The sequence below is a fragment of the Pseudomarimonas arenosa genome (genome assembly GCF_014841215.1).
GTDB lineage: Bacteria > Pseudomonadota > Gammaproteobacteria > Xanthomonadales > Xanthomonadaceae > Pseudomarimonas > Pseudomarimonas arenosa.
Genome location: NZ_JACYTR010000002.1, coordinates 57,672 through 115,342, shown reverse-complemented (window position 1 = coordinate 115,342; position 57,671 = coordinate 57,672). Strand labels below are relative to the sequence as shown.

The window sequence follows — 57,671 nt, the reverse complement described above, 5'->3', positions numbered from 1 at the left end:
AGGAGCCAAGCATGAGCAAGATCCCACCGCAGCAACCGAGCGGCACGCTCGGCTGTCGACTTTGCGATGACCTGCCGGAGCAGGACCGCTCAGCCATCGAGCAGGCGGCCGCGGCGTGGCGCAGCGGCGATCCGCTGTTCGCGCGCTGGGCAGCCGGCTACGGCGTGATCCGGCACGATCCGCTGACCCAGCAGCGCATCGGCAGCTTACTCGAGACGCGGGTCGCGCCCGAACAACGGTCGTACTGGCTGGAGCGGCTGATTGCGGCGGATCGGCTTGCCAGCGCCGGGCTGTGGCTGGTGGCGCACATGACCTATGCACGTCGCGTCCGACGCGATGGCACGCCGTTGCCGGCCGAGGCGTTCAAGCCGACACCGGAAGGACACACCGGCGGCTCGCTGAACATGGTCCCCGCCTACGTGGGCTACCTGCTGGCCAATGCGCTGAGCGGCGACACGCGAGGATGGATCATGGGGCAAGGCCACTGCGTGGCGGCGATCGATGCGGTGAACCTGTGGGTGGGCAACACCCATACCGCGCATGCCGAGCGCTACGACCTCGGCGACGATGGCCTGTCCCGTTTCGTGAGCGACTTCTACAGCTATGCCATCGATCCCGATGGCCGGCCGGCATCGCCTCTGGGATCGCACGTCAATGCGCATACGGCAGGCGGGGTCTCCGAAGGCGGCTATCTGGGCTTCGCCGAACTGTTATGGCCGCACATGCCGCTCAAGGGCGAACGTCTGGTCGCGTTTCTCAGCGACGGGGCCTTCGAGGAGCAACGCGGCAGCGACTGGGCGCCGCGCTGGTGGCGTGCCGAGGACTCCGGTCTCGTCGCGCCGATCATGATCCTCAATGGCCGTCGCATCGAGCAACGCAGTAGCATCGCGCAGCAGGGCGGCGAGCGCTGGTTGCACCGGCACTTGCGCTTGAATGGCTTCGAACCCATTGGGCTCGATGGGCGAGATCCGGCGAGCATGGCCTGGGGAATTCTGGAGATGGAATCGCGTCTCCAAGCAGCCGAAGCGGCGCCCGCTCGCTTGGGCTACGCGATCGCTGAGGCGCCCAAGGGCTTCGGGTTTCCCGGTGCGGGATCGAACCGCGCCCACAACCTCCCGCTGGAGGGCAATCCGTCGCGCGATCCTGATGCGCGGGACAGCTTCAACGCCGCGGCGCGCGCGCTCTGGGTGGCGGAGGATGAACTGCACACTGCCTTATCGACGTTGCGCACGCACGCCGTCCAACAGCGTCCGCTGGAGCGGGATCATGTCTTGGCCTGTCGTGACGTGGATTCACCGAAGCTGGGCGAGCCGGCGTGGCGCCCGGTCGGCAGCGAGGAGTCGCCGATGGCCGCGCTGGATGAGTACGTCGTGCGTGTGATTGACGAGAACCCGCAGCTTCGGCCTCGGGTGGGCAATCCCGACGAACTGCGCAGCAATCGCCTCGACCGCACCCTCGATACGCTCAAACACCGCGTTGCGCTGCCCGAACCCGGGGTGGCCGAGTCCTTGAACGGCGCCGTGATCACGGCCCTGAACGAAGAGGCGGTGATCTGCGCCGCCCTCGGTAACAAGGGCGGCATCAACCTGGCGGTCACCTACGAAGCCTTCGGCATGAAAATGCTCGGCGCGCTGCGGCAGGAGATCATTTTCGCCCGCCACCTGACCGAGGCTGGCCGCCCACCGGGCTGGATTTCCGTGCCCCTATTCCTGACCTCGCATACCTGGGAGAACGCCAAGAACGAGCAATCGCATCAGGACCCCAGCCTGGTCGAAGCCCTGCTCGGCGAGATGGCGGATACCAGCGTCGTGCGCTTCGCGGCTGACGCCAACAGCGCGCTGGCGATGCTGCGCACCACCTGGCGCAGTCATGGACGGATCATCGCCCTGGTGGTGCCCAAGCGCGCGGTGCGCAGCCGACTGACGCCCGAGCAGGCCGAGAACCTGGCCCGCGATGGCGCGGTCGTGTTGCACGGTGACCCCAAGGCCAGCGACCTGCTTCTGATCGCGGTCGGGGCCTATCAGCTTGAGCAGGCTGAGTCGGCCCGCTTGCGTCTGCAGGCGCGGGGTCAGCGCGTCGCCCTGATCTACCTCGGCGAACCCGCACGACTGCGCGCGCCACGCGATGCGCGCGAGGCCGCCGCGGTGTGGACCGATGAGGCGATCGAGGCGGTCTTCCCGCCGGGCGTGCCGCGCGTATTGATGACGCATACCCGGCCCGAGCCGCTGCTTGGCGTGCTGCGCCGCATCGACACCGGCTCGGCCCACACCTGTGCACTCGGCTATATCAATCGCGGCGGAACGCTCAGCGTCGAGGGCCTGCTGTTCGCAAACCGCTGCACTTGGGCGCACGCCGTGCAGGCAGCCGCCGACATGCTCGGCTACGATCCCGGGACATGGCTCAGCGCGACGGAACTCAATGCGGTAGCAGGACGCGGCGACCCGCGTGTGTTGTTCGAGGCGCCTGCCGCCTGAGGAGGGCAACGTGAATCGACAGATCCACTTCAATTTCTGGTACGTCGTCTTCGCGTTCCTGGTGATCGTCAGCCTGCAGGACCTGCTGCAGGGCGAGCACATCGAGACCATTCCCTACAGTCAGTTCCAGCAGGCGCTCGAGGCCGGCGACATCGAGCAAGCCACCATCGCCGAGTCGAGCATCACCGGCACCTACGCGCAGCGCGACAGCAGTGGTCGCGAACGCCACTTCGTCACCCATCGTGTGCCGCCGGAGCTGGCCGAGTCCTTGGCGGCAGCCAAGATCCAGTTCGAGGGCACCCCGGGCCCGGGTCTGCTCCAACGCCTGCTCGGCTGGCTGCTGCCGACCCTGCTGTTCGTCGGGCTCTGGTTCTTCCTGAGCCAGCGCATGGCCGGCGGGCACGGCGGTGCGATGGCGATCGGCAAAAGTCGCGCCAAGGTGTTCATGGAAAAGGACATCGCCACCACGTTCACCGACGTGGCCGGGGTCGACGAAGCCAAAGAGGAGCTGCAGGAGGTGATCGCCTTCCTGCGCGATCCGACCAAGTACGGAAGGCTGGGCGCACACGTGCCGAAGGGAGTCTTGCTGGTCGGGCCGCCGGGCACCGGCAAGACCTTGCTGGCCCGCGCCGTGGCAGGCGAAGCCGGCGTGCCCTTCTTCTCGATCAGCGGCTCGGAGTTCGTCGAACTGTTCGTCGGCGTCGGCGCGGCACGCGTTCGAGACCTGTTCGAGCAGGCCCGCAAGCATGCGCCCTGCATCATCTTCATCGATGAGCTCGATGCCCTGGGCCGCGCACGCGGCGTCTTCGCACCCGGAGGAGGCCACGACGAGAAGGAACAGACCCTCAACCAGCTGTTGACCGAACTCGACGGCTTTGATGTGCGCAGCGGCGTGGTGCTGCTGGCAGCGACCAACCGACCTGAAATCCTCGACCCCGCCCTGTTGCGTGCCGGCCGCTTCGACCGCCAGATTCTGGTCGATCGACCGGACAAACCCGGCCGCGTCGCGATCCTCGGCGTGCACCTGCGCAAAGTGACGCTCTCACCCGATGTCTCGGTCGAGGAGTTGGCTGCGCTGACGACAGGGTTCACCGGCGCCGACCTTGCGAACCTGGTCAACGAGGCAGCCCTGCTCGCCACACGCCGCGGTGCCGAGGGGGTGGAGATGAGCGATCTGCATGCGGCGCTGGAGCGCATCGTGGCGGGGCTCGAGAAGAAGAGTCGCGTGCTCAGCCCGAAGGAACGCGAAGTCGTCGCCTTTCACGAGATCGGCCATGCACTGGTCGCCCAGGCGCTCCCGGGCTGTGATCCGGTGCAGAAGGTATCCATCATTCCGCGCGGTATCGGTGCACTCGGTTACACGATTCAGCGCCCCACCGAGGATCGGTTCCTGTTGTCGCGTACCGATCTGGTTCATCGCATGACCGTGCTTCTGGGCGGACGGGCCGCCGAACGACTGGTGTTCGATGAGGTGTCGACGGGCGCAGCGGACGATCTCGGCAAGGCGACCGAAATCGCGCGCGGGATGGTTGCGCAATACGGCATGGTCGAAGAGCTGGGCCAGGCCAGCTACGACGCGGGGCCGAGCCCGCTGCTCGGGCCCACGGCCGAGACCTGGCGTCCGCGCACCTTTTCGGAAGCGACCGCGGCTGCCATAGACCAGGCGCTACGCAAGCTGATCGACGAGGCCTTCCTCGCCGCCACGGCGATCCTCAGGCAACAACGCACCACCCTGGAGGCGGCCGCGCGCACTCTGCTGGTAAAGGAAGTGCTCAGCGGTGATGAACTGGCGGCGCTCACCCGAGGCGAGGCCACCGAACCGACTTCGGCCGTGGCGGCTGACGTACCGACGTCCTGACATGACGCCGCGCATGCTGCTGGCCCTGAACCTGGGTTCGACCTCGCTGAAGTTCGCCTGGTATCGGTTCGACCACGAGGCTGCAAACGCCGGGTCGCTCCGACGCTTGAATAATGGGCAGACGAGTGTGTCGAGCAGCGATCCCGACGCCCTCACCTCATTGCTGACGGCCGTTCTGGCGTCGGATTGCGGCGAGCCGCCCGCCTGTGTAGTGCATCGCGTGGTGCACGGTGGATCGATGATCGGTCCGTGCTCACTCGACGCGTCGACTCGCACACGGCTTCGTGCTCTGGCTTCCTGGGCGCCGTTGCATCAGACACCGGCCCTGGACCTGGTCGAGGCCGCAATGCAGCATTGGCCCGCCGCCGAACACCGGGCCGTTTTCGACACCGACTGGCACCACACACTGTTGCCGCGCCATTACACGCTGGCGCTCCCAGCCGCGCTGCGGCAGCGCGACATGCGCCGGTACGGCTTCCATGGCTTAGCCTATCAATCCGCCTGGCGCCAATTGCAGGCGCTGGCGCCTGACAGTATCGATCGTCGCATCGTCTTCGCGCACCTCGGCGGCGGTTCGAGCCTGTGCGCCGTCCATGGGGGGCGCAGCATCGATACCACAATGGACCTGACCCCCAATAGCGGGCTGCCGATGGCCACACGCTGTGGGCAGATCGATCCGGGCTTGATGCTCGCGCTGTTACGCGACGGTGCCTCGGTCGACGAGTTGGAAACCTGGCTCGAGCGCGAATCAGGCATGTTGGGCATGTCCGGCGTGAGCGGCGACTTGCGCACCCTGATCGAACGCGACGACGAGGCTTCACGTCTCGCCTTGGAGGTCTACGCCCTTCGCGTCGCGCAAGGCATCGCGCAGATGACGATCAGCCTTGGCGGCATCGACGATCTGGTGTTCACTGGCGGCATCGGTTCGCACGCGCATGCGATGCGTTCGGCCATGGGCGAGCTGCTGCGGCCGCTCGGCGCGGCGCTGGACCTTCGCTCCAACGAGGCTGGCGGCACCCGTATCGATGCGCCGGCCTCGGCCGTTCGGGTATGGGTGCTCAAGGTAGACGAGGAGTACGAGATGGCAAGAAGCGTAGTCTCGGCTGAGCAGGGATCGATCGGTGCGTTGGCCCCGTAGCCTGCAGATCATCTTCGCGGCCCTGGGTTTCATCACCGCCTGGTGGTGGTGGCACCGACGCGCGCCGGAAAAGCTGCCGCCACGATTGCGCCAATCCATCGAGCACCTGGGCACCACCTTCATCAAGCTTGCGCAGGGGCTGAGCCTGCGCATGGACATGCTGCCGGCGCCCTATCGCGAGGCCTTGGCGGAGCTGCAAAGTCGCGTCGCGCCGTTTCCCGGAGAACGCGCTAAGGCGGCCGTCGCAGCAGCGTTCGGGCAGCCCGTCGAGCAACTGTTCCAGGACTTCGAGATCAAGCCGATGGCGGCGGCGTCGATCGCGCAGATCCACCGGGCCACGCTGCTCGACGGCCGGCGGGTGGTGGTCAAGGTGCGCCGTCCCGGTATCGCGCGACAGGCAGTCAACGATCTGCGACTGCTGCGGCTTGTGGTTCGCCTCGCTTCGCTGTTCTGGTCTGCCTTGCGCCGACAGCGACCGCTGGAGCTGATCGCTGAATTGGCGGCGCAACTTCAAGGCGAAATGGACCTGCGCCAGGAGGCGCGCAACGTGCGTCGGGTCGCGGCCGCCTTGCGCGAGCAGCCGACCCTGTACGTGCCGGCGGTGATTGAACCAATGGTGAGCGCCGAGGTACTGGTGCAGGAGTTTGCCCCCGGTCGCCCGATCGCGTCGTATTTCGGTACGTCCGAGGGAGATGCGCTGGCCAAGGCGTTGTTCGATGCCTACCTGCACCAGCTGTTCGTGGTCGGTGCCTTTCACGCTGATCCGCATCCGGGCAATCTGTTCGCGCGCGAGGATGGTCGTCTCTGCCTGCATGACTTCGGTTTGATCGGAACGCTGGACGCGCAGTCGCGTCAGGCACTCGCCCGGATGCTCGAGGCGGTCGTGTTCCGCGACCCGGAAGCGGCGCTCGGTGCCGCGGTCGAGATGGGCTTCGTAGCAGGCGTATTCGATCGCCGCGTGCTGCGTCGCGGCATCGACGAGGTGCTGGCCGAACTGCAGGGACTGCCGCTGCACGAATGGTCGATCGCCGAGGCGATGTGGCGCATCGCCCGCCTGGGCGGCGGCGACCACCTGCGCATACCGCGTCACCTGCTGGTGCTGCTGCGGACGCTTTTCCTACTGGAGAGCACGCTGCGGGCGCTGAATCCGCAATTCGATCTCGTGCAGGAACTGCTTCAGCGTCGGGACACCCTGCGGACTGCGCTGTCCGCGCCTTCTACGGTCGGTCTCGCCGAACGGCCGATGGGCGAGCAAGTCGTTCGCTCGGTACGCAGCGTGCCGGGCCTGCTCGCCCAGTGGCTGGCGCAAGCCAGCGCGGACGATGGACGACCGCAGGTTTCCGTGCATCTTCGCGGGCTGGAACGGCTTGAGTCGCACCTCGAGCGAATCGGCAATCGACTGGTGCTGGCGGTGTTAGCAATGGGCCTCTACGTTGGCGGCGCCGTGCTGATGTTGCACAGTGTCGGCCCGCGTCTGATGGGGCTGCCGGTGGCCGCGATTGCTGCTTTTATTGCCGCGGTGCTGCTGACATTGAAGCTGGTGGTCGCGGTCGGTCGATCTGACGGGCTGTAACAAGATTCTGGTCTGCGCAGGCAGGCCGCACAGCAGCTGGGCTTTCTGAACATGGCGATTCGACACAGCCGGTGTTGGCCATCTGCCCAGGCTCAGTGATTGTGCACGGACACGAAGCTTACGCACAGCTTGATTCAACCATGCGATGCGTTCGGAATCGACACCGTCAGGAAGCCGGGCAACAAGGTTTCGTGTCGGACGACACTGACTCAGGTGACGATGCTCGGTCCACCAGCGTCAGCACCGGCGCAAAGCCGCCGCCCGGCGTGCGGAAGTTGGTCGTCTGCCCCTCGTACAGTCGAGCGGCGAACCAAAGCGGTTCTCCGCGATAGGCATAGCAACGCACATCGACTTTCAAGGGGCCAGCGCCCGACAAGGCGTGACGCTTGCTTGGCGGCACCAGTGCCTGCGCCACGTAGTCTTGTGCTGCCATCTGTTGCCACGTCTTGTGCGTCAGTTTGTCGCCGCGATAGCTGGCCCGGCTGCCAAAGCCGGCAACGGGCTTGAAGAACCAACGCCGACGGTCGCACCACAGTTCCTCGCGATTCTTCGCATCCACCAGGACTGTGGCGGGCACCGCATCGACGATCAGGTCCACCGTCTCCTTTGGCAAACCACTGCCCTCCACCGATACACGTTGGCTCAGCCAGCACAAGTTGCGCTTGTCTGCCCAGAGAGCGTGCGCGCGAGGGTGCGGGCTAACCGCCACCCTTCGGTTGAGATACGCGCGCCGAAGCGCTCCGCTGGCGGCCTCCGTCAATGCGAAATCGGTGAGGCGGTTGTAGACGAGACCCACTCGTTCGGCGCCGAGCCGAAGTTCACCTGACGCTTCGTCAAGATCGCGTGGATCGCAAATCGCTGCGCTAAATCCGCGTTGCTGAAGCAGACGCTTGTAGAGAAGGAACTCGGCGTACAGAAACTGCTCCGCTGGCGCCTCATCGACGATGGCGACCAGGGAATTGGCATCGACATTGCCTTGCGCGCGCCACTCTGTCAGCAAGATTTCTACTGCCTGTGCTTCGGCTGTCGCCGCGTCGAAGGGCAGACCGAGTTCGGGTGCACAGGATTCAACTGCCTGCGCGGCAAGCAAATTCAGCAGAAGGCCACCGGGATTGGTGTTGATCTCGATGAGCTGGGGGCCGCGTTCGGCAAGATGAAAATCGAAACCGAGCAGACCCCCTGGCGAGCCTGGATCGTGTTGCGCGGTGACGGGTGCGTGCGCGAAGGCTGCGCGTCGGTAAGCATCGGTGTGCGCCGCCGCCGTCAGAGCGCGTACGATCGCGCTCATCTTCCCCAGCAGCGACGTCGGCAGGTACAACGGAACAGAGGCAAACAGGTTGTGGTGTCCCTCGGCCAGCGAGGCTTCACCACCCAGGTCCGACATGAGCCGGCTCAAGCGCTCGCGAACAATCGCTGCGTCGACCACGACGCAGAGGCAATGCTGATTGAGGAATTCCAGCGCGTCCGGGCGCCCGCTTGGCACTCCGCAACGATCCAGCACGCCATCTAAAGGCGAATCGATGTGTGATGTCATGTCAGCTCCGCCAGCGTGATCCACCTCGCGCATGGTATCCCACCACCAAATCTTGCGACCTTTCGGCAAGCAGGATTTCGGTTGCGGAACTTGCGTCCGGGCACGCGGTCCGAAAGCTTGATCCAAATCAAGGCCGACGCTCCCACGCCAGGGCAGACTTGTTTCCATGCTATGCGCATTCCGCCGCCGCCGAGTCCGATCCCGCCTGTCGCTGCTGGCGGTGTTGGCCCTGTTATGGGCGCAGATGGCCCTAGCCCTGCATGCCGACTGCGTTTCCATACCCGGAAATCGCGGGACGAGCCCTGCCGCCCAACACGCTGAGTGCACTGCGAACAGTGAGCATGGCAAACAGGCGGTGTGCACCAAGCACTGCCAGGACGGGGGCAGCGGTGTCGATACGGCCCGCGCAGCGTTCACCGTGCCGGCCTTGTTGCCCGCTGTGCAGCTGGCAGTCGCCGCCGTTGCCGACTTGGCAGCGCGTTCTCCCGAAGGCCCGCCCGCTCGACGACATAAAGCCTGGCACGGCCCTACGCCACACCCAGCCAGCATTCTGCTGATCTGATCCTGTCCCCAAGCGAGTCGACGCCGACGCGTCGAACGACCGCGATTCGCAGCGCTTCCCAGAGCGACGAATCGGCGACCCCTGCGAACCAATTCGGTTCGCCACCTTGGGCAAGGATCTCCAATGACAATGAGTATGTCGCGCGGCCGCCGAACGCGCGTAGCAATGTTGATTGCGGCGATGTGGCTTTCTCCGACAGCGTTTGGAAACGACTCGTCGCCACCACCCGGCGCGGACATCGCCTCTGTACGTTCCTGGTTGATCGCACACAACCCGGAATTGCGTGCGCTGCAAGCGGAAGCTGAGGCGGCTGAGGCCCGCGTGTTCCCCGCCGGCGCTTTGCCCGACCCGATGGTCGGCCTGCGCCTGGAAGGCATTGATACCGATCGCCCCAATCTGCTTCCAGGCAATGTTGGCAAAACGCTCTACAGCGTAAAGCAGACGGTTCCGCTGTGGGGCAAGCGCGGACTGGCGCGCGATATCGCCGGCGAAGAAGCGCGGGCTCAGCGCGAAATGCGCAGCGCCACGCTGCTCGATCGGCTGGCCGAGACCGAGCAGGCCTATGTGGGCTACTGGCACGCCGATGCCAGCCTGCAGGTCGTCGATCGGCTGATCGAACTCATCGGCACGATCGAGTCGGTGGCGCGCCAGCGCTATGCGTTGGGTCTGGCGGCGCAGCAGGACGCCATCCGCGCTCAGGTGGCCCGCACGCGACTGCAGGCCGAACGTATTGAGCGCGAGGCCAAGCGCGCTGACGCCATCGCGCAACTCAATGCCGGCCTCGGTCGCCCGGTCGATGCGCCGCTGGCCTCACCCGAGGGAGCGCCGAACATCGATCTGCCGATAGAACGACGTGATCAGGGACTGGCAATGCTGCGCCGCCAATCGCACCCCATGTTGCGTGCGCGTGCCGCCATGGCTAGCGCGGCCGATGAAGCTTTTGACTTGCAGCGACGGCAACGCTTTCCCGATCTTAACGTCGGGGTTGGACTCATGCAGCAGGGCAACAGGCTGGAAGGCTACGAGCTGATGCTGGAGGTTGAGATCCCCTTCCAGCGTCGTGCATTGCGCGAGCGCGAACGCGAAGCCGCGTTGCGGCGCGACGCAGCCAACGCGCGCGTGGATCAGACGCGCGACGCGCTGGAAGCGGCATTCGGCAAGGCGTGGGCTCGCTGGGCCAGCGCACGCGAACGCGAGTCCCTCTATCACAACACCTTGCTTCCTCAGTCCGAGGCAAATTTCGCCTCAGCCCTGGCCAGCTACCGGGTGGGCGAAGTCGACTTTGCCACCTTGCTGGAAGCGCTGGAGGCTTGGCAAGGCGCAGACCTGTCGCGCATCGATGCGCAGCGCGATGAACTCAATGGCGCCGCCGATCTGCGCGCCCTGATCGGGAGCACCCCATGAAGACGATGAACTGGGTGGCTATTGCCACCATCGCGCTGTCGGCCCTAGGCGCTGGAGTCTGGATCGGTCGAGCCAGCGCGCCTACTTCCATGTCACTCGAATCCGCTTCTGCCGCGGAGCGGGAATCCGAGCCGAAAATTCTCTACTACCGCAACCCCATGGGACTGCCCGACACCTCGCCAGTGCCGAAGAAGGACAGCATGGGCATGGACTACATTCCCGTGTTTGATGGCGAAGCGCCCACCGAGCCGGGGACCGTCGTCCTGCCACCCGAGAAGGTTCAGAGGCTGGGCGTCCGCACCTCGCTAGCCAGCCGCGAGCGCCTCACCGCCGTGGTCCGTGCAAGCGCCAGCGTCGAAGTCGACGAAACGCGCCAGTTTGTGGTGGCGCCGCGTTTCGATGGCTGGATCGAGCGTCTGCACGCAAACCAGACCGGCATGGCGGTGCGTCGTGGGCAGCCGCTCATGACGCTGTACAGCCCGGAACTGCTTGCGGCGCAGGAGGAATTCCGAATTGCCGACGAGGCGGCAAAGCGATTGGCCGACAGTGACCCCGCGAGCGCGGCCGCCATGAATCAGCTGCGCGACGCCGCGAACGTGCGACTGCGCAACTGGCAGGTGGCTGGCGCTCGGCTCGGTGGAACGGGCGATCCGGCCCGCCTTGCCCTCAATGCACCGATGGACGCCATTGTCATCGACAAACCCGTGGTCGAGGGCGATCGCTTCGTGGCCGGGCAGACCGTGTTGCGTCTGGCTGACCTATCGACGGTCTGGGTGATAGCGCAGGTGCCAGTGACGCAGGTGGGCGAACTGTCGGTCGGCCAGGCGGCGGTGTTTGAAACGCCAACATTGCCGGGCGCCTCGCGGCAAGGGCAAATCGACTTCATCTACCCGGTGGTGGCGATGGAGAGCCGCACGGTGGGCGTGCGGCTGGTGCTGCCGAACCCGGATGGCCAACTCCGACCGGGCGTGTACGGTGAAGTGACCCTGCAAAGCAGACCGGACGATGACGCGGTGGTCGTGCCGCGGTCCGCCATCATCGACAGCGGCACACGTCAGGTCGTGCTGGTGCAAATCGCCGAAGGCCGATACGAACCGAGGACGGTGCGCATTGGCCGCCGCACTTCGGACGGGGTCGCGGTACTCGAAGGCCTCGCCGACGGCGAGGCGGTGGTCGTCTCGGCCAATTTCCTGATCGATGCCGAAAGCAACCTCACCTCGGCGTTGCAAGGTCTGACAACGGGGGGCGAGGACGACGCGCACGACGCAGCGCACGACAGCGAAGATGCCGCGGCCGACCATGGGTCGCACGCCACGGAAACCACGGCCGACCCGCATGCGGGCCACGCCGGACACGGCGAGGAGCACTGACATGCTCGCCCGTCTGATCGAGTGGTCGATCCGCAATGTGTTCCTGGTCGTGGTGCTGTCTCTGGCAGTCACGGCTGCAGGCATCTACGCCGTTTTGCGGACTCCTCTGGATGCTTTGCCCGACTTGTCCGACGTACAGGTCATCGTCTTCACTGAAGTCCCGGGTCAAGGGCCGCAGGTGGTGGAGGACCAGGTCACTTATCCACTGACCACCGCCATGCTGGCGGTGCCGAAGTCGAAAGTAGTGCGCGGGTTTTCGTTCTTCGGCGCCTCGTTCGTCTACATTATTTTCGAGGACGGCACCGATCTGTACTGGGCGCGATCGCGCGTGCTTGAGTACTTGAACTTCGCCTCTCAGAAGCTGCCCGAAGGCGTGACGCCGACCTTAGGGCCCGACGCGACGGGCGTGGGCTGGGTCTACCAATACGCCCTGGAGGGCGAGCAGCGCTCGCTCGACGAACTTCGCGCCACTCAGGACTGGTACGTGCGCTACCAGCTGACCAAAGCCCCCGGTGTGGCTGAGGTGGCCAGCGTGGGCGGCTTCGTACGCCAGTACTCGGTGACCGTCGACCCGGTGCGGCTGCGTCAGTACGGCATCGGTCTCGATCGCGTCATGCAGGTGATCGCCGAGAGCAACCGCGACGTTGGTGGGCGCATCGTTGAGATGAGCGAAACGGAGTACATGGTGCGTGGTCGCGGCTACTTGCGTGGCATCGACGACATCGAACAGCTGGCACTGAAGGCCGAGGGCGGCACACCGGTGCTGATCGGCGATGTGGCCAGAGTTGAGCTGGCACCCGACGAGCGTCGGGGCATCGCCGAACTCAATGGCGAGGGCGAGGTTGTCGGCGGCATAGCGGTGGCACGTTACGGTGAAAATGCGCTTTCGGTGATCGATGGCCTGAAACAGAAAATCGCCGAAATCGGCGCCGGACTGCCCGAAGGGGTTTCGCTGCGAGCGGTGTACGACCGCTCCGAATTGATATACCGCGCGATTGCCACGCTGCGTTGGACCCTGATCGAAGAAAGCCTGATCGTCGCCCTGGTCTGCGTGGTGTTTCTGTTCCATGCACGCAGCGCGCTAGTGGCCATCATCATGCTGCCGGTCGGCGTGTTGATCGCGTTCCTCGCCATGCGCCTGCTTGGCATGAATTCCAACATCATGAGTCTGGGCGGCATCGCGATCGCCATCGGCGCGATGGTCGATGCGGCCATCGTGATGATTGAAAACGCGCACAAACACATTGAGCGCGACGACGGCAGCACGCCGAGACATCAGCTCATCATCGACGCTTGCCGCGAGGTCGGTCCGGCGCTGTTCTTCAGCCTTCTGATCATTACGGTGTCGTTCCTACCGGTGTTCGCGCTCGAAGCCCAGGAAGGCCGGCTGTTCCACCCGCTGGCGTTCACCAAGACGTTCGCGATGGCCGGCGGTGCGTTGTTGTCAGTCACGTTAGTTCCGGTGCTGATGTTGCTGTTCGTTCGCGGCAAGATTCTGCCGGAGGCGAAAAACCCCGTGAACCGCCTGCTGATTGCACTGTACCGCCCGGTGATTGCCGTCGTGCTCCGCTTCAAGGGCGCCACCTTGGTGGGCGCATTGATCGTATTGCTCGCAACGGCTTGGCCGGCGTCCAAGCTCGGCAGCGAATTTATGCCCTCGCTCAACGAAGGCACCTTGCTCTACATGCCTGCCTCGTTGCCCGGGATGTCGCCGACCAAGGCGGCCGAACTGCTGCAACAGCAAGATCGGATCATCAAGTCGTTTCCCGAAGTTGACTCCGTATTCGGCAAGGCCGGTCGTGCACTGACCGCCACCGATCCTGCGCCCCTGGAGATGTTCGAGACCGTCATCAACCTCACGCCTGAAGAACAATGGCGGCCTGGCATGACGATCGACGCACTGATCGCCGAAATGGACCGTGCGCTGCAGTTCCCGGGCGTGGCCAATTCCTGGACCATGCCAATCAAGGCGCGCACCGACATGCTTGCCACCGGCATCCGCACGCCGATCGGCATCAAGGTCTTTGGCACCGACCTTGGCGAGATGGAACGCCTAGCTAAGGAAATCGAAGCCGCTGTCCGCGAGGTACCTGGCACAACCAGCGCCTATGCGGAACGCCTCACTGGTGGCTTCTATTTGGACATTGAGCCCGATCTGCGCCGATTGGCTCGATACGGCTTGACAGTGGGAGATGTGCAGGACGTGATTGCGGCGGCTCTGGGCGGGGAGATGGTCACCACGACCGTGGAAGGACGCGAGCGTTTCGGGGTGATCGTGCGCTATCCGCGCGAACTGCGTGACAGCCCGGAGTCCATCGCCACCCAGGTGCTGGTGCCCACCATGATGGGGGCACAGATTCCACTCGGCGAACTGGCCGACATCAAGCTCAGAAAGGGCGCGCCGTCGATTCGCACTGAGAACGCTCTGCTTTCGGCTTACATCTATGTGGATACGCGGGACTCGGATCTCGGCGCCTACGTGCAGGCCGCGCAGGAAGCGGTGGCGCGCAAGGTTAAGTTCCCCCCCGGCTACTACGCCACCTGGAGCGGCCAGTACGAATACATGCAGCGCGCCATCGCCAAGATGAAGATCGTCGTGCCGCTGACCCTGGCAATCATCTTCCTGCTGCTTTACCTCAATTTCCGCCGGGTGACCGAGTCGCTGATCGTGATGCTCTCGGTGCCGTTCGCCCTGGTCGGCGGCGTGTGGCTGATGTGGATACTTAACTACAACCTCAGCGTAGCGGTCGCCGTGGGGTTCATTGCGCTGGCCGGCGTTGCTGCCGAAACCGGCGTAGTGATGCTGATCTATTTGGACCAAGCGTTAAAGACAAGGGCAGAAATGCGACGCTTGCAGAGCCAATCGCTAACGTTTAGCGATCTTACCGAGGCCATCGTTGAAGGCGCAGTGGAGCGCGTTCGGCCGAAGATGATGACCGTGGTTGCCATCATGGCCGGATTGCTTCCGATCATGTGGAGCACTGGCACCGGTTCCGAAGTGATGCGGCGCATTGCGGCGCCGATGGTCGGAGGCATGGTCTCGTCGACGGTGCTCACCCTGGCCGTCATTCCGGCGATCTATGCCCTGGTTAAGCGACGCAGCTTGGCACCAAAGTGAATGTGAGCGTGCGAATCGTCCTACCAAGAATCACGTCCACCCAGGAAAATGCGGCGACCGCAAGCGTACCAACGGGGTTCCAAACCGTGTTTCGACGCCACCGCCACGCAAGTGGCACGATGTGACAATCGGCCCACCTGCGTTCCTTCAATGCGGGCTATCAGATTGGTTGCGCGGGCAGCTCGCAGCCACGGGGGGGCGAAGCGTCGAGACTCAGGCCCAAGTCCTTGGCCGGGTGTGGCCGCCAGAACTACGCTGAGGTGAGCGATGGATCACGACACGAAGAATGAGAGCTACACACAAAACTCCATCACATTGAAAGGCGCTGTTGCGATGGGTACCGGTGTCATGATTGGTGCTGGAATCTTCGCACTCACTGGCCAGATCGCCGAACTGGCTGGCCCCTTGTTTCCCCTTGCCTTTGTTGCTGGGGCGCTCGTTACCGGCATCAGTGCCTACGGATACGTCAAAATGGTCAACGCTTGGCCCTCTTCGGGCGGCATTGCCATGATCCTGCATAAGTGCTACGGCGCCGGCGGCATCGCAGCCGGTGCCGCTTTGCTGATGGCGCTTAGCATGATCATTGCAGAGAGTCTGGTCGCCAGGACTTTTGCCGCCTATTTTCTGCGTCCTTTCGACATCACCGGCGGACCGCTGGTGCCGGCGCTGGCGGTGTCTGTCATCTTGTTCGCCTTTCTGGTGAACATCGCCGGCAATCGCTCGATAGGCCTGTTCTCGATCGTGATGGCAATCGCCAAGATCGGCGGTATCGCCGCGTTCGGTATCGCGGCGCTATGGTCCAGCGGTTTCGAGTTCGCCAGTGTCAGCGATGAGCGCGATCCGTTCGGAGCGGTTGGATTCATTGCATCCATTGCGCTGGCGATCCTTGCGTTCAAAGGCTTCACTACCATCACCAACAGCGGAGCCGAGATCACTCATCCACACCGAAACGTGGGAAGGGCGATTTCAATTTCGATCGCTGCCTGTGTCGTTCTTTACCTGCTCGTGGCCTTCGGCGTCGGCGCAAGTCTGAGCATCGACGAGATCATCGCCGCGCGCGATTACTCGCTCGCTGAGGCGGCCCAGCCAGCATTGGGACAGCTGGGATTCGAGCTGACCGTCGTGCTGGCAGTTGTCGCCACGGCCTCTGCAGTGTTGGCCAGCGTGTTTGCCGTTTCACGCATGCTGGCGATGCTCACCGAGATGAAAATGATTCCGCATCGCCACTTCGGTATGTCGGGCCCGATCCAGCGTCACACCTTGGTTTATACCGTGGTGATGGCTTCGATGTTGGCGATTTTCTTCGACCTGAGCCGGATTGCGTCCCTCGGCGTTTTCTTTTACTTGGTAATGGACATGATCGTGCAGTTCGGCATATGGCGGTTTCGTCGAGGAGACACGGGGGCCTCGGCCGTCCCGCTGCTGGGAACGCTGCTGCTGGATGGATCGATTCTCAGCGCCTTCGCGCTGATGAAGCTTAAGTCCGACCCATCCATCGTCGCCTACGCAGTCCTATCCATCGCAGCGGTGTTTGTTTTCGAGCGACTTTACTTGCGGAAATGGATTGAAGTAGAGCGGCAAGCAGCGGCGTGAGGGCTGACGCATTTTTTCACGACCGAGTGTAGGAGAAACGAACCGGACTCACGCTGGCCTTAGCCTCTTCAAACTTGAAACTTTTTCCCCGCTGGCGCAGTCTGTTCGGATCATGCTCCGCCGCGCCCTCCATCTGCTGTTGGCCCTGACGCTTGCCCTGAACGGGGTTCTGGCGCCTTTGGCGATGGCGCACATGGGGCATGGCAATCATGCGAGCGCGATGGGGCACGGCCAGCACCACGCCATGCCCGACCACCGGAGCGGCGTGACCCAGGACGCAACAACAGCCCATCACGGCCATCATGAGTCGGGGACCGCGTTGGCCGCGGCCGACACCGCGCCCGGCGACGCAGATTCCGGACCCTGTTGCGACGGCTCCCTTTGTCAGTGTGGCTGCGTGTTGCCGCCGGTAGTGTCCCACGCTGGAACCGCTTCCCCCGTTGGCAGCGTTGACACGCAACGCTACGCCGTACCGATCGCGCTACTGTTAGCGCGCCGCGACGCTCCGCCGCTCCGCCCACCGGCGGCTTAATCTCCTGCAATCTGCCCGCGGCGACGCCCTGGAGGGTCGCCGCGCCCGCTGTCGCCGGCTGCGTGCTCCTACGCCCCCCGGCTGCTCAGGAGAACAACCCATGTCACCGCTTTCTCGCTCCGTCGCGGCCCTTGCGACGGTGCTCGTGCTGTCAGGCTGTGTCAGCCTGCCGCGTGAGCGCGGCTACACCGAAACGCGCGACCTCATCGCGCAGCAACGCCCGCTGCCGACGGACTGGTCGCCGTTGGCAACCGATCAATCGCCGTTGATCCCGACCACTCCGCTGTCCATCGACGACGCGGTCCGGATCGCCTTCTTCAACAACCCGCGCCTGCGCGAGGAATTCACCCGCCTTGGATTCGGTCGCGCCGAGCTTGAGGATGCCCGCCGAATTGCCAATCCCAGCCTCGGCTACCTGCGGCTCTCGCCTAGGGCCGGTAATGGGACGCAAATCACAGGCAGCCTTTCGCTCGGACTGACGGATCTGCTGCTGTTGTCTGCTCGCAAGCGCCTTGCCGAAGGCGAGCTTGAGCGCATCCAGCTGGCCGTTGCCGGCGCCGCGCTCGAACTGGCGACCGAAGTGGAAGCGGTCTGGTACGAAGCGGTCGGTGCCGAACAGATTGCGGCGATGCGCGATCTGGTGGCGCGTGCCAGTGAACAGTCGGCCGAACTCGCGCAGCGCTTCTTCGACGCCGGCAACATCAACCGCCTGCAGCTTGAACAGGAACGCGCCGCCGCCTCGCAGGCACGGATCGACGCGACCCGCGCCGGCGCCGATGCCCTGCGCTCCCGTCATGCACTGGCTGCCCTGATGGGCTTGCCGACCAGCGCCTCCTGGACGATTCAGACCCAGCTTCCCGCCCCGCGCGATGTCGGCTTCTCAGCTGATGCACTGGTGCAACTGGCGTTGGAGTCACGCCTGGATCTCGCCGCGGCAAAAAGGGCGGTGGCGCTGCGCGAAGACGCGCTGGGCGTCACGCGTCGCTGGCGTTGGGTAGGCGACGTCGAAGTCGGCTACGAGCGTGAGCGCGAGCTGGACGGCGAAGTGCTGCGCGGCCCTTCGCTGGCCCTGGCACTGCCGCTGTTCAACCAAGGCCAAGGCGCCCTGGCGCGGGCCCAAGCGGAGTTGCAGCAAGCTCGGGCGGAGTTGGACGGCCGGCTGCTTGCGGTGCAAAACGATACGCGTCTGGGCCTCGATGCATTGCAGGTCGCACGGACGATTGCGGAGCGCTACCGCGTGGACATCGTGCCGCGGCGCGAAGCGATCGTGGCGCGAACGCAAGAGCAGGTGAACTTCATGCTGGTAGGCGTATTCGAGTTGCTGCTGGCCAAGCAGCAGGAATACGACGCTTACCAAGCCTACCTCGAGGCCGTGCGCGACTACTGGATCGCGCGTGCCGCCCTGCGCGGCGCGGTCGGCGGGCGTCTGCCGGACGATGGTGAAGCGACCGAGCCGACGCTGGGTGTGGAGGCGATCATGCCCGCGCCGGCGGCGGCCGAAATGGATCACTCGCAGCACGGTGAGAAATCAAACGATCCGCATGCCGGCCATCACATGCCCAAGTCCGCCGATGCGGCCGATCCGCACGCCGGCCACGCCATGCCGCAGGACCGTAGCGAACCTGACCCACACGCGCAGCATCGCCAGCAGGCCGAGCCGACGAAAGCGGAAAAGGCTCCGGAACCGGACGAAGAGACTGAGCACACACACGATCACGGAGAGCAACCATGAACCCTTCCCGACGTCATTGGTTCCGCGTCGCGGGCCTGGCCAGCCTGGCACCGCTAGGCCTGTTCGCGCGGCGCAGCTTCGCCCAGGACCACACCGGCCATGTCATGCCGCCACCGGAGCCCGCCCCGTCCTTGGCGCCGGCAGGCAATGGTCGCTATACCCCGGTGCGCACGCTCAATGGCTGGGCCTTGCCGCATCGCATGGTCGACGGCGTGAAGGAATTTCACCTCGTCGCCGAGGAGATCGAGCACGAGTTCGCGCCCGGCTGTCGCGCCAAGTGCTGGGGCTACAACGGCACGACGCCGGGGCCGACGATCGAGGCGGTCGAGGGCGATCGTGTCCGCATCTATGTCACCAACCGCTTGCCCGAGCACACCAGCGTGCACTGGCACGGCATCCTGCTGCCAAGTGGCATGGATGGTGTCGGCGGGTTGTCGCAACCGCATATCCGCCCGGGCGAAACCTACGTCTACGAGTTTACCCTGCGCCAGCACGGCACCCACATGTATCACCCACACGCCGATGAGATGGTGCAGATGGCGGTGGGCATGATGGGCATGTTCGTCATCCACCCCAAGAACGGCGAGCCTAATCCGGTCGATCGTGATTACGTCGTGCTCTTGCACAACTGGGCGCTGCATCCCGGCACCTACCGGCCCGACCCGTCGGTGATGCAGGACTTCGATCTGTGGACCATGAACAGCAAGGTCTTTCCGGCGATCGAGCCCTTGGTCGCGCGCAGCGGTGAGCGCGTTCGCGTCCGCATCGGCAATCTGTCGATGTGGAACCACCCGATGCATATGCACGGGGTGCAGTTCTTTGTCACCGGCTCGGACGGTGGCCGCTGGCCGCAAGGCCTGTGGCGACCGGAAACCACGGAAATCGTCGGCGTCGGCCAGACCCGGGATCTGGAGTTCGTCGCGGTACCCGGCGATTGGGCCTTCCACTGCCATATGTCGCATCACACGATGAATGCCATGGGGCACGAGATCCCCAACACCCTCGGCGTCGATCAATCCGGCGTCGAAGCGGAAATCCGCAAACTGCTGCCGGGCTATATGGCGATGGGCCAAGGCGGCATGGCCGAACACCAGGAACACACCGACTCGGGCCATATGCGCGGCCCAGAAAACACCCTGGCGATGATGATGGGCAAGGGCCCGTTCGGGAACCTCGAAATGGGCGGCATGTTCACCGTGGTCAAGGTGCGCGACGACCTCGCCACCGGCGACTACCGCGACCCCGGTTGGTATCCGAATCCCCGCGGCACGGTCGCCCATCGCGTCTCCGGCGATCCCGATTTCGGCCGTCCCGCACGGCGCGGACCACCGCCAGGCCCCCCGGCCGAGCTCAAGGCCAAGCCTGTCGACCATTCATCGATGAAGCACGGATAAGGAGCGCGTCATGAAGCTGCTGAAGACATTGGCCATTCTGCTTTTGCTGGGGCTGATCGGTGCCGCCACGGTGATCTGGAGCGGTGTGTACAACATCGGGGCCGACGATCCGCACTGGTCGGCCACCTACCGGGTGCTGGAGATCGCCCGGCAACGCTCGATTGCCACGCGCGCAGCCGGCATCGAAACGCCCGATCTATCGGACCCTGCTTTGATCCGCAGTGGTGCCGGCAATTACAGCGCGATGTGCGTCACCTGCCATCTCAGCCCCGGTGCGGAAGAGACCGAGCTGAGCGTCGGCCTGTATCCGAAGCCGCCGCGCTGGGATGCGCTGGCAGAGGTGGAGCCGCGCCAAGCGTACTGGGCGCTCAAGCACGGCATCAAGGCGTCCGGCATGCCGGCCTGGGGCAAGAGCATGGACGACCGCTACCTCTGGGGCATGGTCGCCTTCATGCAGCAGTTTCCCGGCATGACACCCGCCGAGTACCGCAAACACGTTGACGCAAGCCCCGGGCACGACCATGGCGGCGGCGAAACCGATGTCGGCGGCGGTGACCCGCATGCCCATCACCAAGCATCAAGCGCGGAACGCTCCTCGTTCGAGCCCATTGAGGACCCGATGGCAGCGCCCGAAGGCGATGACCATCGCGACGACCATCAGCACTGAATTCTACCCCGAGGCCTTGCCTCACTCACTCTGGAGATAGCCATGAACCTTCGCATTACATCGCTTGCCCTCGCGCTTGCCCTCACCGCATCGACCGCCTGGGGGCATGGCGACGAGAAACACAAACCTTCACAAGTGGAGCCGGGACGAGAAACAGCGGGTGCCGTCCTCAGCGTCGCGGCCGAAGCCGAAGATGCCGTCGCTGCCCTGGAGCGGTTTTCCGCGGCATTGAGTGCAGACGATCTCAGCGCCGCTGGCGCCGAACTCGACCCATCCGTGCTGATCCTGGAAAGCGGCGGTGCCGAGCGCACCCGCGATGAATACCTGGGTGGACACGCCAAGCACGATGCCGAGTTCCTCAAGGCGGCGCACACCACCTTGCAGCGCCGCGTCGCACAGGCTTCGGGCGACCTGGTCTGGGTCGGTAGCGAGAGCGAGATCCACGCCAGCCGCGGCGACAAGATGCTGATGATTTCGTCGACCGAAACGGCGGTCCTGCGCAAGACCGCGCAAGGCTGGAAGATCGTGCACATCCATTGGTCGTCACGGGCGCAGAAGTGAATCGCATCGTCATTCCGCTATCGCAGTCGTGGCACGCCCTCACCCTGGGCGTGCTGCTGTTGACGACCGCGTGTACGAGCGAGCCGGATAGTCCCAGCACCCGCACGAGCGCAGCATCGGATGCGCCCGCGGCAGCAAGCACGTCGACCTTGCCAACGATCATCGTGCACAAGACGGCGACCTGCGGCTGCTGCAGCCTGTGGGTCGAGCACCTGCAAAAGGCCGGCTTCACCGTCGATGTGCGCGACAGCGAGTATCTGAACCCCGTGAAGCTTCGTCTGGGCGTCCCGCCCGGCAAGGGTTCGTGCCACACCGCAGAGGTCGATGGCTACGTGGTGGAAGGCCATGTTCCGGTCGGCGACATCCTCCGTCTTTTGAACGAACGCCCCAAGGCGCGCGGTCTGGTGCTGCCGGGCATGCCGCTCGGCTCGCCCGGCATGGAGATGCCGGACGGACGGATTCAGCCCTACACGGTGGAGTTACTGGCTGAGGACGGCAGTACGTCGCCCTTCCAACGACACGGAACGCATTGACGCGCGGCGTCCAATCATCGATACCCAATCACTCAAAGGACAACACCATGACCCGATTGCTCATATTGATTGCGAGCCTGTTTCTGCTATCCGGAGCGAACGCCGCGTCGGCGCTGCCCGATGCCGACGAAGCCGCAGTGAAAGCCGTGCTGGCGGCCTACAAATCGGCCTTGGAGCGCCGCGATCTGGCCGGCACCGAGGCACTGTTTGCCGACCACAACGTGGTCGCTGAATCGGGCAAGCTGGAAGGCAGCTACCGCGACTACATTGAGCACCATATCGGTCCGGAACTGGGGCACTTTTCGCGCTTTGCCTTCTCCGACTACGTCGTACGCGTCGAGGGCGTGGGCGATGTGGCCTGGGCCACGGAAACCTACCGCTATGTGATCGAACTGAAGGACCGTGCCGAGCCGATCGAGCGCCAGGGCCTCAGCACCACGGTCCTGCAACGTCTGGATGGCGAGTGGCGGATCCGCTCGATGCACAGCTCGTCGCGAGCGCCGAAGCCGGCTGCACCCTGAAGCCGGGCATTCCCACCCCATGTGAACGAACTGGAGAGAAGCCAGCGATAGCGCTTGACTCTGGACTTGGGTCCAGACTGCAGACTGGCCTCCCACAGGAGATCGGGCATGTCACACCTCAGCATCGGCCAACTTGCGCAACGCGCCGGGGTCGCCATCGACACGGTGCGCTACTACGAGCGCAACTCGCTTCTCGCGCCGGCAGGACGGTTGGCCTCCGGCTATCGTCGCTACGGAGCGATCGAGCTGAAGCGTCTGCGATTCATTCGCCGGGCGAAGGCATTGGGCTTTTCGCTGGAGGACATCCGCGGATTGCTGACGCTCAGTGACAGCCGAGACGTGGCTCGGGTCAAGCAGGCAGCGCAAACCAAGCTGCTCGATATCAACGCACGCATCGTCGAACTGGAGCGCATCCGACACGGCCTGCAGACGTTGATCACTGCATGCCCGGGTCATGGTCAGGCCGAGGCCTGCCCGATCCTCAACGCACTCACGCAGCAGGAGCCCGAATGAGCACCCAGAATGACCCGCACGCCGCGAAGGCGTGCTGCAGCACGAAGCCCGCGCACTCGGCAGGTGCGGCGGCAGGCAGCCCCACACATCTCGATGGCAGCGCGGCCGGTGGCGAGGCAGCCGGCGCGGCGGGCGACGGTCCGGAGCTTCGAGATCCTGTGTGCGGAATGACCGTCAGCCCCGCATCGCCGCATCGTGCCGACCACGAAGGCCAGAGCCACTACTTCTGCTCGGCGGGCTGTCGCAGCAAGTTCGTCAACGACCCAGCGCGCTATCTGTCGACCGAGCCCGCGGACGCGATTCCCGCACCCGCAGGCACCCAGTTCACCTGCCCGATGCATCCGGAAATCGTGCAGGACCATCCGGGAACCTGCCCCAAGTGCGGGATGGCGCTGGAGCCGATGATGCCCAGCCTGGACGAGGCGGAGAATCCCGAACTGACCGATTTCCGGCGGCGATTCTGGTGGACATTGCCGCTGTCGCTTGCCGTGCTGGTCATCGCCATGGTCGGTCATCGCGTGCCCGCGCTGTCGGCCAGCGTGCGCACCTGGATGGAGTTCGCGCTCTCGGTGCCGGTCGTGCTGTGGGCAGGCTGGCCATTCTTCCAGCGCTGGGCGCAGTCGATCGTAAATCGCAGTCCGAACATGTGGACGCTGATCGGCACCGGCGTCGGCGCGGCGTTCGGCTACAGCGTGGTCGCGACGCTTGCCCCGGAGTGGTTTCCGGCGTCGTTTCAGGAGCACGGCCGCGTCGGCGTCTACTACGAGGCCGCCGCCATCATTGTGTCGCTCACACTGCTCGGACAACTGCTGGAGCTCAAAGCGCGATCGAGCACCTCGGCAGCGATCAAGGCCCTGCTCGGACTGGCGCCCAAGACGGCGCGACGACTTGGCGACGACGGTAGCGAGGAGGACATCCCACTGACTCACGTGCACATTGGCGATCGCCTGCGCGTGCGGCCGGGCGAGAAGGTGCCGGTCGACGGCGAAGTGATCGAAGGGCGCTCGCGGCTGGACGAGTCGATGCTGACCGGTGAGCCCATGCCGGTAGAGAAAACACCGGGCGACAGCGTCATCGGCGCCACGATCAACGGCAACGGCAGCCTGGTGATCCGTGCCGACAAGGTCGGATCGAACACGGTGCTGGCGCAGATCGTGCAACTGGTGGCGCAGGCACAGCGCTCGCGCGCGCCAATGCAGCGCATGGCCGATCGCGTGAGCTTTTGGTTCGTGCTGGCGGTGTTGGCGATCGCCGTTGCCACGTTTCTGGTCTGGGGATTTTTTGGGCCTGAGCCGGCGTGGACCTTCGCCATCGTCAATGCCGTGGCGGTGCTGATCATCGCCTGTCCCTGTGCGCTCGGGCTGGCCACGCCGATGTCGATCATGGTGGCGACCGGCCGCGCCGCCCAGGCCGGGGTGCTGTTTCGCGATGCCGAGGCGATCGAGCGGTTGCGCCTGATCGACACGCTGATCGTCGACAAGACCGGCACCCTCACTCAAGGCAAGCCCGCGTTCCGATCGGTCATCGCAACAGCGGACTTTGGCGAGGACGAGGTCTTGCGACTCGCGGCCAGCCTCGATCAGGGCAGTGAGCACCCGCTGGCGGAAGCGATTGTGGCCGAGTCCAGACGCCGGGAAACAGTGCTGAACCCGGTGGAGGACTTCGAGTCGGTGACCGGCATCGGCGTTCGCGGACGCGTCGACGATCACAATCTGGCGCTGGGCAATACCGCGCTGATGGACGAGTTGGGTGTCGACGTAACATCGCTCTCGGAGACCGCCGAGAAGCTGCGTGGCGAAGGCGCCAGCGTGATGTATCTGGCGGTCGACCGCCGTCTCGCCGGGCTGCTGGCGGTTGCCGATCCGATCAAGGACACCACGGCCGAAGCGATCGAGGCGCTGCACGCGGCCGGGTTTCGCATCGTCATGGCGACCGGCGATGGCGTCAGCACCGCGAAGGCGGTTGCGGCGCAACTCGGAATCGATGAGGTGCATGGCGAAGTGCGACCGCAGGACAAGTCCGAACTCGTCGCGCGCCTCAAGCGCGAAGGCCGGCGCGTGGCTATGGCCGGTGATGGCATCAACGATGCGCCGGCACTGGCGGCGGCCGATGTCGGCATTGCCATGGGTACCGGCACCGACGTGGCGATGTCCAGCGCCCAGGTCACGCTGGTGAAGGGCGACCTGCGCGGCATCCTGCGCGCGCGCCAGATCTCGCAAGCGACCGTGGCGAACATGAAGCAGAACCTCGGCTTCGCCTTTGCCTACAACGCCCTCGGTGTGCCGATCGCTGCCGGGGTGCTGTATCCGGTGTTCGGTTGGTTGCTCAGCCCGATGATTGCCGCCTTGGCCATGAGCCTGTCCTCGGTGTCAGTGGTCGCCAACGCGTTGCGACTGCGCACTGGGCAATGACGGGTCAAGACCAAGGGTCCGCTTGGGTCGGGCGCGTTGCGCTCGGCCCGGGGTGGGCGGTGTTTACCGGTTGCGCTGGCGACAACCGGCCGCACCGGCATCCCGCCCTGCAGCTCGCGCTGAGTGTGGAGGGGCCGGTTCGTGCCGACGTCGACGGTCGACTCGTCGAAGGCGCCGGCCTGCTGATCGGCCCCGATGTCACTCACCGCCTGCATCCTGGACCTGTGCGCTTGTTGTATGTGGAGCGGCAATCGGCGGCAGGACTGCGCCTCGGCGCCCTCTGCCGACATGGCCTGGTCGTGTTCGACGCAGCAACCGCATCGCGCTTGTGCGCGCTGTGGCAGACGCATAACGACGCAGCGTCGATCGATCCATTGATCGCTGCGTTGGCTGGGGGATCAATCGATACTCAAGTCGAACAAAGTTCCGCTCAGCCCACGAGTTCCCGACGAAGGATTCGTGCCGTCATCGCCGACTTGCCGCAGCGTCCTGCGGCCGAGTGGACGCTCGCCAGACTATCGGCAGCCACAGCACTATCTCCTAGCCGATTCGCCCACGCATTTCGCGAACAGACCGGCATGGCGCTCCGTCCTTACCTGCGCTGGCTGCGCTTGGCCCTGGCTTTGGGAGCGGTCAGTCGCGGCGCCTCCCTGACCGACGCCGCGCACGCAGCGGGCTTTGCCGACGCCGCACACTTCACGCGGACTATGCGTCGCCATTTCGGCGTTACCCCAGGCAGCCTGCTGGTACCGCTGCGGAGCCGCCATCCCGATCCATCCCTTGAAGCAGGAACGACCCGTCCATGATCAAGCGCGTTCGCTATCTCGCCGTGACTTTCGCTTCGCTACTGTCCCTGTTGTCCTTCGGTCAAATCGTGGCAGCGCATTCGCCGCCCGAGCCTGCCAAGGCCTATTTCGGCGGGTACACGCGCACCACTCGGACGTTCAATCTCGAGCTGGTCTCGGAGGGTCGAGTTATCCGGCTGTACGTGCGTGATCGCCGCAATTGGCCAGTGGATATTCGGCACCTTCAAGCCAGAATCCAGTTCACGCACCTTGAGGAAACTCAGGAAATCGAACTGTCACCCGGAGCCAAGGGCGCCCTGGTCGGCGAGGCTGAAATCGATCTGGCAGGATTGCGACGGGTCCGGCTTGATCTTCACCCGCGTGATCAAGATCCGCAGGTCGTATGGATGCAACTCACGGAGAGCGATTGAAGACTCCGCGCGTCCACCCAAGCGCGGCCGCCACGGTGACAACGGCGACCATGCGAGCCCAAGACGGCGGCTCTTAGGGCTGGAAACGCGTGTTTCCAGCCAGTACGTTCAAGCGCGTCTGCGGACGCTCGGGCAACACTGCATGCCTCGACTCGGAGACACCACGCATGCGGTTTGCCACCTTTCTGCGCTACGGCGCTTATCCCATCGTATTTGGCAGCGTCAGCGCCTTCGTGCTGATCTGGTCGACGCTGGGTTGGTCGCCCTGGCCCGCCTTTTTTCTCGTCGCGATCGCCGGCCTGCTTGCCATCGCCTGGCTGGAACGGGTGCAACCGTTCGAAAGGGATTGGAACGAAGACCACAACGACACCCTGACCGACGCCATCCATGTCCTGGTGAATCTCCTGCTGATGTCGGGCACGGCGTATCTGCTGCATTTGCTGATGGGTCGTGTGCCGACCACCATGATCTGGCCGCAGGCGTGGCCGATCGCGCTGCAGGTACTGCTCGCCGGGCTGATCGTGGATTTCGGCTTGTATGCGATGCACCGCGCAAGCCATCACGTTCCCTGGTTGTGGCGACTGCACGCGATCCATCACAGTTCTGAGCGCCTCTACTGGATGAACGGCGATCGTCGCCATCCCCTGAGCGCCCTCATCCTGGCCGGCCCCGGCCTCGTGGCGACGGTACTGCTCGGCGCGCCGGCTGCCGTCATCACGGCATGGTTGACCCTGTTGACGGTTCACCTCGGATTTCAGCACGCCAATCTCGACTACTCCTTGGGTCCGCTGCGCCGGTGGATCGGCGGTGCCGAACTGCATCGCTGGCACCATCGCCGCGACTACACCGACGCGCAGGTCAATTTCGGCGAGTTCTGGTTGCTGTGGGATTGGTTGTTGGGAACGCGTTTCGATGATCTTAAGGCAGTAGGCGCGGATGACGTTGGGCTGGACGACGCCGAGTTTCCGACCTCGTACCTTGGTCAACTGCGCTGGCCGTTTTCGAGGGTCGGTTATTGGGACGCGACGGGGTCGATGCGCGCGACGATCAGTTCGGCAGAGTCCGCGGCCACTGAGCCGGAAACCTGAACTCGAAGCCCTTGCAGTGGGACCGACGGTTCGCCCAATGCGCCGAGTTCCAGCGCGAATTGGCCGGCAGCGGTCGTCAACATCGGGCTTGGCGAGAGCTGAAGCCGCCCCTGCAGTGTGATCTGCGCGTCATTGGGCGTGAATCCGCCCTTGCGAACGACCTCGCGGATATCCGTTAACGATGTGGTGGAATTGGGCGCCAAGTGCACTTCAGCATAGCCTTCATTGAGACTGACCGTCACCGATTGCACCCCGGGTAAGGCCTTGAGTCCTTTCTCCATGCCGTAGGCACACGGCGCGCAATCCATACCGAAGATGACTTGCTTGGCGTGCACCAAGCCGTCGGAATGAACGCTGGTTGAGCCACTCATGGCCGCAATCAACAAGACAGCGTAGAGAGTCGTTTTCATGGGGATGCTCCGTCAGAACCAATAGGTGAAGACCAGCTTGGCGCGATAGTCGGTACCAGGCTGGCTGCCGTTGAGCCGCTCCTCGACCGGAAACAACACGCCGGCCGAAACGCCCCAGGCGCCAAACAAGCCCAGCACCGAGGGGCCGGCCAACAATCGGTACCCACCGGAATCGGCATCCGCCAGGCCGTCGCGCCGATCCCGTTCTGCATGCTCGGCGACGGCCTCGATGAACAGCCGCCAGTCCGGTTTCGGATAATCGCCGCGAAAGATCGGTGGGCGCCAACCAAACACCGCGGTGGCGTAAGTCAGGTCGCCACGGCGATTGCCACCCTCAGCCCGATGCCATTGGCCGCCGCCGCCCAGCCACCAGTAGGTCGTGCGCGAGGCGTAGCCGGTGACCGCCGCCAAGTGCAGGGCGGGGCCGGCATTCCGCGCGTCCGGGCCAAAGGTGTCACCGTCGGCCACCCCGACCAGCAGGCTGCTTTCCCGACGCACGCCTATGCGCGGGGCCTCGCGGTGGAAGCGCCAAAGTAGCGAGGCTTCCACGGCACCGGGTTTCCCCATCATGGCGCCACCGCGCGCGTTGGCAACCATGCGGCTATCGCGCTGGTCCAGCGGCAGGGTCAGGGTCGCCTGCAAATCCTCATGAATCCCGTAGCCGATCATTTGCCGGGTTCGCCAGTCGCCACCCTGCTCAGATGCCATGCGCATAAACCCGGTGTCGCTGCTCCACTGGCCTGCACCCAGGGTCGGCGTGGCCAGACCAAACAGCGGACCATGGCCTTCGCTCTGCGCCGCCGACGCGACAAGAGCCAGCGCGAAGGCCAGGGGATAAAGTCGCGTCCGGTTCATGTGATTCTCCTCAAGCCAACAGGCGCTGCAGCGGAATCCAGGCGAAGGCGACGACGGCGGCGATACACCACACCAAGACTGCGCACCACCAAATGCGACGCGACCAGCGCTGGGCGCGTTGGCAGGCGTCAGCCAGCAGCGGTTCGGTCGGGCAGCTTCGGCCCCGCCGGTACAGCATGTAGCCGGCCAGCCCGAGCACTCCTGCCGCCACCCCGAACGTCCAGACCTTGTACTGGCTCAAAGTCACCAGCCACGGTGCGCTGGAGGTCAATGCGGCCACCGCGCTTCCGAATCCCAGCGCCACCAAGAGCAGCGGCAAGGCACAACACAGCAGTGTGCTCAGCGACAACAGCAGCGCGACCACGCTCACGCTCCGCTCGCGAATGGGTGCTGAGGTGTCGCCCTGACCGGTCATCGCTGCCGCTCCGTTGGAACCCGCGGCACGCAGTCGGCACAGGACGCCCCGTTTCGTGCCCGCGGCAAGGCATTCCACAACGCAGCGGCCATCAACACGATGGCGCCGATGACGGTGGTCTGCGCACTCGTGATAACAAACTGTCCGACACTCAGCGTGATCGCGCCCACGATACCGAGCGCGAGTGGCGAATAACCCCAGCGCGCACGCGCACGCCAGGCAAGTGAGCCCAGCGCCAAGGTCAGCGCCAGCACGGTGATCGGCAGCAGGAAGCGGGTCTCCAGAAGAAACCCGATGCCCAGGGCGCTCAGCGCACCCACGGTTCCAGCGATGCAGACCGGACAGGTGCCGACCGGCACCGCAGCCACGGCGAGACTCGGCGCCACGGCCAACAGGCGACGCCATCCGAGCTGGGGCGGAGCCGTTGCGGCGCTTGCTGCCGGCGATGGTAGCCCACCCAGCGCCGCGATCAGCAAGGGGACGGATGGCACGCCGGTGAGTCCGTCGCCTCCGTCATAGACCCGGCAGCCGCCACCGGTGGCCGATGTCACGCCGGCAACGTCGCGCCCGTTGATCAGCACCGTGGGCGAGCCGTGCTGCCGAAACTCGTCGGGGGTCGCCGGATCGCTGGCATCCCATTCCAGCCAGCGCGGCTCGGCGCCAACAGCATCGAAGGCTTGCCGCAGATGGGCCCGCGTCTGCTCGATGTGAGGGCACCCGCTGAAGTAGATGAAGTCGACGCTGCGCATGATCAGCCTCCTTCCCGAGACAGGAAGTCCAAGATCGGGCAATCGCTAATCGGGCCGTCAGCCTGACAATGCTCGGCCAATGCGCGCAGCGCCTTGCGCATGCGCTGCAAGTCGCGAATGCGCTCCTCGATGTCGGCCAACTTAGCGCTGGCCAGCTGCTGCACCTCCGCACAACTCACATCGGCAGTGACGCGTAGTTCGAGCAGTTCGCGGACCTCTTTGAGGGCGAACCCGAGACGTTTGGCACGTTGAATGAAGTGCAGTCGCTCGACTGATTCGGCCGGGTAGTGGCGGAACCCGAACCCGCGCCGCGGCGGGACCGGCAACAGCCCTTCGCGCTCGTAGAAGCGCACGGTCTCGACACCGACACCAGCCTGCTGTGCAAGTTTTCCGATGGTGAGAGCGGACATACGTCGTATCCATCCATGACGGTACGACCATGATGCACCCCGTACCCAACTACGGAGTCAAGTGCTGCCGTCAGTGGGCGAACGCGTTGTTAGACGCGCGCCGACTGCCGCAGGATTCGGAGCCCGTTGAACACCACGATCAAACTCGCACCCATATCAGCGAACACCGCCATCCACATGGTTGCGTGACCAAGCATGGCGAGAATGAGGAACACGACTTTCACGCCGAGTGCAAAGCTGATGTTCTGCCACAGCAGACGGTGTGTGCGCTGCGATAGCTCAATGGTCTCGGGGACGCGCCGCAAGTCGTCGTTCATCACCACCACGTCGGCGGCTTCCATCGCGGTGTCGGTGCCGGCCCGGCCCATGGCGAAGCCGATGTCGGCCTTGGCCAAGGCCGGCGCATCATTGATACCGTCGCCGGTCATCGCGGTCGGCCCGTACTCGGCCTGCTGTTCGCCGATGATGCGAAGCTTGTCGTCGGGCAACAGGTCGCCGCGTGCGTCGTCGATGCCGGCCTGCGCGGCAATGGTGCGGGCGGTGACGGCGTTGTCGCCGGTCAGCATCACCGATCGAACGCCGAGACGGTGTAAGTGTGCGATCGCCGCACGCGAGCTGTCCTTGATGGTGTCGGCTACCGCAAAGATCGCCAGCACTTTGGTCGTGGTTGCCAGCAAGGTGACGGACCGGCCCTGACGCTCATGCTCGTTGAGCACGGCTTCAATGCTTGGAGAACACACTCCCAACTCTTCGATCAACCGATGGTTCCCCAAGTGCAGCAGTTCGCCATCGATCCGGCCACGCACGCCGCGGCCCGCCAAGGCCGCAAAGCCTTCCACGTCGCCATCGACACGCGGCAGGCCTTGGGCGATGGCCTGCGCAACCGGGTGATCGGAGTGGCCGGCCAAGCGGGATGCCCAGGCCAAAACGCGATCTGGATCATCAGCCACAACACGCTGATCCACCAGCTTCGGCTTGCCCTCGGTAATGGTGCCGGTCTTGTCCAGGGCCACGACGCGTAGACGTCGGGCTGACTCCAGGTAGACGCCGCCCTTGATGATGATGCCGCGCCGCGCCGCCGCCGCCAGGCCGCTGACGACGGTCACGGGCGTGGCAATCACCAAGGCGCAGGGACAGGCGATCACCAAGAGCACCAAGGCGCGGTAGGCCGACTCGGCCCAAGCCCATCCCAACAGCCAGGGACTGGCCAACGCCACCAACAGGGCCACGACAAAGACGGCCGGCGTGTACACCGCGGCAAAGCGATCAACGAACTGCTGGGTAGGCGCCCGCGCCGCCTGCGCGCTTTCAACAGCGCGGATGATGCGTGCCAAAGTGCTGTCGGAGGCCAGTGCAGTCGTAGTGAGTTCGATGGTTCCGGTGACATTGATCGTGGCGGCAAACACCGAATCCTGCGGCCCCTTGTCGACCGGCAGGCTCTCGCCGGTGACCGGGGCCTGATTGATCGATGTTTGGCCCGACACAATCACACCATCGAGCGGAATTCGCGCGCCCGGCTTGACCCGTACGCGCGTTCCCAAGGCGACCTGCGATACCGGTGCGTCGGCCCAGCGGCCATCGGGCTGCTGGACCTCGGCGGTGTCCGGTGCCATCGCCATCAAGCTCTTGATGGCATTGCGGGCGCGATCGAGAGCACGCGCCTCGATTGCTTCAGCCAATGCATAAAGCACCATCACCATGGCCGCTTCCGGCCATTCGCCAATCAGGAAGGCGCCGGTCACTGCCACCGACATCAGCGCGTTCATGTTGAGCCGCCCACGAATCAAGGCCGCCAGCCCTTTGCGATAGGTCGACGCGCCGGCTAGTGCGATGGCCGTCAGCGCCAGCGCCATGCCCAATACCGAGCCTGCCATCGAACCCTCAACGAAGAAGTGCACGGCCTCGGCCGCCAGGGCGATAAGCAGACCCGCCCCGAGTCGCGGCAGTCCTTCCACTAGACGATCCGTCGACGCGGCGGAATCCGCGTCGGGCAGTGGCAGCGGATCGAAACCCGCGCGCCGGATCGCGCCAAGCGCACGCTGTGTCGCGGAATCAGATGCATCGATCCGCACGACCCGGGCCGAGAGATCGAAGTGCAATCCGCGCACCTCACCAAGGCCCGCAACCGCCTGGCGAATCTCGCTCTCTTCACTGGGGCAATCCATATTCGAGATGCGAAACGCGCGCCCCGGCTTCACGGCCGAAGGCTTCGACGACTGGTTGGCCGCACGTGAATCACTTTGATCGACTGACATGTCGGAATTCCTACGTACTGGGGACGCTCGGGACAAGGCGAATTAAGGGGCCGGTGCACGGGAAACGCGGGCATTGACGTAAAACCCCAGGACGGCGGCCAAGGCGACAGAAATCTGGGCCAGCAAGGACTGCCAAGAGGGGTAAACGCCCAACCATTCGATCCTCGGCATGTTGATAAAGCGTAGCCCCACCCAACCGGCTTCTTGCAGCGCCGCTACCCCTTTGCCAACCAGTACGACGGCAAGCACGGCAATGAACCAGGAGCTCACCGAGAAGAAGCGGCCGATGGGCAGGCGCTTGCTGACACGCAACATGCAATAGGCAACAACGACCAATACGACGATGCCCGCTAGCAGGCCCGCTGTCATGGCACCGGCACTTTGTTCGCTCCACAGAGCGATAAAAAATAGAATGGTCTCGAACACCTCTCGGTATACCGCCACAAACGCCAAGGTGAACAGAAAGATCGCGGAACGACGCGTTAAGGCCGCAGATAGTTTGGCGTGCAGATACTGTTGCCAGCGCCCGGCCACGCTCTTCTGATGCATCCAGATGCCCACGCTCAGCAGAACTGCAGCGGCGAATAGGCCTGACACCCCTTCGGTCACCTCACGATTGGCCCCACTGATATCGACGACGTAGGTCGCAATAGCCCACGTGAGGCCACCGGCCAGAAGGGCGCCCAGCCAGCCAGCATGGACGTACGGCAGCACGTCTTCGCGCTCGGTTTTGCGCAAGAACGCAATAATGCCGATCACAATCAGCAACGCCTCAAGCCCCTCACGGACCAAAATGGTAAAACTGCCAAGAAAGGCAGCGGTCGGGTCTGCCTGGCCGTCCTGAACGACGGCGTCAGCACGATCGAACAGCAAGTTCATGAGTGAGGCCTGTGCATTGAGGGCTTCTGGGCTGGAATGGCCCCCGACCAAGGCTCGAAACCGTCCCATGGCGGCCTCAATCTCTCGCAGCAAGTCAGGGTTGCGCGCCGCGAGGGTAGGCTCGATCGGTTCGACGCCGTCCAAGTAGGCCGACAATGCCAGGGTAGTGGCCCCCTGATAGTCGCCTTTGCCGAACGCGCGTTCGCTGGCAGCCAATTGCTGGCGTGCCAAGGCCAACGGGTTGCTCTTGCCCGACGGTTCCAGCACTGCCTGGGGATTGGCTCGCAAGTAGGCAACGATCGCGTTGGCCTGGTCGGCTGGCAGAGTGGTCGCCAAGTCCGCTTCCCGCAGTCGCGTTAGTGCCTCCAACGTTGGGACCCGCGTGTGGGCTCGAACCGCTTTGGGCCAAAATTTCGCGCCTTCCCGGCGAGAACTTGCCGAATACGCAAGACCGCCGACATGAAACGCCAGCGCCCATCGATCGTTGTCAGCCAAGCCCGCAAAGCTGCCCATACCTGTCCCCGGCACGCCCTGGGAAATCACTTCATAGAGCGCGAGCGGAGTGCGCTCAGCGGCCCGGACTTGGTCAGTGAACGCGATCGGGCGAGGATCGAGACTGGCCGAGGTGGGGCCATCGCCACGCCCTTCCACGCCATGACAGCCAGCACATTGCTGTACATAAAGTTGAGCTGCCCGGTCCAGATCAAGTGGAAGCGAAGGCACCGTTGCGAGGGAATAACTGGCTAGCAGTTCGTCGGCCAGTGCACGTGCCAGTGAAGCTACCTGCGCCGGCTCGGCCTTCGCGGCAACCGATGCGATCAATCGATCGCCCGCTGCCAAGAGGCGGGCTTGATTCGGTGTTTCCGGGAGTTGCATCAATTGCGCCTTCACCACACCGGCGAACTCGCGCATCTCGGCATATTCGGCAGCGTCCCGAACCTGACCCTCTTGCACTGCCCCGGCATAGTCCACCGCGATGTATTCCAGCATCTGCCAGGTCTGACGGGGGTTCACCGACACCTGATCGGCCGCGGCCGATGGGGGGAGCATGCATCCCAGCAAAAGGGTCAGAAGACTGAGTCGAGCGAGCGTATTTGAAACTGTCATGGCAATCACGCAACTGATGAGTTGACTGGGCGGTGGAAGGCGCGCACAGAGTAAACTCCGTAGTAGGTACAGGGTCAAGGCAAATGCGAATGAAAATCAGTGAGGCAGCCGCTCTGAGCGGCTGCCACCTCGAAACCATCCGTTACTACGAGCGCATTGGCCTCATTCCGGCGCCATTGCGGACCGGCGCCGGCTATCGCACGTACGGGGCAGCGGATGTCGACCGGCTTCGGTTCATCAGCCGCGGTCGGGAACTGGGCTTTAGCCTCGACGAGATACGCAGCCTGGTGCGTTTGAACGACGACCCCAACCTGTCTTGCAACGAAGTCGATGCGGTGGCTCGCAGCCACTTGGCGGAAGTACTGCGGCGAGTGGAAGAACTCACGCGAATGGCCGATGAACTGCAGCGTGTGATCAGCCAATGTGCCGGCACCGTACGCGGTGGCTGCACGATCCTTGGCGCCTTGCGGCGCCGCGACGACAGAGTGGCGCCCGGCCAGGAGGAGGGGCGCGCGCCGAGCGCGCCCCCTTGATCGGACCGCAGTGCGGGCCGGCACATGACGCCCCATGCAATCCTCTTCCGTCATCCACCACCCCCATCAATGACCAGTCCGTCGAGCACATCCGCCACGAAGATCCAGCCGGCCACGTGCTGACCCGTGCGACCGTGACGCTTGAGCAGGGCGACCACCGACGCCGCTTCGGCGTCCTCGCAGAACACATCGAGTTGGATCTCTTGCGTGACCAACTCACCCAGTTCCACCGAAAACTGTCTTTCCCGGCTGTCACTGGCCGACAGCAGGCCATGCGCGTGGGTGATGCTCAGCCGCCGCTGACCGACGGCCTCCAGCGCATGCACGATGTCGCTCATGCGATGCGCGTGCAATAAAGCAGTGATGCGTTTCATGCGCGATCCTCCGGGCGGGTGGTTCGGGTTTCCAGCCACTCGTAGAGCACGGGCAGCAGGATCAGGGTGAGCAAGGTGGAACTCAGCAGTCCACCGACGACGACGGTGGCAAGCGGACGCTGGGTTTCAGCGCCCACCCCGCTGGATATCAGCATCGGCACCAAGCCGAGGATCGCCACGCTAGCGGTCATCAGCACCGGGCGCAGTCGCAGGGCCGTGCCCTGCAGTACCGCATCACGCACACTGAGCCCCTTCTGCTGCTGTTCGTTGAGGAAGCTGACCAACACGATGCCGTTGAGCATCGCCACGCCGAACACGGCGATAAAGCCAATCGCCGAGGGCACGGATAGGTACTGCCCGGTGATGAACAACGCGAGCAGCCCACCGATGGTGGCAAAGGGCACATTGGCGATGATCAAAGTGGCGTATTTGATCGAGTTGAACGCGGTGTAGAGCAACACGAAGATGAAGAAGATCGTGATAGGCACGATCAGGCTCAGCTTGGCCAACGCGCGTTGCTGGTTTTCGAAGGCGCCGCCCCATTCGATCCAGTAGCCGGCTGGCATTCTTACCTGCTGTTCCACCGCTGCACTTGCCTCGCGCACAAAGCCATCGACATCGCGACCGCGCACGTCCATCTGAATCACCGCATAGCGTTGCAACTGCTCGCGCCGCACGAAGGAATACCCTTCAGCCACACTCACCTCGGCCACTTCACCCAGGGGCACCAAGGCGCCACTGGCTGTCAGCAAGGGAATGCGCCGCAATGATTCGACCGAGTCACGCGTGCCCTGATCCAGTCGCACGGCAATATCGAAGCGCTTGACGCCATCGAGCAACACGCTGACCGGCTCGCCGCCGAGTCCGTTGCGCACGACGGTGAGCACCTCTTCGGCATTCATGCCGTGGCGGGCCAGTTCGTCGCGGTCGACCTCGATGCGGATCTGCGGCTTGCCGACGTTCGCTTCCAGGGAGAGATCAGCGACGCCGGGCACGCTTGCCAGCACCGTCTTGATCTGTGCGCTGAGGCGATCGAGCTCGCCCAGATTCTCGCCATAGAGTTTGAGCGCAAGCGTGGCCCGCACACCGGAGATCAACTCTTCCACGCGCATCTGGATCGGCTGCGTGTAGCCGGGTACGACGTTGGGAACGACCTCTTCCAGCGTTTCCTGCATGGCCTCTTCAAGTTCTTTGATCGAGCGCCCGGTGTCCCACTCGTCCTCCGGATGCAAGGCGGTGTAGATCTCCATGTAGTTCACATCGGCTGTTTCGCCCTTTTCTGCGCGGCCGATCATCGCCAGCGTCGTCTCCACCTCCGGAAACTTCTTGAAGGCCTCGGCGATCGTATTGCTAGTGCGGATCGATTCATCCAGCGAAGTGGACGGAATCCCGGTGACCCGCCACATGATCGAGCCCTCCTGCAGCTGCGGCATGAATTCCTTGCCGAGCAGCGGGAACAGCGCGAGGCTGCCTAGCATCGCCACACCTGCCGAGATCACCACCACACGTTTGCGTGTCATTGCGGCCAATAGGAGCGGTCGGTAGCGCCGTTTGATGAAGCCCATCAGACGGGTGTCCTTTTCCTCGCCGGGCTTGAGCAGCATCGCCGCCAGCACCGGAATCAAGGTCAAGCTCAATACCAGCGAACCCGCCATCGCAAATGCGATGTTAAAGGCCATGGGCTTGAACAATTTGCCTTCCAAACCCTCCAGGCTGAACAGCGGCAGGAACACGACGATGATTATCAGGATGGCAAAAGCGATCGGGTTGGCCACCTCATGCGCGGCGGCCAACACAGCGGCCGTGCGATTGACTTGTTCGCCATGCGCGCGTCGCTCGGCCATGATGCGGTAGGCGTTCTCCACCATCACTACCGCGCCATCCACCATCATGCCGATGCCTATGGCCAGCCCCGCCAGCGACATCAGATTGGCCGACAGCCCGGTCTGGCCCATGCCGATAAAGGCAATCAGCATCGCCAGCGGCAATGTCACAATCACCACCAGGGCCGAGCGTAACTCGCCGAGAAACAAGAACAGAACCAGGGCCACCAGGATCGAACCCTCGATCAGCGCGCGTGTGGCGGTACCGACTGCCTTGTTGACCAGATCAGTGCGCTCGTAGATCGGCCGCACTACCATGCCCTCGGGCAGTGCTTTGGCCACCGTGTCGAGCTTGGCCTTCACTGCCTCAACCACATCCTTGGCGTTTTCGCCGATGCGCGCCAAGGCCATGCCCAACACCACTTCCTCGCCATCGCGGGTCACCGCACCGAACCGCGGTGCTGGCGCCTGCTCCACGCGGGCCACATCACGCAGATACACCGGCACGCCGTCCTCGGACTTGAGTACGATGGCACCGATATCTGCCGCCGAGCGCACCAAGCCCAGGCCGCGGACCAGATACTGCTCACGCCCCACGTCCATGACATTGCCGCCGACCTGGCCGTTGTTGGCCGGGATAGCCTCGATCACATCGGCAAAACCCAGACCGCGGGCATACAGACGTTGCGGATCGATCTGCACTTGGAACTCGCGCTCACCGCCACCCCAAGACGTGACATCGTCGACGCCGGGCGCCGTGCGCAGGATCAGCCGCAGCGTCCAGTCCTGCCAGGTACGCAGATCCATGTCGGAGATCTGCTCGGCCGAAATGCCCGGCGCACGCTCGACGGTGTACCAGAACACCTGACCGAGGCCAGAGGCATTCGGCCCCATGCTGGGTTTGCCATAGCCTTCCGGCAAGCGATCGCCCACTTCCTGCAGCCGTTCGTTGACCAACTGGCGCGCAAAGTAGATGTCCATGTCATCGTCGAAGTAGACCGCGACATAGGACAGGCCAAACAGGCTGACCGAACGAATCTCCTTCACCTTGGGCAGGCCGGCCATGGCCGACTCGACCGGAAAGGTCAGCAGTTGCTCGACATCTTCGGCCGCAAGCCCTGGCGACTCAGTGTAGATGTTGACCTGGGCCGGCGTGACATCCGGGAACGCATCGATCGGCACATCCCGGACCGCCCGGGCACCGAGAAAGGCGACCACGGCAAAGATGATCAGCACCAGGAATTTGTAACGCAGGGAGATTTCCACCAGGCGATTCAGCATGCTGCCCTCCCATTGAGGTGGAAGGCGATGTTAATGCGCATGACCTTCTCCCAGCTGTGACTTCAAGGCCTGCGACTTGAGCACGTAGGCACCTTCAATCACCACCCGATCTCCGGCAGCAAGGCCGCTCAGGATCACGGTCTGATCGCCGATCACCGCGCCAGTACGCACCGGCACAGGTTCGATGGATTCGCCGTCTTGTCGAAACGCGACGGTCTCGCCTTCCATCTGCACCAGAGCGGCGGTCGGCAGCGCCAGCTGCGCCGGGCCCGGCTCACCCGCCGGCAGGTAGACATCGACAAAGTCGCCGCCATGCAGGCGATCGCCTGCGTTGGGCACCTCCAAACGAATCTTGGCGTTTCGGGTGTCTTCCGAGGTGTGATGAGCGTGCTGCATCACCTTGCCGCGCAGCCGTAGCTGACCCAGCGCGACTTCGGCCTCAGCCCCGATCGCGATGCGATGCGCCTGCTCGGCGGGAAGTTTGGCATCGACCCACACGATCGACTCGTCCACCAGGCGGAACAACACCTGACCCGACTCGATTCGCTGGCCGATCACGAAGGCATCTTGCGTGATCCGACCCGCATGCGGCGCCTTCAGGGTGAAATCGCCCCGCGCATTGACTTCGACGTCGCTGCCCATTCCGTAGGCCTGTGCCGTCGCACGTGCCTGTTCCGCGGCGATCTGGGCTTCGCCGTAGCGTCGGCCCGAAACCGCGTCGCGACCCAGCGCCTGCACCCGTTTCCATTCCTGCTCGGCCAAACGAAGCGCGGACTGCGCCTCTGCGACCTCAACACTAGACAAAGTGACCAAGGGCGCGCCCTTCGGCACTTCCTCACCGAGCCGCGCATGGCGCTTGACCACCAGCGCATCGATTCGCGGAGTGATCAGCGTCGTGCCATAGCCGTTATCGACCACTTCGCCGGGCGCACGCAGAGTTTCGCTCAGGACCTGCGGCTGCAGGGCTTCCAAGCGAATGCCGGCGGCCTCCAGCGAGGTGGCATTCCAGCGCGGCGCCTCTTCGTCATGCGCCTCGTCGCCGTGTTCATCGCCGTGTTCGTCACCGTCGTCGTTGTGGTTTTCGCCGCCATCGGCAGTCGCCGCGCGGTCCGCGTGATCACGCTGCTTGGCAACACTCGGGTTGCTGTCATCCGTGCACGCACTGAGCAGGAGCAGGCTCGCCAAGGCGATCGCCAGGGTTCGATTTATCATCATCATGGGGTGTTCTCGGAATGGGGGGCATCGAAACCGATCCAGGCATCGAGCCGGCCGGTGGCGTACAGCGCCTCGACCTCGGCACGTGCGGCCTGGCCTTGCAGGTCCACGCCGGCGAATGCGGTCGCCAGCGATTGATTCAGTTGCGTCAGGTAGTCGGCGGTACTGAGTTCGCCGGCACGCCACAGGCGCTCCAGAAGATCCGTCCGCTCGCCAAGCCGCGCACCGGGTCCGGCTTGCCAGCGCTGCCAGGCCGCTTTGAGTGCGCTCAGGGTCGACTTGGCGCGTTCCGCCCGGGCGATCAATTCGCGCTCGATCCGTGCCTGCTCTGCTGAAGCGGCTTCCGCCTCGGCGCGCGCGGCCGTTACTTCTGCACGATACGGATTGCGGAACTGCAACGGCACGCTGACGGAGAACCCGAGTACGTTGTCAGTAGTCGGGCCCAGCTCAATCCGCCCCGCTTTGATGCTGAGCGTCGGATCGGCGCGGCGTGCTCTATCCGCAACGGACACCCGCTGTGCGGCGGCCTGCTGGTTGGCACGTGCGAGCCGACCTTCTGGAGTGCGCCAAGGGTCAAAGTCGGCATCTAACACCAGGTTCTGTGATGTGCACTTTGCGAAATCGCTCGTGCTGGTAGCGCCACCAACCGCCCGAAACGCTTCTTCCGCGCGCGCGACATCAGCCAACAAGGCAGCGTGTTCGGCTTCTGCTTGATCCCGCGCCAGCGCCGCCAGATCGCGTTCGGGCGCCGAAACATCGCCCGCATCGAACTGACGCTGAGCTAGGTCAGCAAAGCGTTGCATCAGAGCCAAACGCTGCAAATCCAGATCGCGGCGGGACAGTGCAGATTGGCGATCGATGGATGCCAATAACCACTGCTGTGCGAAGGCGCTTCGGCGATAGGCGGCCTCGGCGGCCGCAGCATCGTATTCAGCGACACCGAGTGCGCGATTGGCGTCGCGCTTGCCGAACAGATCAAGCGTCAGGGACAACCCTGCCGTCGAAGTGCGGTCGCCGCCTTCCTTGTCTACCGCGACTTCCAGGTCGGGGTTGTAGAGAGGTAGCGAGGATGCTTCGGCACGCGCACGGGCCGCCGCGAGTGTCTGCTCCGCCGCCTCCGACGCCGGATGATCGGACCAAGCTTGGCGAACGGCGCAGGGCGAATCAAGTGGAATGGCAGCGTGCGCTGAGCTCAGTGAATGAGCGGCCAGCAACACGCCGCTGGCAAGCCAACGGGCTCGCGCAACAGCATGAAAATCCATGGAAAGAAATCCTTGAACGAACGGACAGGCCCATCACGCGGTGGCGACGGGGTCGGACGGTCGAGGACTAGGCGATGGGCGGTCTTAGCTCACGCCAAACGTGGGCATCGGGAGGGGAATGCGCCTCCTGGCGATCCTGCGAGATTGGCAAGGAGAGCAGTTGCGCGACGATGGCAGTCGGCAATGCAGCGGGGACATGGCAGCCGCAATGCAAGCAATGGCCGCTGTCATGCGCCTTGATCCCACCGAGGTCGGCTTGGTCGCCTTCAACGGATAGGTGAACAGCGGGATCTCCGCCACCCGACGCAAGGCTTTCCGCCAAATCACCGGGCGCGCACGCTGCTACTAACCCGAGCCGGAAAACGAAGACAACAAGCGCAAACGCCGCCAGCCGGGTTGAGCGGCGAAGGGCTGCGAGCAATGGTGTCCTGGGAGCAAACATGCGCGGACGATACCGCGCGTTATGGGCGTACACAATTTCATCGGAGACTATGTGGCCTTGATTGTCCGGTTGCTCTGATTGTGCTTTGCCGGCGTTATCAAATCGACCAAGAAGCATCCAAAAAATGGGAAAGGCCCGATCGACAAATGCCTCGCGTTTGCGTAAGTAAATCCAAGTCGACACGATTGCCTAACCCGTGCAGTTCATCGCACGTCTGTCATGCCTGCTGACAGATTCAGTGCCATAGGACCCAGGCAGTTGGCTCATGTCGCGTTTCGCGTCTTAGGCGAGAACCCAATCGGCTCATCCGAAGGACCGCCATGGAACTATTCAAGATTCTTGGCTGTTTGTTGCCACCGCCTTGGCGGAGATCATCCGCTGCTATCTCCCTTACCTGTGGTTGAAGCACGACCGCACTGCTTGGCTGCTCTTGCCGGCCGCCGCAAGCCTGGCCGTATTCGTCTGGCTGCTGACCTTGCATCCGCATGCCGCCGGCCGCGTATATGCTGCCTACGGCGGCGTGTACATCGGCGTAGCCTTGACTTGGCTCTGGGTGGTGGACTCCATCGACCCAGCTGGAGCGATGCCGTTGGCGTCGCCGTGACTCTCCTGGGCGCGAGCATCATTTTGCTGGGTGCCAAGGCATGAACATGTCGGAAGGTCCACAGGGCGGCAAAGACAACCGCCGCCGGCAATCGAATTTCGGCGACTGGCACGGAGTCCGTCTCTTGTAACCCCCGAACCCACGGTTCCGTACGAACTTTTGGCGGGGGCGAGGCCCGGCAGTGAGTCTAGATGGGATAATCCCGCATTATTCCATGTTAGAAACGACTGCCTTACCGGACATATTGCGGCATTTCATGGTACGTATTAACGTAATACGTACCACAGTACGAAATAATCCAAGGAGGCTTCATGGCCCGCGCTGGCGTGTACCGCACCGACGTAGAGAAGGCCCGCCGAGCGCTGATGGCCCAAGGCAAACACCCCTCCATTGACCTGGTCAGAGCCACCCTTGGCAACACGGGATCGCGCACCACCATCCATCGTCTCCTGAAGGAGATCGAGGCCGATGAGGGGGTATCTGTCGGCGCCCGAATTCCCATCAGCGAGAGCCTTCAGTCTTTGGTGGATAGCCTAGCTTCGCAACTTCAAAAAGAAGCGGACGAGCGCATCGAAGAGCAGCGAGGGATAAGCCAAGCGAAGATCAACGAGTCCAACGCTCGGGCCAGAGCGCTGGAACAGGAGCTAACCTCTCTTCGATCTAGGCTCCAGGACCTAGAAACCTCATTGGGAAGTGAGCGCACCGCCCACGAGGCCACCACCGACCAACTGCAGCAGGCCCACGTGCAAATGGCGCAATTGCAGGAAAGGCTCACCGCTCAGGAACGCCGCGAACGGGAGCAGGCGGAGCATCTGGAATCATTGGAGGAGAAGCATGAGGCGGCTCGCGATGCGTTGGAGCACTTCAGGAATGCAGCCAAGGAGCAACGTGAACGGGAGCAGCGACAACATGACCAAGCCGTGCAGATCCTACAGGTCGAGCTACGACAGGCAGCGGAGCAATTGAATGCGAAGAACACCGATCTCATCCATCTCAATCGCGACAACAGCCGCTTGCTTGAACACACCAATCGACTGCAACAGGAAGTTCGTTCGGTAGCAAGCGAGCGTGACGCGGCACGTTTAGAGAGCGACAAGCTGGCCGTGTTGCCGGCCCGCGTTCAGCAGCTCGAAACTGACCTGGCCAAGTCCGCTGCAGAACAAGCCAGCGTCAAAGAGACCATTGAACAGAAGGATCAGGCCCGTCTACGCTTACAGGAAGAGTTGGGGCGAGCCCGCGTCGAACTGGCTGCCGCCGTTGCTGAGCTGGCCGGAATGCGCGCCATGGTGGGCGCACTTGAACATGCAAAGTCGTCCGCATCAGATCCTCAAAGCTGATAGCTCCTGGCTTCAGGAGATCACTCGAACTAATAGGTCACGGCCGTGACCTCAGTTTGGTTTACTTGGTCCAAGGAGCACGAGAAGCGGGTAATATCAATTTTTCGACTTTCGCCTGAATAATCAAATAGTTGGGAAGTTTTTGGCCGGCTACTACAGCTTCCCTGTCACTGGGCCATGTGGCATTGATAGACTCTGAGAATTACATGCAGAGTAAGAAAATACTTGCAGAGTGACTTCGGTAATACACAATCGCAAGATGACTATCAGGCTAGAGAAAACATTGCGGAACCTGCGCAACACGCGGGACTTCCGCGCAGAGCTGCTAAGTATCGCGGCTGACCTAGCGGAAAACCCGATTGCCGCCGTTATACGGGTGGAGGACCCGGCGATCAGTGAGGTCACCGTTCGCGACGAGTGGTGCCGCATGCTCGCAGCTGTGAAACCTGAGATCACCGCGCGGATGCGACTTGAATTGAAGCCAGCGCCTGCTGCGCGAGTCAAAACGAATTCAGTGCGGATAGGGGTACCAGCGTCTGAACTGATCCCTCTGGATCGCCCCAACTACCGAGCAGAGGTGCTTAGGCTTTTGGTGGGCGCGAGTGTCACCAACCATGGAACGTGTTCGGTCAAGGGGCTGATCGAGCAGATTGGCGCCTCGCAGACACCCATACGGGAAGCTCTGCAAGCGCTTAAGTATTGCGGATTACTCAAAGAGCGATTTGGCGACCAAGTTGATCTGGGGCCGGAGAATTTATCCACCGAACTGATAGCGATGCTTCGAGCAAGGTCGCAAATGCTGCGCTTTCGGTTCGAACGAGGCGCGCGGTTGCGTACGCCCGTCGAATTGTTGGATCGGGCAGTGTCCTTGCTAGGATCAAGCCAAACCCCGACCTGGTCAGGGATCGCCTTGTCTGGCGTCCCAGTTGCACACGCTGAAGTGCCGACCCTGAATATCGCCGGCATGCCCCGCCTCGATTTAGTCGCCTTTGTCCCGCGGGACGTCAGAACCTTTGATGCCCCCGCCATACGCAAACTGAGCGACGGACTGGAGTACGAGCCGAACGTGTTAGCGACAGCCCCGGTCGTGGTCACCTTAGTGCGTGCAGACGAACATGAGACGCGCACCAATGTGATCGAGGGAGTACGTTGCGCCTCAGTCATGGACGTTCTGCTCGCAATGATCGACATGGGCTTGCGCGAGGAAGCATCGGTATATGCATCCAATATGCGCACGCGAACTGCACCCAAACTATGACGCGGGGTTATTCGTCCTGCAGCATGCAACTGCAAGCCGCCACGCACGTGTCCACCTTCGCCAAGCGACCTTACAAGGTTCGCCAGCGAAGCTGACCACGTCCGGTACACCAACTGCCCGACGATTCCAGCGAGTTAACCGGCACAGATCGGACATGAAGCGGACATTGGCAACCAGCTCAGAAGAGGACGAGCTCAACACGTCTTCGTGCGCTAAAAGTTCTAACGTTTCCAGTCGTTACCGGGCGTCGAACCGCAGGTGATCGTGAGGACGGATGAACTCTTAGGGAGATGGAACTAGCATCACCGCGGGGATAAGGTAGTTCGCAGCCTGCCGGGCCCAATACGGACTGGTCGTAGATCTCGACAAGGAACCTTTATGCCCCGCGTTCGCCATGTATCCATCCGGAACTTCCGGTCTATCCACTCGTTGGAATGGGCGCCAGCGCCGGGCATCAACTGCCTGATCGGTCCTGGTGACAGTGGGAAGTCCACACTCTTGGACGCCATCGATCTGTGCTTGGGCGCGCGACGAAGCGTTTCCTTCGGAGACATGGACTTCTACGGCCTTAATGTCGAGGCTCCAATATCCATCATGGTCACGCTGGGAGAACTCCCTGCTTCACTGATGGACATTGATCTTTACGGCGACTTCTTGCGTGGGTTCGACGCGCTCACCGGAGCCGTTGATGACGAGCCGCGAGCTGGGCTGGAGACGGTGTTAACCCTGCTGCTCAAGATCGGGGCAGATTTAGAGCCTTCATGGACGCTTTTCTCAGAGAGGGCCAGCCGCGACGGCCTTGAGCGAGGACTGCCATGGAAAGACCGGACAGCACTGGCACCCGCTCGCATCGGAAGCTTCGCCAGTTCTAATTTGTCCTGGAGCCGCGGCTCTGTGCTCAATCGGCTCACTGACGAACGAGCTGAACTCGGGGCCCAACTTGCACTAGCTGCTCGCCAAGCGCGAGCCAACTTTGGCACCCAAGCGTCGTCCCATTTGGGCCAAACCCTCTCCATCGTGCAAACAACCGCGCAAGCTTTGGGAGTTTCGGTTGGAACGATGCCGCAAGCCCTACTCGATTCGCACTCGGTTTCGATAAGCGAAGGCGCTATCGCGCTGCACAGTGACATTGGCATACCACTGCGCTCCCTGGGCACGGGCTCTGCCCGCCTTCTGGTCACGGGTCTCCAACGGGCCGCGTCCACCTCAGCATCAATCGCCCTGGTGGATGAGGTGGAGTTTGGGCTGGAACCCCATCGGCTAATGCGGTTGTTGGACTCGCTCGGCGCCAAAGACGCAACCTCTCCCCTCCAAGCTTTCTTGACCACCCATTCCCCGGTGGCCTTGCGTGAACTGTCAGGCAACCAACTGTTTGTAGTGCGCCCGGGACCTCCGAGCCACGCAGTGGCTGTCGCCGGAACTTCCGACGAAATCCAAAGCACGCTCCGGACTGACCCGGAAGCATTCCTGGCCAAATCCGTCATCGTGTGCGAAGGGGCAAGCGAAGTGGGCTTCGCCCGCGGCTTGGACCAGTGGTGGGTAAATTGTGGCGCCACCTCCTTTCTGGCGAATGGCGGTGCCTACGTCAACGCAGGCGGTGGTAGCCCTGACAAAGCCTTTGCTCGAGGAGCTGCGCTTCGCAAGCTGGGTTATCGCGTCTTGGTATTCATCGATGCTGACAAGCCCACCAGCGCCGGTGTCGCCGAGGCCTACCTCGCAACGGGCGGGCAGCTCCTGACCTGGCGTAATGGCCTAACACTGGAAGACGAACTCTTTCGCCATCTCAGCATGGACGCGGTCGACGCCCTCATGACCAAGGCCAAGGAACTCGTTGGTGCCGAGTTGATGAACCAGCACATCCAGACGCGATCAGATGGCCGCGCCACCTTGGATAGTGTTGAAACCGAGAGACTAATTCATGGCTATTCAGTCGACGCCCGCGCGCTCCTAGGCCAAGCATCCCGCATCCGTAACAGCGGTTGGTTCAAGTCACTGACCTGCTACCAAGAGATCGCACTAAACATCGTGGGTCCTTCGCTGCCACATGCGGAACCCGGCTTCAAGGGCGTGACAGATCAGCTTTGGGGCTTCACCAGTGCCGCCTGAGATCGATCTGCTGGCTATCCAACGTGGGTCCGTCACCGCGCCGGCCGGCTGCGGAAAGACCCAGCTGATCGCGGATGCACTCAAATCTCACCCAGGGGACAGGCCGTTCTTGGTCCTTACCCATACAAACGCTGGCGTCGCCGCACTGCGAGCGCGCCTGAAACGAGCAGGGGTTCCAAGTAGCGCGTATCGGCTTTCTACGATCGATGGCTTCTCGATAAGGCTCATCGCGAAGTTCCCCGCGCGAAGCGGCCATCCTCCCCAGACGCTAGAGCTCAGGAACCCTAGCAGCGACTACCCTGCGATTCGTGCGGCCGCTCGACACCTCTTGGAAGCTGGCCATGTTAGCCAAGCTATCGCTTCCACGTATGCCCGCTTGCTAGTGGACGAATACCAGGATTGCAGCCTTATCCAACACGCCGTCGTATCCTCGTTGGCTGAGAGCCTGCCCACCTGCGTCCTGGGCGATCCCCTCCAAGCGATCTTCGGGTTTGGAGGGAATCAGCTGGTTCACTGGGAAGGGCATGTTGAAGAACGGTTTCCTGCAGCCGGAGCTCTCGCAACGCCGTGGCGCTGGCGGCTTGCCGGTGCGGAGAACTTAGGACAGTGGCTTTTGTCCCTGAGGCCTTTTCTCTCTGCTGGTCAACCCATCGACCTTCGCAACGCCCCATCAGAGGTTCGTTGGGTCCAATTGACTCATGGCACTGAAGCGCAACAGCGGCTAGTTGCTGCGCGCACAAACGCACCTGGCAGCGAAGGGACGGTGCTTGTCATCGGTGACTCCATGAACGTTCAGGGCCGTCACCAGCTAACCAGCCAAACGCCTGGGGCAATGACAGTCGAGGCAGTGGACCTTCGCGACTTGGTCAACTTTGCGCGGCGCTTCGACTTACGCGCCCCCGATGCGCTGCAAAACCTTGCCGAGATTGCTTCCGCCGTGATGACCGGAGTGGGGGCCAGCAACCTTGTCACACGCGTCGGTTCGCTGCGCTCCGGACGGGCGCGAACAGCGCCCACTCCAGTTGAGCGGGCAGCCTTGACGTTTGAAGCTGAGCGAACCATGCCTCGCGCCCTTGAGCTGGTGAATATGTTGGCGGATCACCCTGAAACGCGCGTGTATCGCCCCGAAATTCTCCGCTGCTGTCGGTCGGCTATGCAGGCAGTAATCAACGGTGGGCAGGACTTTGTCTCCGCCACGCTTCAGGCCCGTGAGCGCAACCGCCACCTCGGCTGTTAGCGCCAGTTGGAAACTGACCCACCTGCCGGTTGAAAACTGACCCACCTGGGCGTACCCCGGCGGCTTCCCGAATTGATGGAAGCGCCGATGTTGGTCCAGGAGGACGCAGTGGAGATCGAGGTGTTGTTGAAACAGGGGATGGGCGTGCGCGAGGTCGCTCGTCGATGTGGGGTGTCTCGCAACACGGTTCGCCGTGTACGCGACGAGGGATCACGGCGGCGCTATCGTCGTGCCGAACGGGCCAGCAAGCTGGATCCGTTCCAGGATTACGTTCGGGATCGCCTGGCGGCCGCGGCGCCGGCCTGGATTCCAGCGACGGTGATCCTGCGGGAGATTCGCGAGCTGGGCTATCGGGGATCGCATTCGATTCTGCGCGCGTTTATGGCGAGCCTGCGCCCGGTAAAACCGCCTGAGCCGGTGGTGCGGTTTGAAACGGCGCCGGGGCAGCAGATGCAGATCGACTGGGCGGAATTTCGCTTTGACGGCCTGCGCTGGTTTGCGTTCGTGGTGGTGCTGGGTTATTCGCGCTGGATCTTCGGTCGCTTTGTCGATGACCAGCGCTTCGAGACCTTGCGCGATCTGCATGTGGCGGCCTTCGAGGCCATGGGCGGGGTGCCGCGCGAGGGCCTGTACGACAACATGGCCACGGTGGTGTTGAAGCGCGATGCCGACGGCAAGGGCCGCCATCGATTCCACGATGGCATGCTCACGCTGTCGCGCGAGTATGGCTTCACCTTGCGGCTTTGCAAGCCGTATCGGGCACGTACCAAGGGCAAGGTGGAGCGCGGCATCCGCTACGTGCGCGAGAGCTTCTTCGAGCCGCTACGGGCCGAGTTCCGGCAACGAGGTGAGGCCCTGACCTTGAATATCGTCAATGCGCGCTTCGCGGATTGGCAGGCCTCCATCGCCAACCAACGCGTGCATGGCACGACCGGCGAGCGCCCTGCGGATCGGCTGCTATTGGAGCGCGCCAAGCTGCTGCCATTGCCAGGCGTTCAACCGGCGCCCAGCGTGCGCGAGATTCAGTCCAAACCGGCACCACCGCCACGACTGAGCACACCGTTGCAGCGACCGCTGTCGAGCTACGATCACTACAGTCGTGGGGTGCAGCCATGAATCTAGCGCAGCAGCGGCTGGCCGCCCTGTGCGGTGATCTCAAGCTGTCCAGTGTGGTTGATGTCGCCACCCACCTGGCGCAAGAAGCCAGCACGGCAAGCTGGAGTTATCTCGACTTCCTGGAGCGCGTGCTGCGTGCTGAGACGGCGCAACGCCAGGAACGCAGTCGAACCATGCTGGTTCGCACAGCCGGCTTCCCGGTGGTCAAGCGGCTGGAGGACTTCGACTTCAGCTTCGCCGGCGCCAACAAGAAGCAGTTCACCGAACTGGCCAATCTGGCCTTTATCGAGCGCGGGGAGAATGTGGTGCTGCTCGGCCCCAGTGGAGTCGGCAAAACGCATCTGGCGCTGGCACTCGGGCTGAAGGCGGCAGAGAACGGCTACAAGGTGCGGTTCTACACCGCCGCCGACTTGATGCGCGAGATCGAGACTGCTCGACGGCAGGAACGCTTGAACAGCCTGTTACGCGGCAATGTCCGAATGCCCAAGCTGTTGATCATAGATGAACTCGGCTACCTGCCGCTTGACAAAGCCGCAGCTCACGACCTGTTTCAGGTTATCGCCAAACGCTACGAGTACGGCAGCCTGATCATCACCAGCAATCTCAATTTTGGCCAGTGGGACCAAACCCTGGCCGGCGACAGCGCTCTGGCGGCAGCCCTGCTCGATCGCCTGCTGCACCACGCTCACGTGATTCCGTTGAGAGGAGAAAGCTACCGACTGAAAGACAAACGCAAGGCCGGATTGATCGAACGAAGGACTGCCGCTAGCTCGGCAGAATGACAGCGCCGGGTGGGTCAGATTTACTTCGGCGGGGTGGGTCAAGATTCAACTGGCGTTGACATCGGCCGCCCAATCCCGCGCCGATCCGTAGGAAGCACGCTGCTCTTGAAGGGACTTGAGGCAGATATTGCGGTAGTTGTTCAGCCAGAAACAATGACCGCCCAGAACCTCTATGTCGCCTTTACAAGAGGAGCTAAAGGGCTGGTTGTATGTTCGCAGACATCCGTCTTGAATGCGGCGCGATAGCACGTCGCCGCTATCCCAGTTGAAAGGCTAGCGCTGCGATCCTAGAGGCTACCAGTCTGGGCGCGCTGTCCGCTTCGGGTCGCATTCCGCCACTCGGAGCTCAACGAGCCGTTCCACTGGAAGGCAGGGGCTGAGGTCGGCCAAGAGCGGGCAGTCGACGGCAATCTGCTGGTCGCCGGGAAAGTGGACCCCCAAGCTATACAGATCAAAGGGTGATCGATTGTTAAGAGTCGCCTGGACATGTGAATTGATTCGTTCTTCAAAAACCGCGATTTGGGAACTGCGGATTAGGCTTCTATGTCAGAGATCATGGCGCCGGCAATGCCAGTTGCTGCCGCGACATGCCGAACACCCGTCGTGCTTGAGTGACAGTGTTCTTGTGCTCATCGGCATTGATGTTCCAGCCTCTATCGATCGCGCTGAACGTGCGCCTGCGCTGCCAGCACAGGTCCCAACAAGCCAACTCGCGCTTCGAGTTTTCTGAGTTGCCCGAGCAGGGCTCTAAGGGCATTCAGAATCATGGTCCGATCTGTTTCCGACGACACTTCTGCCCGCTGAACGTGATCGGTGTAGGCAATCGCATCGGCTACGAGCTCGGACAGCTCTCGGCTCACCCTGGAATAACATAGCCACCGCTCAGAAGAGGGCACCGCGGGATCGATCAGTTGAGCGGCCCAGCGCCCCAGCAAATCTGCGCGACGAGAGAATTGGAAAACATCGTTGATAGGCTCAAGGTCGGTCATGGGCTTCTTGTTCCCCATTCAAGTCAAATCGAAAGCGTGGTTCCGGGTCGGCGACTCGGCGAGCGAGACACGGTCACGACCGGCCTGTTTGGCGTCGTACAAGGCCACGTCGGCGCGCTGCACGAGATCCTCAAAGCACGTGTCGCGCTCGCAGCAACTTGCGATGCCAATGGAGACGGTGACCGTAAAGGACCAGCCGTTGGCGCTGATTGGCGTGCGGCGAACTCGGGCGCGCAACCGTTCTGCCAATACCCGGGACTCGTCCCGCCGTGAAAAGCGCGCTACGACGAGAAACTCCTCTCCGCCAAATCGACCGACGAGGTCACCCGCGCGCACTTGGCTTTGCAGCGCCCTCGCCACGTCGCGAAGCACTTGGTCGCCCACCGCATGGCCAGCTTCGTCGTTGATGCGCTTGAAATGATCGATATCGGCGAGCAGCACCGTGAGAGCCCGATCTTCGGTATTGCGCAGTGCGAATGCACTCTCGCCAGCCGCGTCCAACGACCGACGGCTGAGCAATCCGGTGAGGTGGTCGGTCGCCGCGATGCGCTCAAAACGCCGTCGCACTCGGTCGATTGACAGCGCCAGGAAGGCCGCGGTGCTCGTCACGGGCAGCAGCGGAGCGAGGAGGGCATCGGCGCTGGCAGCGGCTCCTTGTCGAAGCAGACCGGAAGGCACTTCGATGACGAGTCCGTAGTAGAGAGCACGACTCCCCATATACACGCTCGCCACGCAACAAATGCCAAGTAACAAGTGTCGGCTGGCACTTTGCCGAATGCTGCGAATGCGCAGGAGCGACAGCCCGGTCCACCCGAACAGACACGCGGCGATGGCAGATGACACGACGAACCGCGCCGTTGTGGATGGTAGGGCGTACGTAAACAAAGAGATCAGAGGCACATTGAACGCAATAGGAAGCCAAAGCGCGGGTCGGTCAGGGCGCCCATCAAATTGCCGCACTGCCCGCCAGTACCCGGTCAGTCCACCGACAAAGCACGCATTGGCCAAGACAATGGTGAGCAGCTGGGGCCAGGCTGGCTGCCGAGAGAACAAGAAGTAGGCTGTTGCTTGCAGCACCGTGCCGGCTGTCCAACTTCGCACGGAGGCCCGGAGGTCACGTGGCAGGTCGCGCGCCACGAACATCAGCACGCCACCCAATGCCAGCGTGAGGACGGCGCCGAGTTCAAACGCCGTTTGAACGTCCATCACTGCGCCAGCCATGCTGCGCACCCCAGGGCATAGAACACGCCCGGTACGCTAGCCATTGTCTTCGGCCTCATCTGCCGAGCCAGGGATGGCAAGCTTGGCATACGTCTCGGACAGTAAGAGCAGCAACACATCGGACAGCTCTGAGATCGACCGAACGCGAAGGCAGCGACTAGGCAGCAATGTGTCCTGAATGGCGGAGACACCCCGTCCACCGATGATCACGCGGCAGTCGGAAGGGAGTTGCTGATCCAACTGCGTCAGGTGTTTGTTCAAGCGCTGCGCGGAGACCTCCTCCACGAAACTGAGCGCGATAAGTGCCGAGGGCACCAAGTCCGCCGCCTCAACGAGATCCTCGACGCGAAGATCCACACCGAGATTGATGCTCGGAGCCCCGCAGAGCTTTGCGAGCCCGTAGCAAATGAGTGCGCCCACGCCGTGCCTCTCCGGACCCAGCGCGCCGGTCAGCACATGCGCCGCCGCGACCTGCGGCGTTGGTCCCTGGGTCACCATCCTGACCAGTGATTCTGTCAAAAGCCCGGACCACAAGCGTTCCCTAGCGACTGGGCCTGCCGGGCACGTTGCCTGCGTCGTCTTGGCGGCCCAGGGAGCGAGCACATGATCGGCGAATTCGGACAACGATCGTTGGGCCAATGAGGCATGCAATTCGTGTTCAATCTTGGTCACGTCACCGACCCGCACCGCCTCGACTAGACGCTCCACCTCAGGATACTGGGGGCGCCAAGCGTCTCGACGCGCGCGCATCATCACCGCGAGTTCAGGCGTTGATCTCGCAGCCACCTGTCCGATGCGAAACCCGCTACGGCAAGATTCGGCGATCAAGTTGAGTCGGCGCACCTCGCTCATGGAATAGCCACGCAGGCCACTTGTGGCCCGTCGTGGACTCACGACGCCATAGCGGGTCTCCCAAGTGCGCAAGGTGAGCGCGGATACTTTGGTTAGCCGAGCGACATCTGTGATCGCAAACATGGCCCCCTGCCTACCGTTTCGCTATCCGGACAGTAGCGCACACGCATCGGACGGCATCACCTGTTGTATAGGGGCATCCTATGCAAGACGGCTTAATTTTTCAGACTTCGATGTAGAAAGAGGAGGGGCTGTGGTCACCGTGAGTGACGGTGGTCGCGGGGAACTGGCCGCTCGGTCGGCGAATGCGGTGCGGCCGGATCATGAGCGCTTGCAAGGACGGGGCGAACAACCACGCGTGTGCGGGCACCCTGGGGGACGCAGTGCAACCGGGTGCTGACTAGACAGGGTATTTGCAGGACTGCGGCTAGGGAGCATGCGGGGCTTGTCGTCAGCGCCGGGCCGGACAGGTCAGCCGCGCGACGGGCGTCCAGTCGGAACCGCTGGAGGCAAAAGAATCGGTACAAGCGCGTTAACAAGGCAACTCATACCACTCGCTGGGTGTGCGAACACTCAAGGCCGATGCGACGCCGGCCAACTTAGCGTCAAAGGAGCTTACTCCGCATGAGCACTATGACACTCAAAATGCGCTTGAACTTGGCGTTCGGTTCGGTGATCGCATTGCTCGTTACGGTGGCGGTGTTCGCCGTTTATGAGGCACATGAACTTGACGGTCAGACTCGGGAGATCTCGGATGGGTGGCTGCCAAGCGTGAACCTTGCAGGAGAGCTTCGCTATTACGCGGCTCGGGTTCGCACCTCGCATTACAGCCACGTGTTGGCCACGGATACGAATGAAATGCGATCGATCGAATCGCAGGAAGAAGAGCGAGCGGCGGCTTTCGAGCGAGGCCTGTCCCAATACGAGCCGTTGGTCAGTGGCGACAAAGAACGCCAACATCTCTCGGACGTGCAAGCCGCTTGGCGCGACTACCGTGCCTCAGGAAAGGACATATTGGCGCTGTCGAACAGCGGCGACCAAGAAGGCGCCCGGCTCGCGATGAGCGGTGAGTCAAAGACCCACTTTCAGCGGTTGGATACGGCACTGGGCGTGTTAAAGGAATTCAACCAACTCGGCGCCAGTGCCGCCGCCACGGCGGCGGATGATGCCTACACCCTAACCAGAACGCTGATGATCGTCGCGACTGTGCTCGGCGCGATGGGCTGTTTTGGCATCGGCTACTGGCTAAGCCGCATTGTCACTCGACAATTGGGTGGCGACCCCGCCTATGCCGCGCGCACAGTCCAATTGATGGCCAAGGGTGAGTTGAGTCACCCCATCGCGTTGAATCACTCGGGCGCGTCCCTCCTGCGCGACATGCGCGATATGCAAGAGCGCTTGCAGGCATTTTCCTCCGCGCAGATCGACATGGCCAATGAACATGAGCGCGGCGAGATCGATCATCGGATCGATGCGGCCAAATTCCCCGGCCAATTCGGCGTCATGGCCACGGCTGTCAATGATCTCGTCGCGGCGCACCTTGGAGTGCAGATGCGCGTAATCGATCTGGCGGGGCGCTATGCCATCGGTGATCTCTCTCAGGACATGGAAAAGCTCCCCGGCAAGAAGGCGGCGATCACGGAGACCATGGGCACGGTCAAGCGCAACTTGCAGTCGATTAACAACGACCTGCAAACCTTGGTCGCCGCGGCGGCAGCCGGAGATTTCAGTGCCCGCGGCGACGAGAAGCGCTATCAGTTCGCTTTCAAGGAAATGATCGAAGCGTTGAACACGCTAATGAAGACCGCTGATGCCGGGCTGACCGATGTGGGCACGGTGTTGGATGCGCTGGCGCGCGGCGACCTGACGCACCGAGTTGAAAAGGACTACGCCGGCGCGTTCGGACGACTCGCTAACGATGCCAATACAACCGTGACCAAGCTGGCGGAGATCATTGCAGGCATCAAGACCGCGGCGGAAACCATCAATACGGCCGCTGCCGAAATCGCGGCAGGCAACAATGATCTCGCGGCACGAACGGAAACGCAGGCGGCGAGCCTCGAAGAAACCGCCTCTTCAATGGAGGAACTGACCTCGACGGTCCGGCAGAACGCGGAGAACTCACGGCAGGCCCGACAACTGTCGGTTTCGGCAGCGGACGTAGCGCAGCGCGGCGATACGGTGGTGACTGAAGTGGTAGCGACCATGTCCGAGATCAGCGCGTCCAGCAAACGTATCGAAGACATCATCGGCACCATTGATGGCATTGCGTTCCAGACCAATATCCTGGCACTAAACGCCGCCGTGGAAGCCGCACGCGCCGGCGATCAAGGTCGGGGCTTTGCTGTGGTGGCCTCTGAGGTGCGCTCGTTGGCTCAGCGAGCAGCGGAGGCGGCCAAAGAGATCAAGACGCTGATCGCCAGCTCAGTGAAAACGGTGGATAAGGGTTCCTCGCTGGTAGGCGAAGCCGGACAAACTATGCAGGAGATCATGGGCTCGGTGCGCCGCGTCACCGATATCATGAGCGAGATCACGGCCGCGTCGGACGAACAAGCCAGTGGCATTGAGTTGGTCAACACCACGATTGTGCAAATGGACCAGGCCACGCAGCAGAATGCGGCCTTGGTGGAAGAAGCGTCGGCTGCGGCGCGCGCGATGGAAACGCAAGCCGTGCAGCTGAATGCATCGGTCGCAGCCTTTGTGCTGAATGGCGTGGGTGCGCAACGCTCGAACACGCTTTCTGACGGTCATCATGCTCGTCGATCACACGTGAGCCAACCGACGAGCGGGAAGCACCATGCCTCACGAACAGTGAGCCCTCCCAAGCGAGCCCCATCGATGGCCGCGGGAAGCCATGATGCCGATTGGAGTGAGTTTTAAGGGTTTCGCCCGGCCGCTTCGCGTGCTGCCGTTGGTCGTGGTGAGCAACGTGCGGAAACGCGCTGAGGTGAGCGGAGCACGTGAACTCGCGGGTTCATGAAAAGATGGGGTGCCGAAGGCTCACGCCGCGCTTCCTGAGCCTGAGTATTCGTGCGGCAGAGGTTGGGGAATCGCCGCCCTGTGAATAATGTCACTTGCATAGCGTAGACCTATTCAAAGGGGTTGCGTTTTGCAGTGACCCCGGTAGAACCAGAAGGGTTGGGGTCACACCAGATCACCGTCAATCGCCGTGACCCGCGAGCATTCCAATGAGTCGGAGGTCGCTATGCAGTCGGATCGGAAGCACGCGCGCGGATTCATTGACTTTTTCCGCTCTGGGCGCGGACGACTGGAAGCGCGAAACGAGGCCTTGTGCCGGTCGCAGGCCGTGATCGAATTCCAGCCAACCGGCACGATTGAGTGGGCCAACGAGAACTTCCTGGCAGTCATGGGCTATCGATTGCACGAGGTTGTCGGCCAGCATCACCGAATGTTCGTCGCCAAGGAAACGGCGGCCTCGGCCGACTATTCGACATTCTGGCGCGACCTACAAAAAGGCGAATTCAAAGCGGGGCAGTTCTGCCGTCGCAACAAGGCCGGCAAGGACGTCTGGCTGCAGGCCACCTACAACCCGATCATGGACCGGAGCGGCAGGGTGGAATCGGTGGTGAAGTTTGCAATGGATATCACCGTGCTCAAACTGCGCGAGTACGATGTCGAGGGCCAAATTTCCGCCATCAATACCAACATGGCCGTGATCGAATTCGACTTGGATGGGAGAATTCTCCGGGCCAATGCCGGCTTCTTGCAGACGATGGGTTACACCGAGGCTGAGGTGGTTGGGCAACACCATTCCATGTTTATCGAGCCGGCCCAACACGGAAAAGCCGAGTACAAGGCGTTCTGGGCGGACCTGCGTGCCGGCAAAGCCAGTACTGGCTCATTCGGTCGCATCGGCAAAGGTGGCCGTCGCGTATGGATCGAGGCGAGCTACAACCCGATCATTGGGCCCGACGGCAGGCCGTTCAAGGTCGTGAAATACGCGACCGACGTGACGGCGCAGCGCACGCGCGCGGCCGATGCGAACAGCCAATTGCGGGCGATTGGCAAGGTACAGGCCGTCATCGAATTCACCCTGAGTGGAGAGATCGTCACGGCTAACGACAACTTCTTGCGCAGCATGGGCTATCAACTGGAAGAGATCCAAGGCCAGCATCATCGGCGGTTTGTGACGCCCGAATTCGCGAGCAGTGCCGACTATCGCGCCATGTGGGAGCAGCTGGCGAGCGGCCAGCCAATAACAGGCCAGTTCCAGCGCCTCCGGAAGGACGGCACCGATATCTGGCTGAACGCCAGTTACAACCCGATTCTGGATGCCGACGGGAAGCCGGTCAAAGTCATCAAGTACGCCACCGACGTCACGGCGCAGGTCGCGCTGGCCAATGCGC

Annotated in this window: 46 protein-coding genes and 2 pseudogenes (2 of these 48 cut by a window edge); 32 read left to right on the top strand and 16 right to left on the bottom strand. The window is 63.1% G+C overall.

Features of this window, described 5'->3' with window-relative positions:
* The 5 genes in view from IFO71_RS01515 to IFO71_RS01495 are tightly spaced (at most 13 nt apart) and all read left to right on the top strand, a layout consistent with a single transcriptional unit that may run on beyond the window.
* A protein-coding gene (locus tag IFO71_RS01515; protein ID WP_192027753.1) for a ribose-phosphate pyrophosphokinase crosses the window boundary here: on the top strand, positions 1-15 show its 3' end. Its footprint begins 933 nt before the window's first position; only the last 15 of its 948 coding nucleotides appear in the window; the start codon falls outside the window, past its left edge; the stop codon is at positions 13-15.
* Positions 12-2,474 (top strand): phosphoketolase family protein, encoded by a 2,463-nt coding sequence (locus tag IFO71_RS01510; protein WP_192027752.1) that lies wholly within the window; start codon positions 12-14, stop codon positions 2,472-2,474. Before IFO71_RS01515 ends, IFO71_RS01510 begins: the two co-directional genes overlap by 4 nt.
* Positions 2,446-4,332 carry an ATP-dependent zinc metalloprotease FtsH gene (ftsH, locus tag IFO71_RS01505; RefSeq protein ID WP_425502863.1) on the top strand — a complete coding sequence of 629 codons (1,887 nt, stop codon included), beginning with the start codon at positions 2,446-2,448 and terminating at the stop codon, positions 4,330-4,332. The genes IFO71_RS01510 and ftsH overlap by 29 nt, the downstream gene beginning before the upstream one ends.
* 13 nt (positions 4,333-4,345) lie before the next feature.
* On the top strand, positions 4,346-5,470 hold the full coding sequence (locus IFO71_RS01500; RefSeq protein WP_192027750.1) for an acetate/propionate family kinase: 1,125 nt from the start codon (positions 4,346-4,348) through the stop codon (positions 5,468-5,470).
* On the top strand, positions 5,454-7,043 hold the full coding sequence (locus IFO71_RS01495; protein WP_332309286.1) for an ABC1 kinase family protein: 1,590 nt from the start codon (positions 5,454-5,456) through the stop codon (positions 7,041-7,043). Before IFO71_RS01500 ends, IFO71_RS01495 begins: the two co-directional genes overlap by 17 nt.
* 166 nt (positions 7,044-7,209) lie before the next feature.
* Here IFO71_RS01495 and IFO71_RS01490 read toward each other — a convergent pair whose 3' ends face one another.
* Entirely contained in the window at positions 7,210-8,856 is a 1,647-nt protein-coding gene (locus tag IFO71_RS01490) for a hypothetical protein (protein ID WP_192027749.1), read from the bottom strand.
* A 412-nt stretch (positions 8,857-9,268) separates the two neighbouring features.
* Between IFO71_RS01490 and IFO71_RS01485 the strand changes: the two genes are divergently transcribed.
* The 16 genes from IFO71_RS01485 to IFO71_RS01410 all read left to right on the top strand — a co-directional run bounded on the left by IFO71_RS01485 (position 9,269) and on the right by IFO71_RS01410 (position 27,792).
* On the top strand, positions 9,269-10,543 hold the full coding sequence (locus IFO71_RS01485) for a TolC family protein (protein ID WP_225444287.1): 1,275 nt from the start codon (positions 9,269-9,271) through the stop codon (positions 10,541-10,543).
* On the top strand, positions 10,540-11,913 hold the full coding sequence (locus IFO71_RS01480) for an efflux RND transporter periplasmic adaptor subunit (protein WP_192027748.1): 1,374 nt from the start codon (positions 10,540-10,542) through the stop codon (positions 11,911-11,913). The genes IFO71_RS01485 and IFO71_RS01480 overlap by 4 nt, the downstream gene beginning before the upstream one ends.
* 1 nt (position 11,914) lies before the next feature.
* Positions 11,915-15,031, top strand: a complete 3,117-nt coding sequence (locus IFO71_RS01475) for an efflux RND transporter permease subunit (RefSeq protein WP_343229160.1) — start codon at positions 11,915-11,917, stop codon at positions 15,029-15,031.
* 267 nt (positions 15,032-15,298) lie between these two features.
* Entirely contained in the window at positions 15,299-16,624 is a 1,326-nt protein-coding gene (locus tag IFO71_RS01470; protein ID WP_192027747.1) for an APC family permease, read from the top strand.
* A gap of 112 nt (positions 16,625-16,736) precedes the next feature.
* Positions 16,737-17,156 (top strand): CopL family metal-binding regulatory protein, encoded by a 420-nt coding sequence (locus IFO71_RS22600; protein ID WP_192027746.1) that lies wholly within the window; start codon positions 16,737-16,739, stop codon positions 17,154-17,156.
* Positions 17,157-17,256: 100 nt separating this feature from the next.
* Positions 17,257-18,888: a TolC family protein gene (locus IFO71_RS01460; protein ID WP_192027745.1), complete on the top strand. Its 1,632-nt coding sequence runs from the start codon at positions 17,257-17,259 to the stop codon at positions 18,886-18,888.
* On the top strand, positions 18,885-20,282 hold the full coding sequence (locus tag IFO71_RS01455; protein ID WP_192027744.1) for a multicopper oxidase family protein: 1,398 nt from the start codon (positions 18,885-18,887) through the stop codon (positions 20,280-20,282). The genes IFO71_RS01460 and IFO71_RS01455 overlap by 4 nt, the downstream gene beginning before the upstream one ends.
* 10 nt (positions 20,283-20,292) lie before the next feature.
* Positions 20,293-20,949, top strand: coding sequence for a c-type cytochrome (locus IFO71_RS01450; protein WP_192027743.1), 657 nt, complete (start codon positions 20,293-20,295; stop codon positions 20,947-20,949).
* A gap of 42 nt (positions 20,950-20,991) precedes the next feature.
* Positions 20,992-21,510 (top strand): nuclear transport factor 2 family protein, encoded by a 519-nt coding sequence (locus IFO71_RS01445; RefSeq protein ID WP_192027742.1) that lies wholly within the window; start codon positions 20,992-20,994, stop codon positions 21,508-21,510.
* Positions 21,507-22,043: a DUF411 domain-containing protein gene (locus IFO71_RS01440; RefSeq protein ID WP_332309285.1), complete on the top strand. Its 537-nt coding sequence runs from the start codon at positions 21,507-21,509 to the stop codon at positions 22,041-22,043. The genes IFO71_RS01445 and IFO71_RS01440 overlap by 4 nt, the downstream gene beginning before the upstream one ends.
* 47 nt (positions 22,044-22,090) lie before the next feature.
* Positions 22,091-22,564 carry a YybH family protein gene (locus IFO71_RS01435; RefSeq protein WP_192027741.1) on the top strand — a complete coding sequence of 158 codons (474 nt, stop codon included), beginning with the start codon at positions 22,091-22,093 and terminating at the stop codon, positions 22,562-22,564.
* 108 nt (positions 22,565-22,672) lie between these two features.
* Complete coding sequence (locus IFO71_RS01430; protein WP_192027740.1) at positions 22,673-23,077, top strand: heavy metal-responsive transcriptional regulator; 405 nt, start codon at positions 22,673-22,675, stop codon at positions 23,075-23,077.
* Positions 23,008-25,488: a heavy metal translocating P-type ATPase gene (locus tag IFO71_RS01425; RefSeq protein ID WP_425502862.1), complete on the top strand. Its 2,481-nt coding sequence runs from the start codon at positions 23,008-23,010 to the stop codon at positions 25,486-25,488. Before IFO71_RS01430 ends, IFO71_RS01425 begins: the two co-directional genes overlap by 70 nt.
* Positions 25,485-26,294 carry a helix-turn-helix domain-containing protein gene (locus tag IFO71_RS01420; protein ID WP_192027738.1) on the top strand — a complete coding sequence of 270 codons (810 nt, stop codon included), beginning with the start codon at positions 25,485-25,487 and terminating at the stop codon, positions 26,292-26,294. The genes IFO71_RS01425 and IFO71_RS01420 overlap by 4 nt, the downstream gene beginning before the upstream one ends.
* The gene (locus IFO71_RS01415) at positions 26,291-26,704 is read left to right on the top strand and encodes a hypothetical protein (protein ID WP_192027737.1); all 414 of its coding nucleotides are present in this window, start codon (positions 26,291-26,293) and stop codon (positions 26,702-26,704) included. The genes IFO71_RS01420 and IFO71_RS01415 overlap by 4 nt, the downstream gene beginning before the upstream one ends.
* A 233-nt stretch (positions 26,705-26,937) precedes the next feature.
* Complete coding sequence (locus IFO71_RS01410) at positions 26,938-27,792, top strand: sterol desaturase family protein (protein ID WP_332309284.1); 855 nt, start codon at positions 26,938-26,940, stop codon at positions 27,790-27,792.
* On the opposite strand, the gene IFO71_RS01405 is transcribed toward IFO71_RS01410, so the two are convergent.
* From IFO71_RS01405 to IFO71_RS01375, 7 genes are all read right to left on the bottom strand, one after another.
* Positions 27,717-28,202 (bottom strand): heavy-metal-associated domain-containing protein, encoded by a 486-nt coding sequence (locus IFO71_RS01405; protein ID WP_192027735.1) that lies wholly within the window; start codon positions 28,200-28,202, stop codon positions 27,717-27,719. The genes IFO71_RS01410 and IFO71_RS01405 overlap by 76 nt on opposite strands.
* 12 nt (positions 28,203-28,214) lie before the next feature.
* Entirely contained in the window at positions 28,215-29,057 is an 843-nt protein-coding gene (locus IFO71_RS01400; protein ID WP_192027734.1) for a hypothetical protein, read from the bottom strand.
* Between the two features lie 10 nt (positions 29,058-29,067).
* Entirely contained in the window at positions 29,068-29,472 is a 405-nt protein-coding gene (locus tag IFO71_RS01395; protein ID WP_225444286.1) for a hypothetical protein, read from the bottom strand.
* On the bottom strand, positions 29,469-30,221 hold the full coding sequence (locus tag IFO71_RS01390) for a MerC domain-containing protein (protein WP_192027733.1): 753 nt from the start codon (positions 30,219-30,221) through the stop codon (positions 29,469-29,471). The genes IFO71_RS01395 and IFO71_RS01390 overlap by 4 nt, the downstream gene beginning before the upstream one ends.
* A gap of 2 nt (positions 30,222-30,223) precedes the next feature.
* Entirely contained in the window at positions 30,224-30,631 is a 408-nt protein-coding gene (locus tag IFO71_RS01385; protein ID WP_192027732.1) for a MerR family transcriptional regulator, read from the bottom strand.
* Positions 30,632-30,720: 89 nt separating this feature from the next.
* Complete coding sequence (locus tag IFO71_RS01380; RefSeq protein ID WP_225444285.1) at positions 30,721-32,886, bottom strand: heavy metal translocating P-type ATPase; 2,166 nt, start codon at positions 32,884-32,886, stop codon at positions 30,721-30,723.
* Between the two features lie 42 nt (positions 32,887-32,928).
* A complete protein-coding gene (locus tag IFO71_RS01375) occupies positions 32,929-34,872 on the bottom strand; it encodes a cytochrome c/FTR1 family iron permease (protein WP_192027826.1) in 1,944 nt (647 codons plus the stop codon).
* Positions 34,873-34,961: 89 nt separating this feature from the next.
* Here IFO71_RS01375 and IFO71_RS01370 point away from each other — a divergent pair, with 89 nt between their 5' ends.
* The gene (locus IFO71_RS01370) at positions 34,962-35,405 is read left to right on the top strand and encodes a MerR family transcriptional regulator (RefSeq protein ID WP_192027731.1); all 444 of its coding nucleotides are present in this window, start codon (positions 34,962-34,964) and stop codon (positions 35,403-35,405) included.
* A 50-nt stretch (positions 35,406-35,455) separates the two neighbouring features.
* Here the strand turns inward: IFO71_RS01370 and IFO71_RS01365 are convergent, their stop codons facing one another.
* From IFO71_RS01365 to IFO71_RS01345, 5 genes are all read right to left on the bottom strand, one after another.
* Positions 35,456-35,779 carry a P-II family nitrogen regulator gene (locus IFO71_RS01365; RefSeq protein ID WP_192027730.1) on the bottom strand — a complete coding sequence of 108 codons (324 nt, stop codon included), beginning with the start codon at positions 35,777-35,779 and terminating at the stop codon, positions 35,456-35,458.
* Positions 35,776-38,883 (bottom strand): efflux RND transporter permease subunit, encoded by a 3,108-nt coding sequence (locus IFO71_RS01360; protein WP_192027729.1) that lies wholly within the window; start codon positions 38,881-38,883, stop codon positions 35,776-35,778. The genes IFO71_RS01365 and IFO71_RS01360 overlap by 4 nt, the downstream gene beginning before the upstream one ends.
* A 30-nt stretch (positions 38,884-38,913) precedes the next feature.
* Complete coding sequence (locus IFO71_RS01355) at positions 38,914-40,101, bottom strand: efflux RND transporter periplasmic adaptor subunit (RefSeq protein WP_192027728.1); 1,188 nt, start codon at positions 40,099-40,101, stop codon at positions 38,914-38,916.
* Positions 40,098-41,360 carry a TolC family protein gene (locus IFO71_RS01350; protein WP_192027727.1) on the bottom strand — a complete coding sequence of 421 codons (1,263 nt, stop codon included), beginning with the start codon at positions 41,358-41,360 and terminating at the stop codon, positions 40,098-40,100. Before IFO71_RS01350 ends, IFO71_RS01355 begins: the two co-directional genes overlap by 4 nt.
* A 67-nt stretch (positions 41,361-41,427) precedes the next feature.
* Positions 41,428-41,985 carry a hypothetical protein gene (locus tag IFO71_RS01345; RefSeq protein WP_192027726.1) on the bottom strand — a complete coding sequence of 186 codons (558 nt, stop codon included), beginning with the start codon at positions 41,983-41,985 and terminating at the stop codon, positions 41,428-41,430.
* Positions 41,986-42,130: 145 nt separating this feature from the next.
* Between IFO71_RS01345 and IFO71_RS01340 the strand changes: the two are divergent.
* The 8 genes and pseudogenes from IFO71_RS01340 (at position 42,131) to istB (ending at position 50,242) form a co-directional block, all read left to right on the top strand.
* Positions 42,131-42,450: pseudogene (locus IFO71_RS01340) on the top strand (YnfA family protein).
* Between the two features lie 267 nt (positions 42,451-42,717).
* Complete coding sequence (locus IFO71_RS01335) at positions 42,718-43,743, top strand: DNA-binding protein (RefSeq protein WP_192027725.1); 1,026 nt, start codon at positions 42,718-42,720, stop codon at positions 43,741-43,743.
* Between the two features lie 259 nt (positions 43,744-44,002).
* On the top strand, positions 44,003-45,001 hold the full coding sequence (locus IFO71_RS01330; RefSeq protein WP_192027724.1) for a hypothetical protein: 999 nt from the start codon (positions 44,003-44,005) through the stop codon (positions 44,999-45,001).
* 378 nt (positions 45,002-45,379) lie between these two features.
* Entirely contained in the window at positions 45,380-47,107 is a 1,728-nt protein-coding gene (locus tag IFO71_RS01325; RefSeq protein WP_192027723.1) for an ATP-dependent nuclease, read from the top strand.
* Positions 47,097-47,594 (top strand): annotated as a pseudogene (locus IFO71_RS21675) (UvrD-helicase domain-containing protein); the annotation flags it as partial. The gene IFO71_RS01325 and the pseudogene IFO71_RS21675, both read left to right, overlap by 11 nt.
* A gap of 297 nt (positions 47,595-47,891) precedes the next feature.
* On the top strand, positions 47,892-48,344 hold the full coding sequence (locus tag IFO71_RS21670; RefSeq protein WP_225444306.1) for a hypothetical protein: 453 nt from the start codon (positions 47,892-47,894) through the stop codon (positions 48,342-48,344).
* An 87-nt stretch (positions 48,345-48,431) separates the two neighbouring features.
* Positions 48,432-49,460 (top strand): IS21 family transposase, encoded by a 1,029-nt coding sequence (gene istA, locus IFO71_RS01315; protein WP_192027721.1) that lies wholly within the window; start codon positions 48,432-48,434, stop codon positions 49,458-49,460.
* Positions 49,457-50,242, top strand: a complete 786-nt coding sequence (gene istB / locus IFO71_RS01310) for an IS21-like element helper ATPase IstB (protein WP_192027720.1) — start codon at positions 49,457-49,459, stop codon at positions 50,240-50,242. Before istA ends, istB begins: the two co-directional genes overlap by 4 nt.
* 653 nt (positions 50,243-50,895) lie before the next feature.
* On the opposite strand, the gene IFO71_RS01305 is transcribed toward istB, so the two are convergent.
* From IFO71_RS01305 to IFO71_RS01295, 3 genes are read right to left on the bottom strand one after another with little or no spacing between them, the layout of a single operon-like run.
* Positions 50,896-51,231 (bottom strand): hypothetical protein, encoded by a 336-nt coding sequence (locus tag IFO71_RS01305; protein WP_192027719.1) that lies wholly within the window; start codon positions 51,229-51,231, stop codon positions 50,896-50,898.
* An 18-nt stretch (positions 51,232-51,249) separates the two neighbouring features.
* Positions 51,250-52,452 (bottom strand): GGDEF domain-containing protein, encoded by a 1,203-nt coding sequence (locus IFO71_RS01300; RefSeq protein ID WP_192027718.1) that lies wholly within the window; start codon positions 52,450-52,452, stop codon positions 51,250-51,252.
* Positions 52,453-52,488: 36 nt separating this feature from the next.
* Positions 52,489-53,427 (bottom strand): MerR family transcriptional regulator, encoded by a 939-nt coding sequence (locus tag IFO71_RS01295; protein WP_192027717.1) that lies wholly within the window; start codon positions 53,425-53,427, stop codon positions 52,489-52,491.
* A 501-nt stretch (positions 53,428-53,928) separates the two neighbouring features.
* On the opposite strand from IFO71_RS01295, the gene IFO71_RS22250 reads away from it, so the two are divergent.
* Together IFO71_RS22250 and IFO71_RS22245 are read left to right on the top strand one after the other, a co-directional pair.
* Entirely contained in the window at positions 53,929-56,184 is a 2,256-nt protein-coding gene (locus tag IFO71_RS22250; protein ID WP_192027716.1) for a methyl-accepting chemotaxis protein, read from the top strand.
* Positions 56,185-56,509: 325 nt separating this feature from the next.
* Positions 56,510-57,671, top strand: the 5' portion of a protein-coding gene (locus IFO71_RS22245; protein WP_192027715.1) for a methyl-accepting chemotaxis protein. 788 nt of this gene lie beyond the right edge of the window; only the first 1,162 of its 1,950 coding nucleotides appear in the window; the start codon lies at positions 56,510-56,512; the stop codon falls past the right edge of the window.

What these genes read in the sequence shown, in the direction of transcription:
- IFO71_RS01415 (WP_192027737.1), top strand. Translation starts at nt 26,291, where the DNA reads ATGATCAAGCGCGTTCGCTATCTCGCCGTGACTTTCGCTTCGCTACTG.
- IFO71_RS01480 (WP_192027748.1), top strand. Translation starts at nt 10,540, where the DNA reads ATGAAGACGATGAACTGGGTGGCTATTGCCACCATCGCGCTGTCGGCC.
- IFO71_RS01385 (WP_192027732.1), bottom strand. Translation starts at nt 30,631, where the DNA reads ATGTCCGCTCTCACCATCGGAAAACTTGCACAGCAGGCTGGTGTCGGT.
- IFO71_RS01395 (WP_225444286.1), bottom strand. Translation starts at nt 29,472, where the DNA reads ATGACCGGTCAGGGCGACACCTCAGCACCCATTCGCGAGCGGAGCGTG.
- IFO71_RS01355 (WP_192027728.1), bottom strand. Translation starts at nt 40,101, where the DNA reads ATGATGATGATAAATCGAACCCTGGCGATCGCCTTGGCGAGCCTGCTC.
- IFO71_RS01475 (WP_343229160.1), top strand. Translation starts at nt 11,915, where the DNA reads ATGCTCGCCCGTCTGATCGAGTGGTCGATCCGCAATGTGTTCCTGGTC.
- IFO71_RS01485 (WP_225444287.1), top strand. Translation starts at nt 9,269, where the DNA reads ATGAGTATGTCGCGCGGCCGCCGAACGCGCGTAGCAATGTTGATTGCG.
- IFO71_RS01455 (WP_192027744.1), top strand. Translation starts at nt 18,885, where the DNA reads ATGAACCCTTCCCGACGTCATTGGTTCCGCGTCGCGGGCCTGGCCAGC.
- IFO71_RS22600 (WP_192027746.1), top strand. Translation starts at nt 16,737, where the DNA reads ATGCTCCGCCGCGCCCTCCATCTGCTGTTGGCCCTGACGCTTGCCCTG.
- IFO71_RS01425 (WP_425502862.1), top strand. Translation starts at nt 23,008, where the DNA reads ATGCCCGGGTCATGGTCAGGCCGAGGCCTGCCCGATCCTCAACGCACT.
- IFO71_RS01360 (WP_192027729.1), bottom strand. Translation starts at nt 38,883, where the DNA reads ATGCTGAATCGCCTGGTGGAAATCTCCCTGCGTTACAAATTCCTGGTG.
- IFO71_RS01460 (WP_192027745.1), top strand. Translation starts at nt 17,257, where the DNA reads ATGTCACCGCTTTCTCGCTCCGTCGCGGCCCTTGCGACGGTGCTCGTG.
- IFO71_RS21670 (WP_225444306.1), top strand. Translation starts at nt 47,892, where the DNA reads ATGAACGTTCAGGGCCGTCACCAGCTAACCAGCCAAACGCCTGGGGCA.
- IFO71_RS01330 (WP_192027724.1), top strand. Translation starts at nt 44,003, where the DNA reads ATGACTATCAGGCTAGAGAAAACATTGCGGAACCTGCGCAACACGCGG.
- IFO71_RS01370 (WP_192027731.1), top strand. Translation starts at nt 34,962, where the DNA reads ATGAAAATCAGTGAGGCAGCCGCTCTGAGCGGCTGCCACCTCGAAACC.
- IFO71_RS01450 (WP_192027743.1), top strand. Translation starts at nt 20,293, where the DNA reads ATGAAGCTGCTGAAGACATTGGCCATTCTGCTTTTGCTGGGGCTGATC.
- IFO71_RS01445 (WP_192027742.1), top strand. Translation starts at nt 20,992, where the DNA reads ATGAACCTTCGCATTACATCGCTTGCCCTCGCGCTTGCCCTCACCGCA.
- IFO71_RS01400 (WP_192027734.1), bottom strand. Translation starts at nt 29,057, where the DNA reads ATGAACCGGACGCGACTTTATCCCCTGGCCTTCGCGCTGGCTCTTGTC.
- IFO71_RS01470 (WP_192027747.1), top strand. Translation starts at nt 15,299, where the DNA reads ATGGATCACGACACGAAGAATGAGAGCTACACACAAAACTCCATCACA.
- IFO71_RS01325 (WP_192027723.1), top strand. Translation starts at nt 45,380, where the DNA reads ATGCCCCGCGTTCGCCATGTATCCATCCGGAACTTCCGGTCTATCCAC.
- IFO71_RS01500 (WP_192027750.1), top strand. Translation starts at nt 4,346, where the DNA reads ATGCTGCTGGCCCTGAACCTGGGTTCGACCTCGCTGAAGTTCGCCTGG.
- IFO71_RS22250 (WP_192027716.1), top strand. Translation starts at nt 53,929, where the DNA reads ATGAGCACTATGACACTCAAAATGCGCTTGAACTTGGCGTTCGGTTCG.
- IFO71_RS01420 (WP_192027738.1), top strand. Translation starts at nt 25,485, where the DNA reads ATGACGGGTCAAGACCAAGGGTCCGCTTGGGTCGGGCGCGTTGCGCTC.
- IFO71_RS01305 (WP_192027719.1), bottom strand. Translation starts at nt 51,231, where the DNA reads ATGACCGACCTTGAGCCTATCAACGATGTTTTCCAATTCTCTCGTCGC.
- IFO71_RS01380 (WP_225444285.1), bottom strand. Translation starts at nt 32,886, where the DNA reads ATGTCAGTCGATCAAAGTGATTCACGTGCGGCCAACCAGTCGTCGAAG.
- IFO71_RS01430 (WP_192027740.1), top strand. Translation starts at nt 22,673, where the DNA reads ATGTCACACCTCAGCATCGGCCAACTTGCGCAACGCGCCGGGGTCGCC.
- IFO71_RS01435 (WP_192027741.1), top strand. Translation starts at nt 22,091, where the DNA reads ATGACCCGATTGCTCATATTGATTGCGAGCCTGTTTCTGCTATCCGGA.
- IFO71_RS01405 (WP_192027735.1), bottom strand. Translation starts at nt 28,202, where the DNA reads ATGAAAACGACTCTCTACGCTGTCTTGTTGATTGCGGCCATGAGTGGC.
- istB (WP_192027720.1), top strand. Translation starts at nt 49,457, where the DNA reads ATGAATCTAGCGCAGCAGCGGCTGGCCGCCCTGTGCGGTGATCTCAAG.
- IFO71_RS01365 (WP_192027730.1), bottom strand. Translation starts at nt 35,779, where the DNA reads ATGAAACGCATCACTGCTTTATTGCACGCGCATCGCATGAGCGACATC.
- IFO71_RS01375 (WP_192027826.1), bottom strand. Translation starts at nt 34,872, where the DNA reads ATGACAGTTTCAAATACGCTCGCTCGACTCAGTCTTCTGACCCTTTTG.
- IFO71_RS01490 (WP_192027749.1), bottom strand. Translation starts at nt 8,856, where the DNA reads ATGGAAACGCAGTCGGCATGCAGGGCTAGGGCCATCTGCGCCCATAAC.
- IFO71_RS01510 (WP_192027752.1), top strand. Translation starts at nt 12, where the DNA reads ATGAGCAAGATCCCACCGCAGCAACCGAGCGGCACGCTCGGCTGTCGA.
- IFO71_RS01295 (WP_192027717.1), bottom strand. Translation starts at nt 53,427, where the DNA reads ATGTTTGCGATCACAGATGTCGCTCGGCTAACCAAAGTATCCGCGCTC.
- IFO71_RS01390 (WP_192027733.1), bottom strand. Translation starts at nt 30,221, where the DNA reads ATGCGCAGCGTCGACTTCATCTACTTCAGCGGGTGCCCTCACATCGAG.
- IFO71_RS01300 (WP_192027718.1), bottom strand. Translation starts at nt 52,452, where the DNA reads ATGGCTGGCGCAGTGATGGACGTTCAAACGGCGTTTGAACTCGGCGCC.
- IFO71_RS01335 (WP_192027725.1), top strand. Translation starts at nt 42,718, where the DNA reads ATGGCCCGCGCTGGCGTGTACCGCACCGACGTAGAGAAGGCCCGCCGA.
- istA (WP_192027721.1), top strand. Translation starts at nt 48,432, where the DNA reads ATGTTGGTCCAGGAGGACGCAGTGGAGATCGAGGTGTTGTTGAAACAG.
- IFO71_RS01350 (WP_192027727.1), bottom strand. Translation starts at nt 41,360, where the DNA reads ATGGATTTTCATGCTGTTGCGCGAGCCCGTTGGCTTGCCAGCGGCGTG.